We start from the raw sequence: 53,988 nt of genomic DNA, 5'->3' as shown, positions 1-53,988 counted from the left end.
GGGCGCCGGTCTTTTCCTTGTTGCCGTACAAACGGGCAGGAAACACCTTCGTGTCATTAAAGATAAACACATCCTTATCGTCGAAATATTCCAGGATATCCTTGAACATGCGGTGTTCGATTTCGCCCGTCTTTCTGTGTAATACCATCAAGCGCGACTCATCCCTGTACTTTGCAGGATGCAAGGCAATCTTCTCTTCAGGAAGTTTAAATTTAAATTGCGACAGTTTCATAATTATAATGTGTAATGTGCCGGTGTGCCGGTGCAGATACCGCGCACAACGCCACGTATTAATAATCAGTTATCTCCTATTTCTATCTCCTGGGCATCTATCCACTCCTTGAAGCCGAGCGGGTCGAGGCAGTCCTCTATACGGATATCCCCCACACGGGTACGCTCCAGCGCCGTAAGGTGGGCGCCGCTTTGCAGGGATTGGCCGATGTCGCGTGCCAAAGCGCGGATATACGTGCCTTTGCTGCACACCACCCGCACCTTGATTTCCGGAAGGTTGCATTCCAGCAGCTCAATCTCGTCGATTACCAGCAACTTGGGCTTCAACTCCACCTCCTCGCCCTTACGCGCCAGGTCGTATGCACGCTTGCCGTTCACCATACATGCCGAGAAAGCGGGCGGCACTTGTTGTATCTCGCCTACGAACTTCTTCAACGTCTCCTCCACCAGCTCCCGCGTAATATGCTCCGTGGGATACACGGCATCTATCTCGTGCTCCAAGTCATAAGAAGGAGTGGTGGCTCCCAGGCGGATAGTGGCTACATACTCTTTCGTATGATACTGAAACTCCTCAATCCGTTTCGTCGCCTTGCCCGTACATACTATCATCACTCCCGTAGCCAGGGGGTCGAGCGTACCCGCATGGCCTACTTTCAGTTTCTTTACTTTCAGCCGCCGGCAGATGTGGTAGCGTGCATGGCCTACGACCTTGAACGACGTCCACCCCAACGGCTTATTGAAATACAAGACTTCTCCTTCTTTAAAGTTCATCCGCCTCATCCCTGCATTTGTGAAACCACCAGCGTTACGATACCCGCAATCGCACAGTAAACGGCAAAGTAAATCAGCTTGCCCTTCTTCACGATATTAATCATCCACTTGCAGGCAATACAACCCGAAACGAACGCCGCCAGGAAACCCACGAGCAGCGAGATGCCCGGAATATCTCCCGCAATGGCCTCGCCCTTCATCATCTTGACGCCGTCCAGCAATGCCTCGCCCAAGATAGGCGGCATCACCATGAGGAACGAGAACTGCGCCAGCTTCGCCTTATTGTCTCCCAGCAACAGGCCGGTAGCAATGGTAGTGCCCGAACGCGAAAGCCCCGGAAGCACCGCACAAGCCTGTGCCAGTCCTATAATGAAAGCATCCTTCATGGAAATCTTCTCCTTCTGCTTCGGCTTATAATAATAAGAGAAGCCCAACAGCAACGCCGTCAGCAACAGGCAACATCCCACAATGAACAGCCCCGAGCCGAAAATCATCTCCACTTCGTCCTTAAAGAACACCCCCACGATGCCGATAGGTATCATGGACACCAGGATATTGATGACATAACGGGTTTCCTCGTTCATTTCCCACTTGAACAATCCGCGGAAAATCCACCCGATTTCCTTCCACAGCACTACCAATGTGCTGAACACGGTAGCCACATGCACCACTATCGTGAAAGCCAGATTATCTTCTCCCTGAATGCCGAACAATGCCGAGCCGATAGCCAGGTGTCCGCTGCTGCTAACCGGCAGATATTCCGTCAGTCCCTGGATAAGCCCAAGGATAAGCGCTTCAAACCAATCCACTGTTTTCGAATTAAATTAAAAGTTTAAAAATAACCGCTACTCCTTCTCCGTTTTCGGCTTGCGCAGCACGGCATATATCATAAATACAAACCCCAGGAGGCACACCAGCGGGGCTACCTTGATACGTCTTACACTAAAGATATCCGGTTCGAAATGCGTGGGCGTAGACGCCGGACCGGTCATCAGGACAAAACCAAGTATTACTATCGCCATACCTGCGGCAAGCAGGATAAAGTTGGTCTTATCGAAAGCGAACTTCTGTTTACTCATCTATTTATTTACTATTTAACGGTTTACCATTTACAATTCGGTTTCCTGCCCCTTCCTTATATATAATACAGCGTACTTGCCTTCATCTTCAAGTACTTGTTGATAGAAAGCAGGGCGCACAGCCAGGTGATAAGCACCCCGAACACCAGCACGGCGGCAGAAACCAGCAGCATCACGCCGGGAGTAACGACCCTCACCAGCTCCGGTTCATACGAAACCAGCCAATAGGCGGCTCCCCACAAAACGGTATCGGCAACGACCGCCGACAATACGCCTATCCAGAAATTACGTTGCAGGAACGGCCGCCTGATAAAACCCCAGCTCGCCCCCACCAGCTTCATCGTATGGATAAGGAAACGCTTGGAATAGATAGTCAGGCGGATTGTATTGTTTATCAGCGCAAAGGATATGAAAGTCAGGATTACCGCCAACCCCAGCAGCATCAGGCTGATGTTGCGGATATTGTCGTTCACCGCATCTATCAGGTCTTTCTGGTAAAGCACCTCCTGGATATTCGTATTTCGCTTGATTTTCTTCTCTATCTTGGCTATGCTGTCCGAGTTGGCATAGTCCGAGTGCAGCTTGATTTCGATAGACGCCGTAAAAGGGTTGTAGCCCAGGAACTCCTGCGGGTCGGTTCCCATTGCCTCGGTCTGCTCGCGCAACGCCTGCTTCTTGGAGATATATTCCGTCTCCTTGACGAACGGTTCCTTGTCGAGCCTCTTTTGCAGTTTCAGGATATCGCTCTCCTTCATATCGTCGCTGATAAGAATGGAGAAGTTGATATTCTCCCTTACATACACGGAAAGGTTGTGGGCTCCCAATACGAAGAACACCACCAGCCCCAGCAACAGCAGCACCAGCGTAGTGCTTATGCTGGAAGTGACGAACTGCATATCGAAATAAGACACGGAGTTATTTTTGACTTTCTTCTTCATTGCTAATCCCTTATCGCATTTATCACTCTACCGTCTTATCGCTTTTCTTCTTGCGAAACACGTAAATCATGGAACTGCTGCGCTCCTTACTCACCAGCGCATGCAGCCACGCCCATGTACCGGTAATCATCCCCCGTACAAACGGGCACGAACGGCGCATGTTCTTCTCCGTCAGCATGGACACGTAAAAGGCGTCGAACGGCATAGGATGACGTTCTGCCAAGATAAATCCGTGCCTGGCTCCCAACCGCTGGATAGTGCCGGGAGTAAAATGCCACAAATGCCGGGGAACGTCGTAGGCTGCCCAGTAAGCCCCGTATTTCCTGGCGTCATACGAAGAGCAGTTGGGCACGGCTACAATCAGTACGCCTTTCTCCGTAAGCAGCGAGTTCAGTATCTCCCAGGTTTCGTTCAATGCTTCCAGATGCTCCATGACGTGCCACAGGGTGATGACATCGAAGCTGCCTGGTGCAAAATCTTTCAGGGCGGTATCCGCCTTCACCTCCAGCCCGAAATGCGCTGCTGCGAACGCACGGGCGCCGGCATTCTTCTCGACGGCATCCACCTGCCAGCCGCAGCGTTTCATCGTATCGGCAAAATAGCCCGTACCCGTACCGATGTCCAGCAAACGCCCCGTTTTCCGGTGCGCCTCATACGCCACCAGGCGGGCTTTCCGCTTCAGCATATAGCTGCGCACCCAGTGGTACACGGAGTTCACCGCTCCTTTTTTCGTATCTGAATGTGAAATATAATCGGGAGTCTCGTAATAACGTCCGATTTCCGCCTCTACGGGAAAGTCCTGGGTAAAGATGAAACCGCAATCCCGGCAACGGCATAAATGGAACACTTCACCCGAGGCATAATGGTCTACGCAGGTCAGGGTACGCTCCAAATGCGTTCCGCCACATACCGGACAAGCTTTTATAGTGAGTTTATTCATCGAACGTTCTACCAATAAGGAAGTGCAGCCCCGCACTAATCCTAAATTTGGTGCAAAATAACAAATAAAAAGTGATTTACAAGGCTTTCATTAAGGAGATTTAATAATAAGATGAAATAAAAACTTTTCCAGTGACGGCTAAACGGCGGAAACGGGAAAAACAGTGCAGGCGGGTGCAGGAATTAATTCGTTAGACAGAAGTCTACCGTGCGTTAAACAGCCGTTATCCTTTCGTTATACAGTTGTCTAACGAAAGGGAAACAGCCGCCTAACGAATTAAAAGCGGCAAACGGAGGGGATAACAGAGGGAAAGGCGGAGACTGTTATTCCTACGGAGCGGACTAACCACAGCCTTTGTGTCCGTTATCGGGCGGACAAGTGTCCGGTAACGGACAACTGCTCCAACCCAATATATATTGATAATCAACATATTAGTATTATGGCACGGAGTTTGACTTTTATCTGGCGAAGGCGTCCGGAAAAAAAGATGAACGGAAAAGCAACTTTTCACACCGGAGGTTACGTCTAAAGATAAAACGGGAATAATAACAATAAAAAAATAAAGGATATGAAAACTGTAAATCTATTCAAGGCAGCCGCATTCGCAGCAATGGTTATCGTAAGCGTTATGAACTCGGAAGTAAAGGCACAGGAAAACTTCATCACCAATGACGAGGTGGAAAACGGCCTGGTAGTGGCAAAGACTATCTTCAAGCAAGACGGAGCTTACCTCTATAACCACATACGTTACGAATTTACGTACGACAGCGAAAACCGTCTGACCGGGAAAATCGCCTCCAAATGGGACGGCTCCAAAGACGAATGGACTCCTTACTTCAAGATGTCCTACCGATACGGCGACAACGAAATAACCATGTCCTATGCCCGCTGGAACGAAAAGCACCGGGCTTACGACAAGGACGTGAAAAAGAGCGTATACGAGATGAATGCGGAAAACATGCCGGTAACCTATAAAAACTACGAGCAAAGCAACGGCACGCCGTACTGGACTTTAGTGAGTTACAACCGCATAGACCCGGCCGCCGGCCTGCTGGCAATCACCGAATAAACAAAAAATCAAAGTTAACAATAATGAAAGGGGGCATAGGCCGTGAGGCTCATGCCCTCTGTTTTTTTCGTGTACCGGCGGGTTATACTTCTTCGCCTTTCAGCGTTGCCGAACTGCTTTCCGTAATCCTGACCGTTACGAAATCGCCCACCCGGTGCGTGCCGCGGTCGAAAACAACCACCCGGTTCTGCTCGGTACGTCCGAAAAGCTGGTCGCGCGAGCGTTTGGAAACGCCCTCTACCAGCACTTCGTAGGTCTTGCCTACACAGCGGGCGTTGGCCTCGGCAGAAAGGCGGTTCTGCAAGGCTATGATTTCGTTCAGGCGGCGAATCTTCACCTCCTCGGGCACATCGTCCGGCAGATGCTTGGATGCGTACGTGCCCGGACGCTCGGAATACTTGAACATGAAAGCGGCATCGTAACCGCACTCCTCCATGAGGGAGAGGGAGAGCCGGTGGTCTTCCTCCGTCTCGGAATGGAAACCGGAGAATATGTCCGTAGACAGGCCGCAATCGGGAATGATGCGGCGGATAGCCTCTACGCGTTCCAAATACCACTCGCGGGTATATTTACGGTTCATCAGCTTCAGGATGCGGCTGCTTCCGCTCTGTACGGGCAGGTGGATATGCCTGCATACGTTGGGCACTTCGGCAATGACCCGCAAGGTTTCGTCACTCATATCCTTGGGATGCGAGGTGGTGAAACGGACGCGGATGCCCGGAGCCGCCTCGGCCACGGTGCGCAGCAGCATGGGGAAAGTAACCGTTTCGCCGTTCGCCTTTTCGAAGCGGTAGGAGTTGACGTTCTGCCCCAGCAGGGTTACTTCCTTATAGCCTTTCGCCACCAGGTCGGCCACTTCGTTCAGGATGCTTTCCACATCGCGGCTACGCTCCCGTCCGCGGGTATAAGGGACTATGCAATACGTGCAAAAGTTGTTGCAGCCGCGCATAATGGAGACAAAGCCCGAAATATGGTTTCCGCAAATGCGCGAGGGTATCACATCGCGGTACGTCTCCGTCGTGGAAAGTTCCACGTTAATAGCCTTCTCGCCTGCTTCCACGGCGGCAATCAGCTCGGGCAAGGTGAGGTAGGCATCCGGACCCACCACCAAATCCACGTGATGATTCGTAATCAAATCGTCCTTCACGCGCTCTGCCATACATCCCAGCACGCCGACAATCAGATTCCGCTTTTTCTTCTTGAGCGAGTGGAAAAACTCCAGGCGGTTCAGGATTTTCTGTTCGGCGTTATCGCGAATGGAACAGGTGTTCATAAACACCGCATCCGCCTCCTCCAGCGTTCCGGCTACGGAATACCCCGCCATTTGCATTACCGAGGCTATCACTTCACTGTCTGCCACATTCATCTGGCAGCCATAGGTTTCGATGAACAACTTCTTGTTGTCATCGGCAGTTGCAGATTTAAAGTCTGCTCCCGTTACATTTTCCATTATCTCTTCAGTTTTTTAGGTTCACCGCGGCTTGCACGGTGAAAGAATTTGCCTGCAAAGATACGTCATCGCTCCCAATAAAGCAGTGAAAGTACGGAAAAATAACACATAACCCCCTCTATTCGACGCATTTCTACTAATTAATGTTAAGCGACTAAACATTTTCCGGGCACTGGTTTGGCTTTATTGGAATAAATTTCCAATTTTGTGAAATGAAAGAAACATTAGATTTTTTCATAGTTAAGGTTTAGGTTAAAAAATTAAGGGGAGCTGTGAAGCTGCCCTTTTTTCATGTCAATTTGTTGGCTACAATCAGATTAAATAATTACCTTTGGCGGTGGAAAACAAATAAAGGCTTATGGAAGACATTTTCAAATTTCTGTTAGTTATAGGCATTCTCATCATAGGTTTCGTCAGGCAAGCAAAGAAAGAAGCGAAAAAGAAAGCCGGAAACCCTCCCGCCATGCCTATGCCCGACGGAAAGAGCCCTTTTCCCGGAGATTGGGAAGATGCCACCTACGGCGGATACATCCCGGAAGGTCCCGAACCCGAACCTATCGCCGTAACCGGACAAACGAAAAAGAAAACCCGACCCGCCGCCGCTTCTTCCAGCCCTTCCCCCTCACCGGCTCCCGTACCGCAAGCGACCGACGAACCGTCCGAATTCGAAATTCGCTCGGCGGAAGAGGCACGCCGCGCCATTGTGTGGTCGGAAATATTACAGCGGAAGTATTAGCACTGCCGGGGAGGTGAGACATCGAAAGCCGAGATGATTCCTTACACGAAAAAATAACTATAATTATGGCATTTAATTACATTTCGGCAGCAGAAGCTGCAAGCCTGATTAAACATGGCTACAACATCGGCCTGAGCGGATTTACTCCCGCAGGAACGGCCAAGGCCGTAACGGCTGAATTAGCGAAAATCGCAGAAGCGGAACATGCGAAAGGAAACCCTTTCCAAATAGGTATCTTTACGGGAGCCTCCACGGGCGACTCCTGCGACGGTATCCTGTCCCGCGTCAAAGCTATCCGTTACCGCGCTCCCTACACGACGAACCCCGATTTCCGCAAAGCGGTGAACAACGGCGAGATTGCCTATAACGACATCCATTTGTCGCAAATGGCGCAGGAGGTGCGCTACGGCTTCATGGGAAAGGTGAACGTAGCCGTTATCGAGGCTTGCGAGGTGACGCCCGACGGCAAAATCTACCTGACCGCCGCCGGTGGTATCGCCCCCACTATCTGCCGCCTTGCCGACCAGATTATCGTAGAGCTGAATGCCGCCCACAGCAAGAATGCCATGGGGCTGCACGATGTCTATGAACCGCTGGACCCGCCTTACCGCCGCGAAATACCGATTTTCAAGCCGAGCGACCGTATCGGCCAGCCTTACATCCAGGTAGACCCGAAAAAAATCGTCGGCATAGTAGAGACCGACTGGCCGGACGAGGCGCGCTCTTTTGCGGCTGCCGACCCGCTGACCGACAAAATCGGGCAGAACGTAGCCGACTTCCTTGCCGCCGACATGAAGCGGGGCATCATCCCTCCGACCTTCCTGCCGTTGCAGTCGGGTGTGGGCAACATCGCCAACGCCGTACTGGGCGCCCTGGGACGCGACAAGACTATCCCGGCATTCGAAATGTACACGGAGGTTATCCAGAACTCCGTTATCGGGCTGATTCGCGAGGGCCGCGTGAAGTTCGGCAGCGCCTGCTCGCTGACCGTAACCAATGACTGTCTGAACGGTATATACGAAGATATGGATTTCTTCCGCGACAAGCTGGTTCTCCGTCCGTCGGAGATATCCAACAGTCCGGAAGTGGTACGCCGCCTGGGTATCATCTCTATCAATACGGCTATCGAGGCCGACCTTTACGGCAACGTGAACTCCACCCACATCGGCGGTACGAAGATGATGAACGGCATCGGCGGTTCGGGCGACTTTACGCGCAATGCCTACATCTCTATCTTCACGTGTCCGTCCGTAGCCAAAGAGGGCAAAATCAGCGCTATCGTGCCTATGGTTTCGCATGTAGACCACAGCGAACACGACGTCAACATCATCGTTACCGAACAGGGTGTGGCCGACCTGCGCGGCAAGAGTCCTAAAGAGCGTGCACAGGCTATCATCGAGAACTGCGTTCACCCGGACTACAAGAATATCCTGTGGGATTACCTGAAACTGACCGACGGCAAAGCCCAGACACCGCATTCCATGCGTGCTGCCCTGGCTATGCACGCAGAGCTGGCTAAAAGCGGGGATATGAAGAATATAGACTGGGGACAATATAAATAAGTCCCCGTTAAATCCCCGTACACCGGCAATATAACAACCGTAGCTTAAATAATACCATAGCCTACAATAAATAATACCGTAGCCTACAAAACAGGGCTGTCCTGGAATCCCTTCCCGGACAGCCCTTTCTTCATATATCTATGAAGATACAGAGAGAGTATGATAAATACCCGCTTATTCCTGACCGCCGCCCAACGTCTGGTAGAGGTTGATAATGCTTTGTATCTCCGTAAAGCGGTTGGCGGTTTGCGAAAGCTGTGCGCCCAGCAATGTCTGGCGGGCGGTGAGCACTTCCAAGTAGGTGGTAGTGCCGTGCTCCATTAGCAGGGAGGTGCTCTTTAAAGCCGTTTGCAGGGAAGCTACCTGCTTATCCAGGAGGCCGCTTTTCTCCTTGCTGACCTGGTAGGCGGTCAACGCATTGTTCACCTCGCTACCGGCATTGAGCAATGTTTGCCGGAAGGCAAGCTCGGCTTCTTCCTGCTGCGCCTTGGCTATCTTCAACTGTCCGAGAAGCTGCCCGCGGGCAAAGAGCGGCTGAGTGAGTGAACCTACTGCGGAGGCGAGGAATTTTCCGGGATTGATAATCATCGTACCCGCAGAGTTAGTCCAGCCGGCGCTTCCGCTCAAAGTAACGGAAGGATAAAATGCAGAACGCGCCGCATTAGTCCCGTAAAACGCCGCCTCTAACGTCCTTTCGGCAGAGCGGACATCGGGACGGCAAGAGAGCATCCGTACCGGAATACCTACGGAAAATTCGGCCGGGAACTGCTGGCCTTCCAACGTACCGCGCTCATAACGGCGCGGAGTTTCTGCCAGCAAGAGGGCAAGCGAGTTCTCCACCTGGTTGATTTGCTCCTTCAAATCGAGTACGGAAGTCCGTACCTGGTAATAGCTCCCTTCCATTTGCGAAACGGCAGTCTCATCCGCCAGCCCGGCATTCATCAGGGCGCGGGTGGAGGCAACGGTTTCTTTCCATGCCTCCTCCGTCTGCTGCGAAATGGCAAGCTGCTCGTCGAGCATCAGCAAGGTATAATAGGTATTGGCTATGCCGGCAATGAGTTGCACACGCACCGCCTGGCGGTAGTCCTCGCTCTGTGCCAGCAAAGCCCTCGCCTGCTTCTTGGCATTGCGCATACGGCCGAATATATCCAGCTCCCAACTTGCCGTAACGGGAAGCGAGTAAGTCTGCGTAGCCTTATGGGTATCGAAACTGCTGACCGTGCCCTGCGGTGCAAGGGCAAGCGACGGCAGGAAGGCGAGCTTGGCGGAGAGCAGGGTAGCTTCCGCCTCCTTTACGCGAAGCTGCGCCGACCGGTAATCGGTATTGTTCTGCAAGCCCTGCTCGATAAGCGCTTGCAGGTACGAGTCGGTAAAGAGCGTCCGCCAGTCCATGCTGCCCAGCCCCAGGCTATCTTCCGGGACGGCCGGCGAAAGGCTGTCGCCCAAAGCTGCTGCCTCCGTTCCGTAAAGGTTTTCGGGAACATCGGCAACGGGCTTGTATTTGGTGTAAATACCGCAACCACTCAGTAAAAGGGGAGCGGCAAGCAATGTTATAATCTGTTTTTTCATTCGTTTATTCCTATTTTTATTTCGAGATTGCCAATTTATCACTTTTCTCCCTTCTCCTTCTCACTGCGTTCTTTCTCCAGCAAGACCTGTACATCGGCTTCTTCTTCCATAGGCTTGCGGATTTTCTCCTGCAGGAACTCGAAGATAATGTAGAATACGGGGACGACAAAGAGCAACGCCAGCGTTCCGATTGCCATACCGCCTACGACACCCGTACCCAAAGAGCTGTTGCCGTTGGCGCCGGCGCCGGTGGAGAACATCAGCGGAAGCATACCGAATATCATCGTAAGCACCGTCATCAGGATAGGACGCAGGCGGACTTGTGCGGCACTGTAAGCCGACTCCACGATGCCCATTCCCTTACGACGGCGTTCGATAGCGTACTCCGTAATCAGGATAGCCGTCTTTGCCAGCAGACCGATGAGCATAATCACACCCGTTTGCAGGTAGATATTGTTCTCCAACCCGAAAAGCTTGGCGAAAAGGAACGAACCCATTAGCCCGAACGGAACGGAGAGGATTACCGCGAACGGAACCAGGAAGCTCTCGTAGAGGCAGGACAAAATCAGGTAGATGAGCAGTATGCACACGCCATAGATGAAAATCGTCTTGCCGCCGCCACTGTTCGACTCCTCGCGCGACATGCCGCCATACTCATAGCCGTAGCCCGAAGGCAGCGTTTGCGCAGCCACCTCCTCGATAACCTTCTGCACCTCGCCGGAAGAATAGCCCATGGCTGGGTTTACATTGGCGGAAATGGAGCTGTAAAGATTAAAGCGGTTGGCAACCTCGGGTCCCAGCACCTTCTTCAAAGTGACGAACTGGCTCACGGGAGCCATTTCAGTGCCGTTGCGCACGAACATATTATCCAGCGCACGTTCGTCCAGGCGGTATTCGGGCGAAGCCTGCATCATGACGCGGTACACCTTGCCGAACTGGTTGTAGTTGGAGATATACGCACCGCCGCAATAACTGCCCAGCGCATCGAGCACCGTGGCGGGTGAGATACCGGCGCGCTTACACTTGGCGGCATCCACATCTACGGATATCTGCGGGAAGTTCATCGCATACGAGGTGTATGCCATAGCCACCTCCGGACGCTGGTTCAGCGCACCGAGGAACTGCATCACGGAGTTGTAGAACGTCGTCATGTCGCCGCCCGTCCTGTCCTGCAAGTTCAGCTCTATGGAGTTACCCATACCGTATCCCGGAATCATACCCGGCTGGAAACTGAATATCTGCGCATCCTTAATGGCATAGAACTGTGCGTTGAGGCGGGCTACCACCGCATCGGAGGTATGCTCGCTGCCCTTGCGTTCGCTCCAGTCTTTCAGGCGGATTACCACCAGGCCGTAGGACGTGCCCTGCCCGGAAAGGAAGCCGTAGCCCGCAACGCGGGAGTAGTGCTCTATCTCGGGAGTATTCTTGAGGATGTCCTCCAGCTTGTCCACCACCTTGTTAGTTTCTTCCAGCGTACTGCCCGGCGAAGTAGCCACATTAATCATGATAACGCCCTGGTCTTCCTGCGGCACAAGCCCCGTCTTGGTGGTACTCATCAGCCAGACGAGCAGCACGACGGCAGCAGCCAGCGAAGTCCATACCATCCAGCGGCGGCGGATAAAGAACATCACGCCCTTCTTGTATTTGCCCAGCACTGCATTGAAAGAGGCATTATAGGCGGCACGTACGCGTCCGTTGATACTCTTGGCGCTTTTCGTCCCGTCCGACGGACGCATCATAATAGCGCAAAGGGCGGGGCAGAGCGTCAATGCCGAAATCATGGAGATACCCACGGAAGTAGCCATTGTAATACCGAACTGCGTATAGAAGATACCCGACGTACCGCCCATGAACGTTACGGGAATGAACACCGCCATGAACACACAGGTACAGGAGATGATAGCCATGGTTACATCGCCCATGGCATCTTTCGTAGCCTGGTAAGGCGATTTGTAACCGGCATCGAACTTGGACTGCACCGCTTCCACCACCACAATGGCGTCGTCCACCACCGTACCGATAGCAAGCACCAGGGCGAACAGCGTCAGGATATTGATACTGAACCCGGCAGCCACCAGGCAGGCGAACGTACCCACCAGCGACACGATGATAGAGATAGACGGTATCAGCGTACTCTTGAAATCCTGGAGGAAGAAATAAACGACCAGGATTACCAGGATAATGGCGACAATCAGCGTTTCCACCACATTATGGATAGAGGCGAAAAGGAAATCGTTGGAGCTCATCATGTTCACGAACTCCGTGCCCTGCGGCAGGTCTTTCTCCATTTCCTTCATCTGCTCCGAAATCAGCTCGTTCACTGCCGTGGCATTGGAACCCGCTGTCTGGAATACGATGAACATCACCGCGGGCTTGCCGTCCATTTCACTGCTGAAACTATATGTCTGCGTACCCAGCTCCACATCCGCCACATCTTTCAGCCGCAGGACGGAGCCGTCGTCCTGTGCGCGGACAACAGTGTTCTTGAATTCGTCCACGCTCTTCAACCGTCCGCGGTATTTCAAGGTGAACTGGAAAACATTCTTCGAGTTCTCGCCCAGCGACCCGGTGGGAGCCTCTATGTTCTGCTCGCCCAGCACGGACGTAATGTCCGAGGGAACCAGGCCGTACTGCGCCATGCGTTCCGGTTTCAGCCAGATACGCATACTGTACGTATCACCCAGCATCATCACGTCGCCCACACCTTCCACACGCTTAATCTGCGGAATGATGTTGATATCCATATAGTTACCGAGGAAAGTCTTGTCGTAACGCCCGTCCGTGCTTGCCAATGCGTTGATTTGCAGGAAACTGGTCTGCCGCTTTTGCGTGGTGACACCGATTTTCGTTACCTCGGCGGGCAGCAGCCCCTGTGCCTTGGACACGCGGTTCTGCACATTCACCGCCGCCATATCGGGGTCTGTACCCTGCTTGAAGTAGATTTCGATAGTAGCCGTACCCGCATTGGTGGCGGTAGAGGTGATGTACATCATATTCTCCACTCCGTTGATACTTTCTTCCAACGGCATGATTACGCTATTCATCACGGCTTCGGCATCGGCTCCGGTATAAGAGGCGGACACCTGCACCGTAGGCGGGGCAATATCCGGATATTGCTCCACAGGCAATGTAAAAAGCGAGATAAGTCCTATCGCCAAGATAAGAATGGAGATAGAAATAGCCATTACAGGCCTTTTTATAAATACGTTCCCTTTCATTTTTTCGTTCTTTCGTTCTTAGTTCTTCATTTCACCTGCGTCCCTTCACGTACCAGTCCGGCTCCTTCCGCCACGATTTCATCTCCTACTTCCAATCCGTCCAGGACAACGTATTCGCGTCCGTCGTTTACGGATGCCACGGTGATAAGGGTAGAAACCGCCTTGCCGTCCACCACCTTATAGGTCAGGGTCTTATCCTGCATCTGCACGGTAGCTCCCTGCGGAATGACGATGCAATCCTTGTAAACGGTAGGTATCACGACATTGCCCGACGCACCGCTATGCAGCAGCCGCGACTCGTTGGGGAAAACCGCACGGGCAACGACCGTACCCGTCTGGCGGTCGATAACGCCGCTCACGGACTCGATTTTTCCTTTTTTGCCGTACATGGAGTTATCGTTCAACTGCAATTCCACTTCGGGCATGTTCTTCAGCGCCTCGTCCATTGTACCGTACTGGCGCGTAAGGGCAAGCAACTGGTTCTCGGTCATGGAGAAGTAAACGTACATATCGGAATTGTCGCTCACCGTAGTCAGCGGCTGCGGGATGCTGGGGCTTACCAGCGCACCCGCACGATAGGGCAATGCACCTACCACCCCGTCGCTCGGGCTTTTCACCTCGGTATAAGAGAGGTTATTACGGGCATTCACCTCCTGCGCTTCCGCCTGTGCCAGTTGTGCCTTGGCGGTGAGGTAAGCGTTTTCCGCCGTTTTCAGGCTGAAATCGGAAACGACGTTCTGCGCACGGAGCTCCTTGTTGCTATTATAGGTAAGCTCGGCAGTGGCAAGCCCGGCGCGTGCAGCCTCTACATTGGCAAGGGCGGTATTCAGCGCAGCCTTATAAGGAACCTGGTCGATAACGAAAAGCAACTGTCCGCGGCGCACCGCCTGCCCCTCCGTTACGCAAAGCCGTTCGATAGTGCCCGATACCTGCGGGTAGATGTCGATATCCTGCCGCCCGCGTATGGTTGCCGAATAAGAAGTGGAGAGCTCTTTATCGGTAGTCGCCACTTTCATTGTCGCATAAGAAGACTTTACTCCGGCATCGGATGCCTGCTTGCAGGATGCCAACCAAGTTGTACAACCGATGAACATCATCAGCCGTATCCATTTTCCATTTACATTTATCATATTCTTTCTTTTTTAAATCGCAGCAAAGGTAGAAGAATAGAACATCCGTCCGTTTATCCATATTCCCATAACAATGTTCTATTTTCCTCAAAAGGAGATATTTATAGCCTCATTTTCAATACAAAAGAAAGAAAGGACAATCACAAAGAAATATAGAACATACAAACTCCTGTAATATTAAGCATCTTTGTAACCGGAAAAAAGAGACAATATGGAGAATGGAACAATAATGACGCTGGACATCGAGGACTTCAAACATGCCGACCCGATGATAGACTATGCAGACGACGACTGCATGGTGGCGAGCTGCATGGAGAACCTTCCCTACAAGAACGAAATCGTACGGCTGAACTTCTTCCTTATCGTAGTATGCGTAGAGGGGAAAATACAACTGGATATCAACGGCAAGACCCATTTGCTGAAAGCGGAAGAAGTGCTTTTCTGCCTGCCCACCATGATTATGAGCAATGCCATGTTCAGCCCGGGGCATAAGGTAAGAATGGTAGGCTTCTCCACCAAGTTCCTCCAACGCACGGTGAAAAAAGAGAAAGACACGGGAAACACCATTTCCTATATCTACAAGAACCCGATACATACCACCACCGGAAAAGAGGAGAACCCGCACTTCCGCCATTACGGCGAACTCATCATGGACAAAATCAAAGAGCCGCCCCACCGCTACCAGAAAGAAATCCTGCAATTCATCTTCTCCGCCCTGTTCCATGAGATGCTTGCCGAAATCCACCGGTATGCCGACAAGAACGAAAATGCGGAACCGGAAATGAACCGGACAGGCTACCTGTTTAAACGCTTCATGATAGAAGTTGCCAAAGACGGCGGCATGCACCGGTCGGTGAGCCATTATGCGGACATCCTGTGCTATTCGTCCAAATACATATCCGGAGCCGTGAAGCAGGCGAGCGGACGCACCCCCCTGGAATGGATTAACGAATATGCCATAGAGCAGATAAAGCACCAGCTAAAGCATTCGGAGAAATCTATCAAGGAGATAGCCGAGGACTTCAATTTCCCCAACCAGTCCTTTTTCGGCAAATACGTAAAGGCACACTTGGGAATGTCGCCCGCACGCTACCGGGACATGCAGGAAAACTGAACGGGGTTTACCGGACAAGCACATCGCAGACGGCATCCTGGAAACTGCGTGCCTCGCGGCCGGAAAGCACATTCTGGTTCATAATGGCGAAAGCGATGTAATGCCCGTTATCCGCCGTCAGATAACCCGCCAGGCAGTTCACCGCCGTAAAGGAGCCGGTCTTGGCATGTACTTTCCTGTAAGAAGGAGTTCCCTTACCCATGCGGTACTTCAGCGTGCCGTCCACCCCGCCTACGGGCAACGCCTTATACAGTTTCCGAAACACATCCGTACGCGAATAGGCGAATTTCAGGAAAGCTACCAGAAGTTCCGGCGAGATATAGTTATAGTTGGAAAGCCCGCAGCCGTCCGCCAGCTTGTACCGGGCGGGGGCGTATCCCAGTTTCTTTATCAACTGCCGTACAGCGGCAAGCCCGTCCTCGGCAGAGACATGCCTGCCGCCCGTAGCCTGCGCACCCAAACGGCACAGCATGGCTTCGGCATTCAGGTTGTCGCTCTCCTTCATTATCTGGTCTATTACCGCCTGCACAGGCGTTTCGTGCACCGCTACCCGTACGGAAAGGCTGTCTTTCCGGAACTCTCCGAAAGCATAGTCCGGCAGGCAGCGGATACCCCTTGCCTGCAAACGCTCTACGAACGTACGCATGAAGAAATCCTGCGAACCGTATATATTGACCGTACCGGTACGCCTGCCGTCTACATTGCCCGACACCGTTATATCATTGCCGTTCTCCAGCCAGTTGCGGGATACCCGGAAACGGCCGGCAGAAGGAGTGCGGGTTTTGGTTGCATTGACCAGCGTGTAATAGGACGAAGCGGGAGTACACTCCAAGCGCGCCGTATCTCCCCGCACACCGGGAAAAACCGTTACCGTAACCACCCCCTTATCGAGCATCAACGGCGACAGGTACGGCTGGAAAGAGCTGGGCGTATCGTCCCACAGCCAGCCGCTTCCCCAGTACAAGGAATCTTTCATGGAAACATCGCCGTACACCCTGCCCCGGATTACGGAGAAAGGCAAACGCGCCACCTTGCCGGCCAAAGAGTCCAGCGCCTCGTCGTCGAACTCGGGGTCGAACCCTCCCACAACGTATATATCCCCCTTCAACGTATCGCGCTCTATCACTCCCTTATACCAGACCTCGGTACGGAAAGGCTCATCCGCCTCGGGGCGGGAAAGCGCCGTAATCGTAGTCAGCAGCTTCATCGTAGAAGCCGGGCGGGAAAGTTTGTCCGCCTGGTAATCGTACAGGGTCTTGCCGGCAGTTAAATCGTACACCGAAATGGCTACGTTGGAACCCTGGGGCAACCGGTATTTTACCAGCGTATCCAGCCGCGAAGAAAGGGAAGCCGTTTCAGGCAACGCCTCCTGTGCATACAATGCCGGCAAGCAAACCGATAAAAGCCAATACAATACTATCTTCTTCATCGTTCTTATCCAGATTATCTCTTTATTCCGCCCGAAGGAGCAAGAACAAATACCTCCCCGTTATTCAATCGTCCTGCAAGCCCGGAGGGTTTACAGGGCGGCTTCCGCCGCTGTGATTTCCGGCAACCGGCTTTTCGAACCTTCCTTTACACCGGTTACATACGTACTCCCAGTGGTTAGTCCCCGGGGCGGAACACGCAAGCAAGGCAATGAGGGCTGCCACGATAGCCCGCAGCCGGCATCCTTTCCTAAGCTCGAACTTTATGTCCGGAGAACCGCAGAAGGGGCAGTACCTCAACTGTTCCGGAATCATCTGGTTCCGTTCCAGCAGGCAGATTGCCGCCTCGTAATCTTTTTCATCCACCAGTATATCCACGCCTGTCAGTCCATCGACCTGCCAACCCGCCATTAGCGTAGCCATATTCTCATTCCGCAGCATGGAATCGATTCCTTCATTCTGCAACGCTCCCCGTATAATATGGGCTTGGGTGGCATTATCGCAGGTTATCAACTTTACGAGTTTCATAAAGGCATGTATTTTGTCTATTAAAGCGCTTCCCTGAAGATTTCGCCCACCGTAGGATGCGGGAATACGATTTTCTTCCATTCCGATGCCGTCAACCCCAGCTCGATAGCCATACCTGCCAATGTGATAATCTCCGAAGCCGGATTGCCCAGCACGTGCGCTCCCAAAACCGTACCGTCCTCGGCAAACAACAGCTTACATACGCCGTTAACGCCCTCGTTCTCCGCCACAAAACGGCCGGAATACGCCATAGGCAGTTTTACAGTACGGTAAAGGATGCCTTTTCGCTGCAAAGCCTCCTCCGTATCTCCCACGCCCGCAATCTCCGGATTGGTATATACCACACCGGGGATAGCCTTGTAACTCATGGTATCCGTCTCTCCCAGGATAGCATGCACCGCTACTTCCGCCTCGCGCACCGCCGTATGAGCCAGTAAGGAAAACCCGGTCGAATCCCCGCAGGCATATACTCCCGGGGCGGAGGTCTGCATCCGTTCATCGACCCGGATATTGCCACGTTCCGTCATTTCCAGGCTCAGGTTCTCCAATCCGTAACCTTTCGTTACGGGACGGCGGCCTACGCTCATCAGCAGCCTTTCCGCCACAACGGAACCCGCGCCTCCGGCATTTTCGTAATTCACCTGTACCTGCTCCTTTCCTTCCTCCGATACGCTTCCCGCCAGCGACACTACCTTCGTGCCCAGCATAAACCCGATTCCGCGCTTGGCATACTCCGCACGCAGCAGGGCGGACAATTCCCTGTCCATTCCACCCAATATCTCGTCCAGCATCTCGATAACGGTAACCCGTACCCCCAAGCTGTTGAAGAAAGAGGCGAACTCCATGCCGATAACCCCGCCGCCTATAACCGCCAGGGATACGGGAAGCTCCTTACTATCCAGCGCATCGCGGTGCGTCCAGTAAGCCACCGTGTCCGTTCCGGGAATGGGCGGGATAAAAGTTTCCGAACCCGTACAAAGCAGCAGGTTGTCGCATTCATAAACCTCGTCGCCGCACCGGACATGATTCCTGTCTACAACGAAGGCCTCGCCGTTCACCACCGTCACCCCGCAGGCGGCAAGCTTTCCCTTAACACCCAGCACCAGCTTCCGCACGACCTTCTGCTTGCGGGCTATAATCTTGGGCAAATCGAACGACACTTCCGGTACGCCTACCGCATACTTGGACGCATGGCGTGCACTGTCATACGTTTTCGCCGAATACAATAAGGTCTTGGTAGGAATACAACCTTCGTTCAGGCATACTCCGCCGAGGCTCTGTTTCTCAAAAAGCACGACGCTCAGGCCGTGCTTCCCGGCCGTTTCCGCAGCCGTGTATCCCGCAGGACCTCCGCCGATAATGGCAACTCGATATTTCATAGTTCTTACATTTATGGATTTCTGCATGCAAGATACGACAAGAAATCCAAAAAAAAGCATCCGCCCTTCCCTTTTTTCCGGATACGTACGCCGGAGCGCCGGTTATTTCCGCCTCCGCTCCTCCAGCAGCCGTATGAACTCCTCCTCCTTTACGGGAAGAAGCGCCGCGCACTTGTCTTTTCCGTACCTTACCAGCACGTAGCGCATAACCGCAAACTTGCCTATCTGCATGGAAGAGGTGCGTTCCACCGAGGTAATATCTTTCAGCAGGATTTCCCTCCCGCGCGAAAAACGCCCGAAGGACAGCAGCAGCCTGTCGTCCGTAGTAACGGTATAGGTAGTGTGAATCAGCTTCTCGATGCTGACAACCAGCAGGAGCATAAAAAGAACAGCAACAAGGATATGCTTTTCCCAAAGGCCGTAAACGGCCATCGCACCCGCCAGGACAACGAACAGATATTGTCCGGCGGCGATACGTGCATGAAAAATTCGATTCATTTCGTCCGGTTTTTGCCGCTAAGGTAGGTATTTTTATGAATTAATGCCTGCAAGGGGCACAAGGAACGTACTTATTTTGTAGTTTTGCGGTGTTAAATACATAAAATTATGGTAAGAAAGTTCGATTTCCTCGTTATCGGCTCCGGAATCGCCGGTATGAGTTTTGCGCTCAAAGTGGCGCATAAAGGAACAGTAGCCCTCATCTGCAAAGCCGGCCTGGAGGAGGCAAACACTTATTTTGCACAAGGCGGAATCGCTTCCGTAACCGACCTGGCGGTAGACAATTTCGATAAGCACATCCAAGACACCATGATTGCCGGCGACTGGATAAGCGACCGCGAAGCCGTAGAGAAAGTGGTGCGCAACGCTCCCGGGCAAATCGACGAACTCATTAAATGGGGAGTGAGCTTCGACAGGAAAGAGAGCGGGGAATTCGACCTGCACAAAGAAGGCGGGCACTCGGAGTTCCGCATCCTGCACCATAAGGACAATACGGGCGCGGAGATACAGGACAGCCTGATTGAAGCCGTCAAGCAACATCCCAACATCACCGTATTTACCGATTTCTTTGCAGTAGAAATCATCACCCAGCACCACCTGGGCATCATCGTAACCCGTTATACCCCGGGTATCAAATGTTACGGCGCTTATGTGCTGAACGAGCATACCGGCGAAGTGGATACCTTCCTCTCCAAAGTAACCATTATGGCTACCGGCGGCTGCGAAGCCGTGTACCGCAACACCACCAACCCATTGGTTGCCACAGGCGACGGCATAGCCATGGTGTACCGTGCCAAAGGCGCTGTAAAGGATATGGAGTTCATCCAGTTCCACCCCACCGCCCTCTACCACCCCGGCGACCGTCCGTGTTTCCTGATAACGGAAGCCATGCGCGGATACGGCGGCGTACTCCGCACCATGGACGGAAAGGAGTTCATGCAGAAGTACGATTCGCGCCTTTCGCTGGCTCCGCGCGACATCGTGGCACGTGCTATCGACAACGAGATGAAGCAGCGCGGCGACGAGCATGTCTACCTGGACGTTACCCACAAAGACCCCGAGGAAACCAGGAAACACTTTCCGAATATCTATAAGAAATGCCTCAGCATCGGCATCGACATTACCAAAGACTACATTCCCGTGGCTCCTGCCGCACATTACCTTTGCGGCGGTATCAAGGTAGACCTGGACGGGCAGTCCAGTATCCGCCGCCTGTACGCTATCGGCGAATGCTCGTGTACCGGTCTCCACGGCGGCAACCGCCTGGCATCCAACTCGCTGATTGAGGCGGTGGTTTATGCCGATGCCGCCGCCAAGCATGCGCTGAGCGTACTGGAACGTTACGACTTCAACGAGGACATTCCCGAGTGGAACGACGAGGGAACCATTTCCAACGAAGAACGGGTACTGATTACGCAAAGCATGAAAGAGGTGAACCAGATTATGGAGTCGTACGTGGGCATCGTGCGCAGCAACACCCGCCTCACCCGTGCATGGAACCGCCTGGATATTCTTTACGAGGAGACGGAAAAACTGTTCAAGAGCAGCAAGGCTACCCGCGAACTCTGCGAGCTACGTAACATGATTAACGTGGGCTACCTGATTACCCGCCAGGCCATGGAGCGCAAGGAGAGCCGGGGACTGCATTATACGATAGATTACCCGCACGCCAAATAGGAAATCCCCCTGCGGCATATACCGCTCCCCCGACCGGGGCGATACACCACCCTTCAGAATGGGATAAAGTGTTCAAGTTAACAGAAACAGACTGTTCCGGTGCGGCGAAACAGTCTGTTACAGCATGGCGGAACAAAGTGTTACAGCGCGGTAAAACAAACTGTTTTACGTGGCAAAACTATCCGTTACACCTAAGCGAACAGACGGTTTAACCGGGATAAACTGACGGTTTCAACGCAAAAAAGGGTGCACTTCAAATGAGGCAAACTTTTTTTGTTTGATAATTGATTGATAACCAGTAGTTAGTTTCGCTTAAAAAAGCTAATCTCTACTTATAAGCATACATAGAGGGTTTCAATAACCAACTGATACTGAAGACAAAAGTATATAAAAAAGTCGGATTGTAAAACACTGGAAAAGAACCTTCTTTTATCAATCAAGGAAATCAAAAAGTGTATAGAGCAAAGTGGCGCATGTATGGTATAGATAATTCCGTACATGCGCCACTTTCTTAATCATCTGATTTGCATTGATTTACATTAATTGTTATTATATACTATCATTTGGTACTGATAAGCATTGATTTTGCTTGTGGGGTGTATTATTGTCCACCTAAAAAAATCAAGAATATCTCCTTGAAACGGGTTTGACGAGCAGGTCGATGTGCTCGTGTTCAAGGATATGTTCCATAGCCTTGTATATGGGCATCTTTTCGATACCGGCAATCTTCAGGGCTTCCATCTTGATGGTATTCTCGATGAGCAGCAGGTAGTCTTCCTCCTTCAGCTCAACATATTTCTGTGACTGTGATTTTAATTTTGCCATATTGATGTTGTTATTTGTTTCCGAAGTCGGCAGGAATCTCACCCCACAGGCGGTTGTCCCAGTGCAGCACTTCGATGTCCTTGATTCTTGCCTCCATCACTTTGAGGAATATCTCCGCTTTCTGCAATGCCGGGCATCTGCGTGAAGAGGCTGTCTGTTTGTTACAATACCACGTGATGGCTGTAATGCTGTCCGAGTAGATTGTTCGCGGACTTTCCGGATGTTCCATGACATATCTGACCGCCTCGACAATGCCGAGAAACTCCCCGATATTGTTCGTCCAGTTACCGATAGCTTTGGAAAAGAGTTCTTTTCCTGAAGAGAGGTCGACAGCCCGGAAGCGTGTCAACCTCTCTTTTGCAGAATGGGCACCGTCGGTCGCAATACCCACGACCGGTTTTTCTTTCATTGAATTCCTCCCTGATGTCTGTCTCCCGTATAGATGAACCCGTCGGATTCCATACGTCGTACCAGAGCACGCGCCTGATTCAGATAGTCGGTGATGACACCTTCCTTGTACTTGATATCCTTGCGTCCCTTGAGGATTTCCAGCACACCGTCTATTGTGCGGCTCATTACGCTCTTGCCGTCTTTCGGGTCGAAGAAAATCTTTTTGTTGCCGAACGTCACAGTTACTTGATACAATGTCTTCGGGACGATCACTGTTTCCACATGCGCCTGAAATAACACGGGGGTAGCGGCAACGACTACATACCCGTTGGCTTTGTGCATGGGTTTCAACTCTACCGAGTATAGTATGTTTGGCTCGAGAGTTCCTTTCAGGTCTTCCGAAAGGACACAAATCTGCTTGCCGAATCTTGAGTCTTCACGGACTCCCATCAATTTACGTGTCTTGGAATGGCGCGAAACGAACCCTATCAGTTCGCCCGTCTCTTCCGATCTCGCAAACTTCAGTTGCGATTTTTCCGATGTCATATTACTGTTCTTTCATATTCAATCTATTGCTTTCAATTGACAATCTGTTTTCAATGGGTCACTTTTCCATACAAATATATGCCAATTTTTCACGCCAACAAAACGTTTTAGTTATTAATTTTCAGATGGTTATGTGTAATATATATAGAGAAAAGGCTGCATTCAGTACAGCCTTTCCTCCTCTGTAAAATGACTGAAACGCTCGTCAGTATCAGAAGTTTGCAGTAGATAACGGCATTTCCAATAACGGTAAATCCGCCTTCCGTTGGGTATACAGTGATTTATATCGTCAGCATTCAGATATTGGTTCCCTTGTTCCGTACCGTGGTGCATCCATGTAGCGCACCCGGGCAGGTCCGGGTTGTTCCGGACATAGAAGTCCATTTTCTCTTTACCGGCGACAAAGATATTGTGTATCCGTACGTCCTTATCGATAGGAAACCGGTAGGCGTACAACGCGAAGTCACAGATGTCGGTTTCCAGCAGGTTGCCGCCAAAGTGTTCGGGAGCTTTCCGTTTCAGGTTCTCGAACCCCTCCAGAATACCCGGCCTGTCGCATATCTCGGCAAACCTTTCATCCGTTACCGGCTCAGCCGTCGCATAAACCACCCGAAAACCATTATCCGTACTGTCCAGTACCATGACATGCGCGACTATCCCCGGTGATTTGTTGATACTTTCGTCAATGCTGTCCGAGTCCGTGGTCAGACAGCATTTCAGCGTTCCGATGATTAATACCGCTACCACCAACAGTGTCCAAGGACCTATTGCTGCCGCTATCAATACCAATTCATCGGCCCGTTTCCGTATTTGTTTCATTGATTTTGAGAATGTGGCGGCCGGATACCCCCCGGACCTCGGACACGCATACCTTGCATCCTGCATCCAGCAACCGGTTTCTACATTCTTCCAAGGCGGCGTCGGAAATCCTGATGGCAGGTATACCCGCCGCCGTCATCTTGAACCGGGGCACTTCCGTGATCCGGGTAATCGTTTCGGCATCATCAAAATACGCCTCGAATGAATCTCCGACATGGAAAAGGATGATGGTTTCCACGCCATGCCTTTCCTTCATGCCGCCGTAACAGCGGCGAATAATCTCTTCCTTTTTCATATCAAATAGATATATTAGGTTTGATGTCAGCCAAACATGAAAGTGCCTGTAATCCGTTCAACTGCCGGGCTTTCGTCCGAAATACATATACAGACTTTCTTCATCTGACAAATATACAATAAATTACGGAACGACCCATGTCTATTGCATGAAACTATCCTTTCATCTTCACCTCCCTTCTTTCAAATTGTTCGCGGATGATTTCAACGAGTTGTCCGATGCTGTCGATTTTTTGACTCTTACCGCAGGCTTTGCCATGGAACAATGGCGTGAAGTACAGGTTAAAATCCTCATCGATGGAAAAACCTCCCACGAGGACGATACCCGCCTTGATACGGTAATACTCGCCGTACATGGCGTAATCATCCGTAGTTTTGGTGAACCCGTACTCCGGCAACAAGTCCGGCAAAGTGTCCAGGATCGGCCGGATGACATCCTTGAGAAAATTCGGGGTCTCAACTTCCTTTTTCCGTTTCCGACCTTTTCTGCCGGTTCCGTTATCGTCTTGCAGGTAATGGGCATCGAAACGATCCCGATACCTTTCTGTCAGTTCCTTAATATCCATATCCTTTATACATTTAATTGTTTTCCTCAAGCCACTCTTCCAGTGTCATGGAGTCCTCGAAACCGTATTCGTCAATCTGTACATAGCCGTCCTTTTCCGTGATAAACTCTTTCCTGGTCAGGATGGTTCCGCCATGATTTACCATCACCGTCGGTTCGATGGTCGCCAGACGGTCCCCGTCATCCGACTCCCGGATATCGTATGCGTACAGTCCCTCCGGAACGGCATTCCGGTCAATCCGCATATCCGTAAACAATGCAGGCGTGTCATTGATGGTCATAGACTCAAAGGTCTCGTTGCCAATGTTTTCTTTTGTAATCATATTTATTGATTCAAATAGTTTATTATTCCTGCTTGGGAAGTTCAATGGCTCTTACCCAATTGTTCCGGTCATCAAAACATTCATCATTGATGTTGGCCGTAAATTCCAGCGGTATCATCTTCTCAACCCGCGTTGCGGGGTTATTTTCGTAATCAACGATGATTTTCCCGGCCGGAACGTCACGTTCAAATTCGTCCAGCGGGAAAGAGAATATCCATATTTCCCGGTCTTTATCTTCCCCAAGAAACGCCTTGAGGTTGTCTGTATAAGCCTGGCATTTGTCCCACGAGGTTTCCACGAATGAAATGATTTCCTCTTCCGGTTTGCCGGTACGGTCTTTCAGGAATGCAACGGCATTCCCTTTCCAGATATCCTGCTCGACACAGAGTTCCAGATAACGTTCCCAGACTGTCACCAGCCAGTCCATGTTAATCTCATGCAGGTGGCGGCAGGTGAAACGCTCCCGGCTTTCCGCGTTGTAAAGCGTGCAGCTTCCGTCCGTGCGTATCTCCTCCAACCGGTACATGGTGTATACCGGTATCCCGTGCCCATACCCGTCTTCCCCTTCCTCCTCGACATATACCGTATGGGGCAACATATTTTCCGGCATTTTCGGTATCGCACACAGGTTGGCTATAACTTCCTGTTCCAACGCTTTTTGTTTCTCCTGTATTCTCATTGTCTATCCATCTTTTAGTATGATTTTACCTTCTTGAAATAATCTCTGTTTGTAACGACGGTGGTTGCGTATATTTTCGGTATGTTTCTTCCGGTCATATTTATACAAGCCTTTTGCCTTGTTCTCTCTCAGCAGTTCCTTGTTCCGCTCTTCGCTTTCTGGGTTCACAATGAAGGTTATCAGCCTGCGGCTGACACCGTATTCCCGGGCAAGCTGGCGCTGGCTGACAGCTTCTGTCATGTAACGGTGGAAAATTTCAGCCTTCTGAAAAGGAGTGAGCTTCTGCCTGCGGTCATATTGTGTCCCGCTGATGATTATTCCCGAGCTTTTGTATGGCATAGTGAAGTCTGTTTTTCGTTTGTGGTCCATGAATGGTAGATGCGTTGTTTGCCATCTAAGGAGAGTAGAAACCAGCGGCTATAAATCCGTTCCAGCGTTTCGGTGTCGTGCCCGTATATCGGTCCCAGTTCGTTTGCAAACATCGCCGCTACCTTCAGCCTCCTGGTATCGGACAGCTTCTCCCACCAGCGGCAAATGGTCTTGTACTGCTTCACGTCCGTTACAAGGTCCGGAACCGGAGCGGAGGAGATATATTCCGCCTCTTTGCCGCACGGTGCCTGCCAGAACCCCTGTTCGCAAAGAGCGCGTTGCTCGTCACAAACCCGTTCTGCAAAGGATTTGAGTGCCATTTGGAATATCTTTCTTTCCAGTTCCTTACGTTCCATGGACAGTTCATGCACACCCACGTTCAGCCCGTGCTTATTGCGTTCATCCGGGGAAAGCTTGTTGCTCAAGGCTTTCCTGACCAGTTCCAGCCGTTCTTTCAGAGGGCCGTATTCGTTGTTATCTAAATACCGGTTAAACAGTTCCTGTTCGTTTCCGGGCAGTATGAATATATTTTCCATCATGCATCATTTAAGTTATCGGATGTGAATAGGATATATCGCAGTGGATAGCGGGTGTCGGGGTGCGGAAATAGCCACGAGATCCCGTGCCGTCAAGGGGCGCAGAAAAACGGCATCGAACTCCTGAGTATCGTCTTCACGGATATCTCGGACTTCAATGATCCATGTGCCTTCATAGCGGCACCAGGCAATCACCTCCAAAATCATTTCCTTTCTGTAGTCAGCCGGTCCGTCCCCGAAACTTTCACGTATCCGCTTAATTGCATCGTCTGTCAGCCGGACAAATTCCCCTTTGCGGAACGGAGCTTCCGGCGTAACGGCAGGAGCCAGCATCTGCCAGTCTTCATGTCCGTCCAGGTCTTCCACAGCCATTGCGTAGGCTTTGTATTCAGCTTCGGTCTCGAAATGTCTGGTTATCACATATCCCCCGGATTCGGCCGTGCTCTCCACCGACGAGATATCCCCGGTTTTCCTGTATATGCTTACAGTATCCTTACCGAGTAGAACTTTTACTGTTATCATTATTGCAGATGGTGTGGTTTTATTATAAATGGAACTCCACGTCTTCCTCCTCGAACTCCGTGTCGTGGTCCTCGTTGTACCCCTCGACGGTCGAACCAGGGACATAGGTCTCTCCGCCAATCCCATAACGTCCGGCATCGAGCAGTTTCCGAAGGGTTTCGGTGTCCCCGTTTAGAATCCTTTCGATGTCCTCCCGGCTGCCCCGGACGCTAATTCCGAGACGTAGCCAGAGATTTTCCTCTCTCGAGGTGTCCGCCTCTTCCGACCGGTGGCGTATGATATGATAATCACTCCATCCGTCGGCATCGTTTACCCCGGCGATGTAGGCATTGTACTCCGCCTCAGTCTCGAACTCTTTCTCGTCCACGACGCCCCCGTTATCCGCCAGCCATTCTTCAGAAGGCAGTTCATTGTTCTCTTCATATTCCCGTACGGCGTCCTCGCCGAAAATCGTTGTTATCTTTATCATGTGTCTTTGGGTTTTGAATATTTGTTATTTAATGGTTATCAAACTCGTTTGCCCGAACCGGTTTGATTCGGTTCGCAGACAGCCACCCGGTTTCCGGCGCGTATCAGTTTGGGGAGATACACGTCCAGGTCACGAAAAGAAAACCGCAGTTCCTTGACGCCTTTCCCTTGCCCGTCGACGCGTTCGGCGGTGGCAATGCCCAAAATGCCGGAAGCGGCGATGGCATCATCCTCATACAATTCACAAGATTCCCCGTTTCGGAAAATGTACAGGGCATCCGGGTGCGCCGCTTTCATCTCGCGGTATTTTCCCATCATGTCGGAAACTCCCGGGACATTTCCGTTCCCCGTTACATTCCGGGTCTTCAGTAGGTTCCTCGTGGCGTCGATGTCGATGAAATTCGTCCAGCCGGCTTTATGAAGTTCGACAGCAGCTTCCCGCAGGGATACCTTCCCGTTCTCGACCTCCTCTTTCAGGGATTCGAGAATGTTCTTGATTTTATAATCATTCATCATATTTTTTATTCTTTGGTTACATTGTTACTTGTTCCGACGGTATTCCGGTCAAGGGGAAAGCACCCGTGGCCTCCGGTAACCCGTCGATACACTGCCCGTCGTCAGGATTTCCCCGACAGGTAATGCCCGATGGACTTGTAACGGTTAGGAATGTTCGCGTTCTCGTTGAAACCGTTCAGGCAGTGGAGCAAGGCATCTTCGAGCGTGACATAACGACGGTCGAAAGTTTGGATATTATCCAGACAATAAGCATTTACAGCGTATTTGAAAGGCGCGTACATCCTTTCGTTCTCCCGCTTTAAAATGACAAACCAGTCGAAATGGAGTTTCAAGCGGAAACCGTCGCTCTCGCCGACTTTCATCAGCCGCTCTTTGTCGAGAAGCCGCCGCACGAGTGTGGCGTCGAGCTGACGGGTATACTCCCTGTACGCCTTGATACGGGCCGTGTAAGCCGCGGCATATTGTTCGATGTCCGTTTCTTTCAGCCGATGTTCCGCCGGGTAAAAGTCCAGCACCTCTTTCGTCGTGACGGGAATTTTCAGGTCGTCCACCCCGATCTCGTAGGTCTTGTTTTCCAACACGTCGTGGAACTCGAACCCTTGAATTCCCATGAGGGTAAATTCTCGCGTCGGGTCAGGGAGCGCAAGTGATTTGAGCTCTTCGAGGTCGCGGCACACGGCCACGACCGGATACTTCTCGACCACGTCTGACGGGCCTCCGATGCGGATATACGCCTTTTCACACCCGTCGTAATCACCATGCCGGACAATGTCGCAGCAGGTGTAGTTGGGGGCGGCACGATGCCGCGCCGTATATTCCGTCCAAAGCTTGTCCAGCCCGGCTTTTACTTCGTCAGGGTCGGTCAGGGCAACGTTGCCGCACTGGCTGCACCGGCCGTCCGACAAGGCGTTGCGGGTAAATTCGAGGAACTGTCTGGTGTTCGGGTCGATGACGGCGGTACATTTCACTCCAGTGCCGCCGCAGATACTGCATACGATTGACATAAGTTTTTTGATTTGTGTATTTATTCGTACAATCTTTCTTTTTGACGCTTTTTCAAGGTCATCCGGAGATATTGCATCAGTTTCCCGCAGGGACACAGGGCATGTTCCCGTTGGCGGGCATAACTCAGGTCCCCGTTGGAGAGAACCATGCCTTCAGCATTGAGACAGAGGTCGCCGTAAACGTAGTTCTCCTCCGTAAGATAAATCCCATGAACAGGGTTCGGAAACCCCTCCGTGCTGCGGCCTTCCCGGAAAAGGAAGATACGCTCGGCCTGTCCCCGGACTCCGAAAAAGGGATACGGGGAAAGTGCCGCGAGCGTGGCGGCATGCTCTGCCGGATCATGGAAGCGGTCGTCGCTCATTTCGAGCATGTGGCCGGAGTCCTGTTCCTTTTCCTCCTGGTACTCGTACAGTGCGGCGCAGGCTTCTATGAATTCCTCCGAACGGGATGTGGCAGAGCCGTTGGTTACGATATAAAAGTCATTGACAGTAATACCGTAGGCGCGTACCCGTTCGAGGATATGGCGGATGGCCCGGACGTTAAGCGACGGCTCGCCGCCCGTGATGTTGAAATGGCGAATATGCCTGACATGCCGCAGCAGGTTGCTTATATGTTTCAAAGGGATATCCACGGATTCGGCATCTCCCCGCATGCAATGGGTACAGCGCATGTTGCAACGTCGGGTAATCTCGATGCAGAGATTCTTGATATATAGTTCTCTCATATTCGATGTAGTTCGGCTTAAGTTTCATCCGGGATTTCCTTTCCCGTGTAAGGATTATACAGCGGTGTGTTGCCAACTGCCTCGGCGTCAATAGCGAAACTGCCACGGCCTACGTCGTAGAAGAGTTCCAGCTTTAGTGGCGTTGAAGCGATGACTTTCTCAGCCTCGGCTTGTGACAGGCCTGAATACATCAGGCATTTGACACGACACCGGAACATTTCCGGATTGGTTTCCGGCGTGGTAACTACATCAACGACCTCGCACACTTCATCCGTGATGGCGAAGCGGTCGGGATTGGGTGTGCCGTTCCTTCTAGAGCCGTCCGATGCGGCATGTCCGGTGATTGAATGGTTCCGCACCTTTTCGGCGGGATAGGTCTTATCGCCTTTGGCGAAATACGACTTGCCGGAGGCGACACAGGCATGATAGATTACGTCGTGGACCTTTCGTCCGTTGTCAAGTATAATTGTATAGACCGTTCCCTCCTGCAAGACAGGAACGGCATTCGGTTTATGAGACATAAGATTTGTTTTTAGCTGTTTATGAATTTCGGTCTTGCACGCCGCATGATGTGTAGGTCATCGTAACCGATGGCTCTCAGTTCGGAAAGCGGGTTGCGGTACTCCTTTTCATGGGCTGGCCGTGTCATGGCGATCACGCCCGCATAGTCGGCTGCGCCATGCTGGCCGACATGCATGTAGGAGGTTATTTCACCCCGCCGTCCGCTCCACGGTATGTCCGGGAACAGGGCGATGACCTGTCCGTCGGGATAGCGTCTAAAGACCACCTTCGTCATTTTTCCCGCAGATTTCCGTGTCGATTTCATAGTCCCCGTAATTTTTGAATTCATAGTCCACTTCGCTGATAATTTCGTCAACCTCTTCGTCCGTTATCTCATCGGCCTTCGGGTTGTCGATATCGAGCCGTACGGTCAGGTAGATGGTTCTTGTTGCCATAATATCATACATTTTTTAGTGTCACAAAGCCGGCCTATGACAGGCCGACGGTATATTTCTCTATCAGCCGCTTCCGGTACGCCTTGTCCTTTCCGGCGGCAAGGCTTGCCAGTTTGCGGATATTCCGGTTGGCTTTTTCCGCGACCTGCTCCACGGTCGGTCCGGGAGTCATGAAATCACGGCATCCGGCACTGCAATACAGCTGCTTTTCCTTGACCGTCCTGCCACAGGCCGGACACCGGCGCTTGCCGTCACGCTCCAGCACTTCCAGAATATTGGCATGAATGCCTTTCCACCATTCAATACGGTCTATGTCATAATCGTAGACGGTTATCGTGTTCCCGAAACTGCGGGCTTCGACCTCAACGGCAATGCCCTCATCTTCAAGGCAAACCTTCAATACCGGGTCTTCGTGAGGCTCACAGTGCCTGTCATACCAGATGATATAGGTGGGATCGTCCAGTTCGTCAGGCTCTCCCAGACAGAGTTCCGTAAGACCGTTGTTCACGAGAATGTTGCGGATGGCGTCTTGTAAATCTTTGATACAGTCCATTGATATTTCGTTTTATGGTTGTTCCTCATTCGTCAGTTCATCTCCGAAGCGTGGCCGACGAACTGGAAGATATCGGCGTATTGTTCGCTGTAGATATAGAATCCGTCCCGTTTTTCCCCGGTCTCCGCATCTATTCCGTCAGCAAGGAGATATTCCCCGTCATCCGTCAGGTAGACATCGGTAAGCTTGATACGGGGCGTGTCGTGCTTCCCGTACAAGGTTGTCGTGACGGGGAAGTTGTTGTCATCGAGTTCCTCCTCTTCTGTAAGGCCGAGTGATACGCGGCCATATTGTGCCAGGAACTCCAGCATGAATTTCAGCATGGCTTGCTCGGCCTCGTGCAGCCGTCCGTCGATAAAGGCGTACTGGGTGGCGAACAGATGCAGCTTGTCGGCGCTCATTTTGTCCGGGGCTTTGCCCGGCTCCGCATTGTCTTTCTGTATTTTATCCATATCTGTCATATTGTTGGTTTCATGTTTCCAGCGGGGTGAAGGAGACGGTCAGTATCACTTTCTCGTCACCCAGGTTGAACACTTTCAGGCAGTCGTTACTGATAGTCCTTTTCAGGATGTCTCCCCGGTATCGGGAATTGCGTACCTTGAAGGTAAAATCATCAATGAACGAGCTGATGCAATGAAGCACGTGGTCGAATTCTTCCTTACCATACCGTTCCATTTCAGGGAAAATGCCTTTCAGATGCGCCCGCAGGCTCAATATGTAGTTCGGGGTCTTGCCCGTGATTTTTCCCGAGTATGTGATTTTGTATTTCCTGTCCATGATATGCCGTTCCATTTAATCGTTACTGTCATACCAGCCCTCGATCTCATCGAAATAGCCGTTCGAGTCCCATTCTTCCAGCAAGGTGGTCGGGTACGTCCATTCAAGGCTGTAAAACAGATCCTGGCACACCTCTTCATTACCCTTGCACAGGGCGAGCAGTGAGTTATGCGTGAAACAGCCGTCACTGCTCTCCGGCACACGCCAGTCCTCACGGTCTTCTGCCGCGTATTCGGGTATATAGCACACTTCATCGGGGCGGTTGAGAAAGGCATCCTCGTTCTTGTAGATGTTTCCTTCCCCTCCGTATTCCAGTTCATAGAACACACCTTCCGGCGTTTCTATCCTGTTGCCAATCTCTATCATAGCGTTGCCGTTTCGTGGGTATATATAATCACCATCCGGGAGGAGAGCACCTTGTCGCGTACCGTGGGGTTGGCGATTGCCCAATCGGAATGGAAATGCATGTCCGGAATGGATGCGGTGTCCACAATATCGCCCCCGTTTTCCAGATGGAGATAATCCGGCTGATACAGGTCGCAAAGGAATTTGCCGTCCGTATCGCTGATGGCGTATATCTTGCCGTCGAGTGCGGCCGTCATCTCCTCCTCGCTGCGGTAGACCAACAGGTATTTACAGCCGGTCTTCATCTCTTCCGCAATCCGCTTATGCAGTTCTTCAGGAGATAATTCACGCAGTCTTGACACGACCGCCCCGATACTTTCCACGGCATCGTAGCTGTCCAAGGCATCATGGCAGGTCGTTTCAAACTCCTCTTTCGGACGACCCGCAAAATTGATGGTACGGACTTCCTGCCCGTGCCCGCCGAGCAGGTAAAAGGGCGTACCGTTCCATTGTTCCTTTCTGACAGAGAGCGGCCGGGAGCATTCCCGTGTCTGCCGGTTCACAACGGCATACAGTTCCAGACTTTCCCCGCATTCCATACGCAGGATATGCCGGGCGAACTCCGTAAATGTCATGATTTTGATTCCTTCCCCGTTCGCCGTGAAGAAATCCTGTCTTGTCTGTTTCATAAATCCGTTTTTTTAAGAGTAGGTAATCGTTTTGTATAAGGGGTGGAATACTCACCTCGTTTTGAAAAAAAAGACCGCCGCAGCCGTAGCCGCGACGGCCCGTCATCATTATGGCATGTGATGAACAGGTTCTATTTTCGTTATTCGGCCTCGTAGTACGGTACGCCGTGCCTTACCACTGCTTTTTCCATTTCTTCCCACCAGATTTCACTATGGCGGTCATTGTCAAAATCTATGGGCTTTCTTTTACCGAGCCGCAGCCGGTCCCGTGTCTCCATTTCCGTTTCGTACACAATCTGTTCCATTTCTTCGTCCGTAACATGGTAGGTATCGAACGGCTCCGGCAGAGATTCCAACTCCCTGCGTGACAGCTCGGATTGCCCGCAGGTGAAAACCTTGTCATAGAAAGCGTCATCTTTCGGCGGCAGTTCGGGTTCCTGTTCCGGCAGCACATCCAGATAATCCGACTCGTACAGGTAGTTTTCGCCGCGCCCCTTCGTCTGCCGGTTGTTCTTGAACTCTTCCAGATCACTTTCCGTCAGGCGGAATTCCTTCTTCTTACGCCGCAGGTACTCCATCATGTTTTCGAGGGAGGAGAACGGGGCTATGAGCTCCATGGAAGAACGGTTGTGCCAGGCATCGCTCCGGTACAGCAGGTAGACCTGCGGGCGGTTCCGGGCCGCCTCCTTACGGTATTCGCCGAACTCATACAGGGCGTTGTCGAAACTTCCGAATGCCAGCCGGACTTTGTCTTCGACGGATATGGACTCCCGGCATTCCTCAAAACGGCGTTGCACGTATCCGATGAAACCCATGTCTTCCAGAGTCTCCATGACCGTGATGTCATCAGTCGAGAGCGCGATGTCAGCTCCTGCGAAATTGTCGGCTGACAGCACGTGTTTCTCTTCATTGTATTCGTCTTCCGCCCTGCAGACGGCCAGACCGGGCGTTTCCGCCTCGATCTCCACGACCTTACGGAGCGTCTCTTCGATAGCTATCCGGTATTTTTTCATTGTATGATGTTTATTTGTTTCAGTTCACGTTTGTAGTTTCTCAATGACGGCTTGTGCCCTTTCTCCCTTACGATCTGGCGCATCTGTGCAAAGGTGTATGCCTTCTCCATGTCCAGGCCGTAGTCCGTGGCGAATGCCGTCATTCCGATATAGCAGAAGCCGAACTTCCGGTGCAGCATGTCGGCCGTATAAGGAGTCATGTCTTCCGCCAGGGTTACGGGGACAGCCATTCCCCGGATCTTGAACTTCAAGCCCTCGATAAGGGTCCCGCAGTTGTCGCTGTGGTAGGTCAGGTCCCTGCGGCGGGCGCAGTAACCGATGGTCTCGCCCATGAAGGTGTTGCGGAAGATTTCCGTACGGTTCAGGTCCTTCAACTTCTCGACACCGTAATAGCAGACCGCCTGTACGGCTTTCAACGCTTTGTCCACACGGGGTTTGACAAAGCGGGGGTCGTTTTCCGCCACGATCTTTTCCAGCCACGTGCGGTGGAAGGTTCCGACAGGCACGTCGAACACCTTCTCCGGTGTGCAGTATTTTGAATCCGACCGCGTCATCATCAGATGTGCCGAGGACGGCTCGTATTGTTCTTTCAGGTAAAAGGCCAGACAGGTATTGCCGACTTTGCAGTAAGTATAGTCGTCACGGCTGTTTTTCAGCGACAGCATCGTGGTTTCCCCGCCGTAGAACTTCTCGGGCAGTCCGGTCTGTCGGCAGAACTCCGTGAGGAAATGTCCGGGGATGGCACGTGCATAACTGCGCTCCCGGTAGCACTCCTTCGCCATTTGTGGGGTGATGAACCGTTTGGCAAAGTCACAGATATGGTGATGGCCGTAATCATACGCCGCCTGCGTGTTCGCGTAGGTCTGGAACTTTTTGGGCATCTGGCGGAACCAGCGGAAACACGTCCCGTGCTCCATGCAGTAGTCGACAAATTCCCGCGTCCATACATTTTCAGGAAATTCGGGACAGTTGCCGTTTCTTCGGATGAATGCCTTGCACACTTCCACCGTGAGCAGGGATTGTTCAGTTTCCTCGTCGATATAGCAGTTCGTCTCCCGTTTGCTGTTATCGATGGCAATGACCAGTCTTTCCGGTGTCTTGAACCGCTTCGGCAACTCCCCGAACATGTAAGGGTGTTTCTCCATCAGCCGGTCCGCCAGCATGTCGTCCAGATATACCGACAACGGCTTGAAAAACTGGGGGTCTGTGATGAAGTTTTTTCCTTCGGTCGAACAGACAGCCGCATGGAGAATCTCATAGGAATAGAACCGGGCGGGAACAAGCGAGAGGTCATGTTCCGCCATCTTGCGGTAGTATGCCGCAGTCTTGAAACGGGACGGCACGACGGCATCGGTAACCGTGCTCAATATTTTCATCCCGTCGAGCATCCCGTAATAGAACTCTTGAGTCTTTACCTCAACGGGGACATATCCGAGGATAAGCCCCGTTTTCATGACGGCGTCTGTCCTGCTGTCCGTGTAATACGGGTCGTAAATATAGCTGCGCAAGGCCAGGTATGCCAGTTGTGCGTCCCAAAGGCGTTCAGGTATGAAGGCGAGAATGTCGAAATCCCCGCGTCCGTTTCGGATGACCGCTTCTGCCATTTCTCGGGTAACCATTGCTTCGGGAACGGCCGTGATATTCTTCGTTTTTTTGCGCATGGCGTAGTCACAGACTGCTCCCGAACGGTACGCCTCCGGAATATTGCGCAGCTCGAAGCTGTGCCAGCTCTCCGTGCTGCCCGCGATGATTCGTTCTATACGTCCGGGTGTGAGGAAACGTCCCGGAATATGGCTCAGCACCTCTATTTCCTTGCTTTCGACGGCTGCTTCCACGATCTCTTCCGTGAACAGGTGTTCCGGCAGCCATTCTATGGCCGATACGATGTTATTGTGCCGCATACAGTTTCTTTTTAAGGTTGGACGAACGGACGATTCTCACAAGGCGGCACCCCCGGTAGACATAGAGTATCCTGGATTCCCGTTCGGCGAGTTCCTCAAGTCCCTGCCAGTGCTGCGGTGTATTTATCTTTTCGAGTCGGACATGGTTGTTCACATATACCGTGATCGGTTTCATGCTGTCATGGGAGGGCGTATCTTCGACGAAGAGCGGCAGTTCACAGTATTCTCCCTTGTCCATGACATGCCATCTGCCGTTATCGAACAGGAGGCACGTGTCCTCCATGCGGCCGAAAATGTCTGCGTTGTCCGCGATGCGTGATGCGGATTGCCGCGGTGTTTCCCGTCCGTCACGGATCTTTGAAAAACAGTGGACGGTATCGCCGGTTCCTGTCCATTTTCCATAGGGTGACGGTCCCAGTTTTTGTATGTCGCCCAGCGACAGCAGGGCATCTACCCGTCTGTCATTGGGATAGAACACCCGGAGTTTCCTCACAAGGTCTTTTGAAAGCGTCTCATGGAGCGCCTTGATGTGCCGGACACTGCCGTCCGGCAACAGTTTTCCGATTTGTATGCTCATAATAGTGCTATCTCTTGTTGTTGAAGTATAGCCGGGTCGTCCTTCTTTCGATTGACAGTCCGGCTTGAAAATTATGATTTACAGAAGTCTTCGGACTGGTATCCGGCCATGTCCGGTACGGAACCGCGTGTCATTCCGTCCTGTCGTCTTCCCGTCTTTTCATTTTCAGTTCCCTGCCGGTTGCCGTGCGGCAGAGCGGCAGTTTCCCGGAAGCGGTTTGCTTGCATCCCTCGACGAGCCGTCCTTCGGACACCATTTTCCCGTACATTTCCCTGATATAACGGTATGCCGGGGAGGTGTTCGAATAAACGGACTTCCCACGGAGTGTCTTGACACGCAGCTTTTCGACGAGTATTTCCAGCACCTGCTCCCGGCTCTTGTACAGGTTCCGGCGCTTGGTGCGGAAGGCGTCGAGAAAGACACCCCCGATAGTCATGTCATGAGTCTTGTGGTAATACGCGAGTTCTTCCTCCTCCGTCAGGTCGAGAATCTCGCCGTAAGTGTCAGTACGTAGGTACCGGAAGGTCGTTCCTTGTGCCAGAATCTTCTCGATAAGCTCCATGTGCTCTTTAAGAACAGGGCCCGATAACGATTGGGGATGACAGTACAGGCATGTCTTTCCGAGATACACCTCGGGACAACCGTCTTTGTATTTGTTTTCCTTGATGCTGAACCCTGTTTCCGTGAAAAGGCGCTTTACCTCGTCGAAGAAGCGTCCGGCTTTCTCTTCCGGCATGCGACCGCCGTCATAGCCGGACTCGACGCGGAAGTATGTGTCGATATATATCGGTGTGTCCATTTACAGTTCTGATTTTGATATGTTATATAAAGCATAGCCCGGAACCTCCCGCTCGGGTTCCGGGCATCGTTGAAAATATTCTCATAGACGTATGGAATCGAACACTTTGTCGATGTCCTCCTGCGCCAGCCCGATGTAGCGCCGGGTGGTTTCCAGGTTGGAATGGCGGAATATCTGGTTGAGCAGGATCAGGCCCTCGGCCGAGCGTCCCATCAGCTCGTAGACATAGCGCCCGAAAGTCTTGCGGAAGGTATGTGTGGAGAATGCCCTGATCGGCAGCCTGTACCTTACCTTGAATACCTTGAGCAGCCTGTTGATGTATTCCAGCGAGTAAGGTTTCCCGGTACGCGGGCTGAGAAAGATGTACTGTTCGGGGGCGGGTTGTCCGAGCATCTCGTACAGGAAACGGTTCTTCTCCTGCACGTCCCTGTTGAACTTGATCAGGCGGTTTTTCTTTGTTTTCTGCTCGATGCGGGTCATGGTGCTTTTTCCTAAGATGTCTTTCCAGCGCAGGGTCCTCACGTCGGAGGCCCTGCATGCCGTGCAGAACGACAGCCAGCAGTAGGTCTCCCACAGGTACTCGCCGTCCTTCTCAAGCCCGCGGACCAGCCTGTTATATTCCGCTATGGGCAGGTAGTCGGCTGTCGTCAGTTGTCCCTTGATTCTTGTCACGTGGCAGCCTTTTAAGATTCCGGCAACCCTTCCGAGAGCATCAGCTCGGCCAGCGCCCCGTTCTGGGGAATCATGGCCGGAATGTCCGTACGTCCGGGCTTGTAGATTTCGGTTGCCACGTTATAGATATCCCACGCCGTGAGCGTCTTCTTCTCTTCGGTGAGTTTGAGCAGGTCCTCGGTGAAGATGGAAATCTGGGACTGGTTCAGGGGATAGGTCTCCACCTTGGACGAAAGACGCTTGTCGGAACTGTCATGCGATACGCGCAATGCTGTCAGCAATCCGATGTAGGCGTACATCTCCACCGGGGTAATTACTTTCGCTTTCAGGCGGCGGATGCGTTCCCTGTCCTCGTTCATCTGTACCTCGAAGTTCGAGAGCCACTCGTCTACACGACCGAAAAGCTCTTCGGTGGTGACTTTGTCTTTCCCGTAGTTCGACACACTGCGTTCGGGGGAGAGGATGCACTGGTTGTGGCACACCCTGACGCACGGGCCGATGGCCGCCTGGATGCCGTCCTGATGGAAGGCGATGACAAGCGTCGTGGTCAGCTCGTCCGTTTCCCATTCCTTAATGCGGATGGTCGTATAAACGCGGCGCAGGATATGCGCCTCGACGGCCATCGCCCCGTACTTTTGTTCCACCTGGGGCAGGACGACCACGCCGGGCTGTGCCTTGTTCTTGTTCTGGGCGGCGAAGATTTCCTCCACCTCGTAATTCAGGTTGTGTTTCTGGCAGATGTCCGCCATGCGCTCTATCACCTCGTAATGGTAGATTCCCTTGAGCGGGTTGCCATAGATGTCATTTTCCTTGTGTGTGCGCCGGAGCGTGTCGAGCGTCATCACCTCGACGTTGTTGTTCTGGAAATCGAACTGCACGGGGGCGGCCGTTGTTGCTAATGCTGTTGCCATAATGATTGATATTAAAAAAGTTATACAATAAGAAAGGCGGTGAACCGTTGTCCATCGCCTTTCCGGAATTCATTTTGCGGTTTCAGGCAGGTAACGCCTGCATATCAGGTCCGTGATACTCGGGTAATACACGTTGCCATAAGTTCCGTATGGTCCGAAACGGGCAAGGAAGCGGAAGTAAAAATCTACCGGACGCCGGTAGCTCGTCTGTATTTTGGTTTTCAGCAGGCGGTAGGCGTACTCGTCAGAATTTTCCACCTTGACCTTGCGTCCGTTGAAATAATAGTTTCCCTCCTTATCTGAAGAAAACGATACCTCTTCCTTTGCCGGACGCTCGCCGGCAACGACCCTGAAGAAGTCCTCCAGGGAGCGGCAATCCTGGTATTCTACCGGAATCGTGTCGCCCTCTCGCAGTTTCACGTCCAGTTTGTCAAGCAGTGTCTTGATGGCGGGCGTGTAGATATTTTCGGATTGGAAGCATCTTGTATCCCGCCAGTATTTCTCGAAAAGAGAGCCGGTTTCAAGGAGTAGGAACAGGGTTTCACGCGCTGTCTGCGGTTTATCGGCCAGATATGGAATATACTCGGTCACCAGTATGGAAAGTGAAAGATACTCCTCCGGTTGCAGTTCGCTCTTCTGGTGCAGGTTACAGTGCCTCTCGAGCAGGGAGTCGATGTCGGCTTCCCGCAAGCTTTCGTCCGTCCATACCAGGCAACCTTCTTTCTTGCAGGCGGGACATTTATCCGCTCCATACGGCAGGAGCATCACCTTGCCGCAATCGGAACAGGTGACCAGGTCGCCTCGTTCCGTATAAACATCTACCGTTTCCATTCTCAATCCTCCGCGTAAGGCCATTCAAGGCAGCAGTCATTGCATACGGCCACGCCCTCGTCACTCAGAATGTCAATATCTGTGCCCCCACATTCGGGGCATACCGGTACCTTTTTCTTGTCCATTCGTCGCTCTGCCGCTTCTTCCGTCAGAAGCAGCGGCACCCAGTATGCCGATGTGCCGAAATCCCGTATCCCGTTTTCATCCTGTATGGGTTCACAACCTTTCGTTCCCATGTATTTCTGGGAGTCCGGCCAACACACGGCACGGTAACACTTGTCCCGTTCGGGAGATTTGCCGGTATGGCGTATATAGTCTTCCTCGGGCACGTAAAGCGCCCCGTTCTCCCCGCTTCCCCATGCCGGATAACCGGTTCCTTCTTCCTCGAAAGGAGCACTTTCCTCGGGAAATTCCACGAGTGCATATAACTTGTCATCCCATGCCAGGGAACACTCGCCGCAGTGGAACCGACTTTCGTGAATATCATAACGGATATTTTCCGAATTGCATTTCGGACAGATAATGTCTTTTGTTTTTACTTTCGGGAAACTCAGGATTTCTCCGGCAATGATTTCCATGCTGGGCCAGAACAACTGTTCGCAGTAATCGTCGGCCATCTTTTCCGCCAGATTCTGCATGTCGTCATCGCTGATCTTTTCCACATCGAAACCTTGTCCTTCCAGGTCATCGCGGTGGACGGACGTGATAGGGAAATACCCGGCGTTCAGCTCCCGGATAAATTGTCTTTCCTCTTCTGTCGGTTCGGGTAAGTTGTTGAAATATTCCCTGAGCCGTTGATAAAGTTCTCTTACCATAATTATATTCCTGTTTTTAATCTAATATCCACCAGTCGAGGACCAGTAGTTCCGGTCCATGATTTTTTCAAGTTCGAGGTCGGAACGTTCTTTCCAGAGGTCGAAGTCATCAAGCAGCTCCGTTCCGTCCTCCAGAGAAAGCACAGTATCCTCATTGTCAAACAGATAGTCTTGTATGTCATATCCGGACGGATAACGGTTTTCCCGGATGATTTCTTCTGCAATTTCCTTGTCCATTCGGTTGCCATTTTTTCAGTTCGCCGGTATTGTAACCGGATTCATTTGTTTTGTCTTTTCCTTGTAAAACCTGTCGATGGCAAGGAAGTAGTCCTCCGCATCCCAATCAGTGCCCGCATGCTCAGTCTCGAATTCTTCCGCCCACTGGACGATCTCGGCATTGACGGCACGGGAGTCCCTGTCCTCCCACAGGTTGTCCGCCCCGGCATTGTAGGCAAGGTCCACGACAGCCTCCTGCAACTTGTTGTAGCCGTTACACTCTCTACCGTTGGAACGCAGCCATAAGTCCACGTCGACGGCATCCTCTTCCGTCGTCCCATTGTGCAGGCACAGGCACTGCCCGTTGCCGTTATGGCATACGAGGACCGGCCGTTTGGTGTCGGGGCATATCCGTACCAGCAGCTCATTGGCGGCAAGTGTTTCCGTATCATGCCCATTGAGCATTGCAGGAAGCGCCTGGCTGACCAGACTCAGGATTTCCTGTTCCTCCTTTGTCCCGGACGGCTTGGAAGCCAACAGGTTCTGTATGCGTTTAAGAAGATTGTAAATCATAATCAGCAGTCATTATGTTCTTTCCAGATTTTACGTTTCTCGTCATAGCCCTTGTTTTCCCACCATTCATTGCAGGTTTCGGCAAACCCCTGATGGTTGTCTCCGGCCGGACACTTGTCCTGACGGCAACCCGTGATCTGTTCCATTTGATTTGCGTCCAACGAGTTCCACCATTCCTCCATGCGTTCTTTGAACTCTTTTAAAGTACAGAATGGCTGATGGTCCTCGCATTCGTCGCACCAGTTATCATAGCGGTCTATACCCGTGGTACCGATGAATGTACGGGCATTCGGATCCACCCATGCCTGGGTCTGTATATTGTCTGAACCGCACCCCTCGCATACGACAATCTCGTCGTCATTGACATCAGCGGAGATGAACCCGTGTTCTTCCAGCCAGTGGGCAATCTCAAGCAATCCCTCGGTCTGTACCTGTCCGATGGGCTCATCGAAATCCTCGCCGGCTTCGCCGTTGAGCGTGCAGAGCAGTTTGCCGTTCCCGTCGATGAAAAGTTCATAAACGGTCGCACTTTCATAACCGCCGTATCCGTAAAAAGCGGAATTGTGGACCACCACTATCGGGGAGGTTTCATACTCCGCTGATTCCGCCTCCCGGTAATGTACGCCGCAGTTGCGGTAGAACGTGCCGATGATGTTGTTCTCCTTCTTCACGGCGTCGCGGATTTTCTCCATAAGTGATCTTCTGATGGAGATGATACTGAGGTGCGCATAATCCTTACGGAGACGTCTGTACACTTCCTGCTCGAAGTTGCCTCGAACAGAGTCGAAAGGGGATACGCCGGCGTTCTCCCGGATATATTTGTCCTCGTTAAAGTTGTAGCGCCGGCAGACAATATTCTTGACGCGGCGGAATTCCTCTCCGGCAAATTTGAGGATACTGTTCTCGCCTAGCGAAGTCGGAAAATAGCAGCGGGGCATGTGCACTGTCATTTCACGGTAAAGTGTGTCATCGTCTTCCGGAAAGGTTCTGTCTGTTTCCGGCTTTGTAGGTTTTTCCTGTTCCATGTTGCTTGTTTTTTATCTGTAGTTGAACAATTTCCGGTTTGCCGCCCGTTGCATGGCGGTCACCATATTCTTATGTCATAATCTTTAAAATAGTATTCCAACTCTTTTAATCCTTCCAAAGAGTGCAGCTCGTTCTTTCCGGTCACTTCGATGTCGACGGATACTGCATTTTCATCTTTGATGTTTACTTTGGCATTGTCAAATACGCATCTTACATATTCTGCAATGCATGAGGCAGGCAGGTCGTTTTTTACAATATTAAGTACCATATTATTTATTGTTCATTAAATGTTTGCTACGTCCATAAACCGGGCACCGCTTGCGGTATCTGCATTCGCCCCGGGCCGCGTCGGTATGCGCCCGGTGCCATTCATCCCAGCTCTTCACTCCATTGTCTGTAAGGAATATGATCAGTTGCATGCAGCAGAAACCGCGTTCCTCACGTTTCCGGTCATGAAGGTTGGCCAGCCCGTTATCTTTAGGTTTCATACAGGTTTGATGTTACGGCAGGTTTGCTCGAAACGCCTTCATGGCATATCATTAAAACCATGAGACATGCACATAGGCATCGCTTTGGTCACTGCCGTTGATTAGACAATCGAGTACTTCGATAAACTTTTCCCGGTCCATCCCGACCTTTGCCAGGCAGGAATAAAATTCTTCGGCATTCTGCCGGAAGGTTTCATCCTGTTCTGAGATATGTTTTCTTAGCTGCTGCAGACCCGAACGGGCTATTTCGAAGTCATCGGTATAGGCGTCTTCTGCGGAGTTATCAACTTCGAACATTGTCAGGATATCATAAAAGATATCCTGACCGTCCCCGCCATACATACCCGGATATTTGTATTCGATTTGCCAAACTCTGGCTACATGTAGTTTTCTGGCCATTATCTTTTCATTTTTCGGATTTGTTGTCTTATGCAGTGCAGCATCAATTCGATACCACGGATGCTTTCCTCATTCTCTTTCAGTTTGTAATAGTAGGCGTTCGCTTCGTCGTAGTCTTCCCGTGCCTTGCGCAATCTGCATTCCTTGGCGTCACGGACCTGTTCATGGGACAGGTCGTAACCGATGAACTCGTCCATGAAACAGGAAACCGTACGCCCGTAATAGTGGTCCGTGCGGGTTTCCACCGCAGTACGGATGATGTCGTCGCACCGCCTTCCGAGTGTCCGGAGTACGTCGCTGATATGCCGGTCATGGTACTCGTAACCGAAGAAACGGGTATACCACTCGTGTTCCTGCCGGTTTGTCTTCCCCGCGTAATACTCGTACCATTGGGCGTCGCACTTGGTGTGCCTCTGGGTAACCTTGAATATGGCATACTCTTCACCGATCCATGTAAAACGTGAGAGTATCTCACTCGCTTCTTCCTCATAGTAGCTATCCCGCCAATTCAATTCTTCGGTCTGGCTGAGCGGGAGGAATGACTGTTTGGTGATCCACTGCCCGAAACCTTTGTGCGTGACATGCGGAAGCACTTTCACGACCTTGCTCCATGCCTCGTTGCAGGCTTCATCCAGTGAAGGGAAACTTTCAGGAAAGCGTTCCCTGTCCGTTCCGTCTCGCAACACCTCGTTCCAATCTTTGTCGCAGACAATGAGGGTGAGGTCCTCCCTCACATGGCAGTCGCGTTCGCAATAGCCGTAGGGAGCATCGCAGAGCGTGTACCACTCCTTCGGTCCATAACCGTCGTCACGTCCCAGATAGCGTCTGGGCTTCCCCTTCTCTGTCTGCACCTCCCATACTTCCGTGCAGTTTCCACGGTCGATATGGTGCAGGCGTACCCTGATTTCCTTGTTATCTCGTTTTTCTTCCATGTCGTTCATTTTTAGTATGGCCTGTCTTTTTCTTTTCGAGAATCCGGTAGATTTCTTCAAGGTCATGCTCATTGTCTATCGGTTGCCCGTATTCCGTATCCACGATGACCACCCTGGCATTGGCCAGGTGACATCCTGCTATCGTCTTGTCATAGTCGCTCCATTCAGGATTGATTTCTGTTACCGTGTCAAATTCAAGTCCGTATGATGTCTTCATTGTATTTCCAGTTATTATGCGTATTTTTCTATTTTATGCTGCCGCTTTGTTCTGCCCGTCGATAATATGCCTGCATTCGGCTTCCAGTTCTTTCATACATTCCGTACCATAGAATCCCCAACAACTGTCCAGTTCATTGTCATCGTCACTTTCCGGCATGATGCGATACCCGAAAACTTCCCCGGTATAGTAGTTGTCAAGGGTACTGATTTCGTCTTGTAGGTATCCCTCGATCCGCTTCCTGCGTTTCGCGGTGATGTTCTTCCACCCGTATTCCCGGCGCACCTTGTCCAACGGTACCGCGATGATTCCGAAAAATCCGGAATCCCACGGGCAGCTGAACGGCGAGGTGGATATTGTAATGCCGCCATGGTCGTAGAGGTAGACCGGCAGGGCGATATATTCCTTCAGGAACGATTCCCGGAAATTTCCGATATGCCCTTCAAAAACCTTGTCGATATCGAAGTGGTCATCAAACTCCTTCTCCGGGCGGTAGCGACGATGTGCCGTATAAAGCGTACCGAGATTGTCATACGCTTCACGCGGGCTTCGGGCGTCATCATCATAATAGATGTTGATGCGATACCCGTTATATTTGATTTGATTATATAGATTCATTTGCCTGGGTATTATGTTTTGTTACAAAGTCTTACAAATTGTTCCGTAATCTCGTCCCGCTCGAACTCGTCGCAGTTCAGGTCGAAGAATATACCCGAAGCCGCGAGCATGTCACGGGCTTCTCCGTAGGTAAGGTCGTTCCTGTGCCTGTATCTGTCCACCATATCCCGATGTTCGGCTTCCGCCCGGTCGTGCAGCCTCATTTTATACTGCCTGTACCATGCGGGGAACTGTTCCTTGGAAACCATATGTTCCAGCTGCAAGTCCCGGTATCTTCCCGGTGCCAGCAGGATGTGGCTGTCAATGTAGGACTTCGCCTCGGCTATGATTCCCTCCCTGGTGAAGGGACGGTGGGAGCGTGCCGTGAAATGCACCCATCCACCATGCAACGGGTGTTCGATTTCAATCTGCACACCCTGCCTCCTGACATGTACCACGATATAGGCGGTCTGGCCGGGGAACATATCGTCCTTGAGGCTCACTTCCCGGCAGGCCGGCGGGTCAACATGGATGTAGTGGTCCTGCCTTGCGCCCTCGAGGAACCTTTCAAGCTGCCGCATCGACTGGCAGTAGATGAATGTCCCCACGCGGCACTGGCCTCGGCGGATGTCGCCGTAATAGTACTTTCTTGCCCTTGCTCCGGTAATGCGGGACTCGTCCGATGCCTCGAAATAGCTCCGGTAGGTATCGTCCGTACGGCAGAAATCATATATTTCCTGAAAAGTCCTTGTTTTCATTTGTTACTCCTTTTTATGTATTGTCTTCTTCCGGCGGGGGAAATTCCCCCGTCCTGTAAAATATCTCTCCGAGACGGTCAGCCTGTTCCGCCAGACCTCTCTTCCGGACAGCCGACACGGCATCGCATGCGGCCTTTTCGTACATGCCCAGCAGTACCGCCTCGGGCAGGCGTTTCGTCCGCCACACCTCCTGTGCGGTGGCGAGCATCTCCACCTCGCAGCCCAGATGGGCGGCTGTGAGGATAATGACGGCATTGCCGATAAAGTTCGGTATGCGTTCTTCCTGTTGTTCTCCTTTCATTGTTCCGTGCCTTTAATCCGTTTCGAACTCGTCTTCATAGACCTCGATCTCCTTCCCGCTCTCGCAGATGCGTACCAGCCAGGTGTATTGGAGCCGTTCCAACAGCTCTATACGGCGATAGCCCTTGTAGGGCACTTTCAGCGTTGCAATGTCTCCCGGTTTCATGTCAGGCGGGTATTTCAAACTGGACATGGAAATGGAATTCGCTTATCAGGCTGCAGATCTGCGGTACTGATTTAGGATCCTCCCCGTAAGGGTAGAAGATGGTCCGGCAACGTGTCAGGCATCGGATACCCTGTTTTCGTAACCGGTACAGCAGGTAGGCCCTGCGTCGTAGTTGTTTCTTGCTCATCGTATAAAGGATTATGTCGTTTTGATTAGAATAGCGGTGTGGTCGTCAAACAGGGGCATCTCTTTACGTTTTCGATGTAATGCCTCCATTGAAAGATGCTCATCTTGTGTTAACAGGGATGAGCATCATTTCAATGGAGGGAGTACTAATTTATTCTGACCCGCCACACCGTGCCGCCTACCGGGCGGATGGAGATGACGGCCTATTTCTTACGCCATGCCGCCATCTTCTTTTTGATGTTGATATTGTTGTCCGCCAGCATTTTTTTCAGGACTGCCAGCAACCGCCAGCCTTCTCCGTTTTTATACTCTTCCGCCTTGGCTGACAGGAACGCCAGTGACTGGTACTTGTCCAGACGCCGACCCCGGTCATTGACAGCCGTGCAACCGTGGAAACGAATCAGGTTCTGCATGGTAAAGAACGCCCCGGCTCCCTTATAGGCATCCATCCATGCCTTGCTTTGAGGAGTGCCCCATGGCAGCCGGATACGACGGTCATTGAACTGTCTGACCGCGTTGTAAAGCTGTGTGGCGTCCAACGCGTGCCTGATGTGGGTTATCGCGATGGAAAGCGGGTAGTACAGTTTGGATTGCAGGTCCTCCACGAAAATATTACGGCCGTGTATACGCTTGTAGGGAACTCCCTTGCATTTTCTTGTTTCCAGGTTGCCCACGTGTTTTTTCAGCGCGTTGACATAGTCGCTCGCGATGGCCAAAACCACATCACGGTTGAACCAGCGGTTTCTCTCGGCAAAACCCGTGATGTCCTTGTGTTCCATCTTCATCTGGGCGTGCAGCTCGTTCAAGAGCATTTTCCACTGGTAATCATAGCCTTTCCGGTGAATCATCTCGGTCACCCCTGCCGGCTCTTTTTCACGGTAATGCGTGTATGACATCATATGGAACATTTGTGCCATGACCCACCGGCGGAAGAGTCGGTTGTTGGGAACGGTACCCTGTGCCATGATGCTGCCGAATATCGGGTCGTTGTCATCCAGGATGGTAAGTTTCCCGTCTTTGTTGGAGGCGATATACTCGCCGCCCTCGGCTCCCTGCATGGCGAACAGGCAGCTCACGTCCACACCGGCACCGCGGAGTGCCTCGATACGCTCCCGCGCCCCTTTGGGAAGTCCGGCGGGAGAATTATGGCCGGCCACCACCGGATAGACGGTGCCCAAATCCGAATTCTTGCCGATAACGGTGCCCGTGGCGGCAAATTCCTTGTCCGCGATGGCGAATTCCGTGCCGCATCCGGGGCACAGGACTTTTGTTTTTTGTTTCTTTCTGCTCATTGTGAATTTGTTAATAGTTGATTACTTCCGGGTTCCACCCATTTTCTGAGTATCACCAGGTCCTTGTCTTTTTCGCTTTGCCAGAACCATTTGCCCATCGTTTCGGGATTCCATGTGAACCCGCCTATAATCCGGCAGAGGATATAGAATTCCAGCTCGAATTGCGCGGTATCCCGGTGTTGCCCGTACAGCATGTCCCCGTCCTCGAGGTCACTTTCGGGCAATGCCATGAAATACCGGCGGGACTTGCTCTGGCTGCGCTCCGATGGTATCGAATGTTTATAGCGGCGGTACAGCTCCTCCACATCCGTGAAAAAATCCCCGCAGCCGTACTCCGGCAACCACGGAGCGCCATCATACCTGCCGTTCCGTATCATGTGTCTCCCGTTTACTTTTAAACTTCTGGACTGGAAATCAATCCGGAAATTTGCGCCGTTCTCTATGGCGGTGACGGTTTCTCGGTAAATATCTTCCATTTTCTCACCTGTTTACAATTAATGGCACTCAAACCCCTAGCGCGTATCTTTATAGTCCTGATAAATACAGTAGGACTTCGGTCCTGAACCAGGTAGTTGCCTGGCTCAGGACCAAGCTTGAATACTGTATCTTGAATTTGGGTCCCTCGTGCATATGCGGTCGCGCTACCTTCTGTTCAGGGGACTCATCCGGACGGCACATCCCTTTAAAAACCTGATACGGGCCGCGAGTACAGCTGGAACCTGTGTCATCTGTCGTGTTAGCAGGAGATGACACAGGCTCCAGCCGTGTGAATTGCGGCTCTGTTGAAATCCCGGCCTTGCCCCCTTTGCCCTGTGCTGTTCTTTTTGCGGTTCCCGGAATGCCGGCACGTTCCTTTACAGGTCCGATGTCTGCTGTGGCGGAAGCCGGAATGGCGCCGTCGTATAACGTTAGGGATACGACGGCGCGAGACGGGCTTATCGGGGACAGCAGGCTGAATCCATTCCCCCGAACCGCACGTTCCCGTGCTGGAAAAGACTGAAAGTTCTCATAATACCGGCACATGGCTTTATGCTTCCGATGTATCCCGCGTATGGGTCTTCTGCGGAGTCCGAAGGCGACGGTCAGCCGCCTTCAGACTCGGAAAGAAGACGTTGGTACGCGATGCCCAAACCTATTCCTTGAACTTTCCCGGTGTGCTCCGGTAACGGGTGCGGGACAGACGGCACATGACTTTAATTTCCCGATACATTACAGGCGCAGCCAGAATCGAGATGGGATTAACCGGGTGTTAGACCGGTTAATCTCGATATGGATTCTGGTTATAAGCCTGTAACGTTGAATAGCCTGCCCGTCCACCCGTTCTGCCGTGTGCCCGGCGTAACTTATAGCGATGCCACCAGCGTGTTGTACACCGCCCGGCTGGTCAGAAGGGCGTTACGCATGCAGCCGACAGTCAGGTAACCCGGTATGTCCCGGTCTGTTTTATCGCGGTTGGCCTTCACGTTGCGTCCCCGTCCCCGGACGATGCAGCCATCCGGTTTGGTTCGGACATATCCCAGACCGCCGATCTTGCACCTGCCCGTCTGAATGGCTCTAAAGCAGTCCATCACGAACTTGTTCAGCTCGTTGAGGTCACTCTTCACATTACAGACCGGCAATACCTGTATCGCCCAGCTGAACTCGCCCTTGTACAGGTAACGGTTCACGGCGTCCACGGCTTTTGCCAGTGTCGTGTCCCGGCAGCGGATTGTCCGCCGCTCGATCTCGTGCTGGAAGGTCTTGATGCGTGATGACGAGAGCGAGACCATGCCGCCCTTGATACTGAATCCTAAGAACTTGAACCAGACATCGGCTGCCAGGTATTCCACTTTCTTGGGATTTAGCTTCATGGATTTATCTTCCAGGCGTTTTTGGAGTGTGTCCATCGCTTTTTCATAATCCTTGCCGATAAAAAGCATATCGTCGGAATACCGGACGTAGTAGCCGTTCATTTGTGACAGTTCCCTGTCTAGGTCGTAGAGCAGTACATCCGCCAGCCAGCTAGCCACAGCACAACCCTGTTTCAAGGATTGATACTTGCTTTGCAACCGGTTATCTTCATCGAAATAGAGGTCCGAGTGGTAATATTTCCTAAGTACGTCTATCAGGGCAGACTGGCCGTGTTTGGCCTCCACCTTGTCGAACGCCTCGTCGATGAACCGTATCGGAACACTGTCGAAGTATTTGGAAAGGTCGGACTTCCAGCCCAGACAGCCGCTATTGCCGGTTTCTGTCATCCGGTGGCTGACTTCCGTAACTACCTTGCCGCACCCTATACCGGTCTGGTAGGACTTGCACGAAGAGTGCAGCATCTCCGGCATCAACTCGAAGAGCAGGTCGTTGGCGATACCCAGTACTACGCGGTCCATCGGCTCGTTTACGTACACTGTGCGGAACTCACCGTTGTCCTTGGGTATCTGCGCCGTGTGGGGAGGGGAAATCTCGTACTTTCCCCGGCGCATGGCATAGGCCATCGCCATACGGGTATGCTCGTCGGTCAGCCGAATAAGTTGGTCTTTCCTAATGTCTTTCAGCACGCCTTTCTCAATGGCCTTCGTCCACTGGCCTATGTCGAAGAACATTTGCAATATCTTGTCTTCATTCATAGCACTCAAAACTTTTTTGGGAAAGGATAAAATTCAGTATGTCCATGCCGGATTCTACGTCACATTCCTGCTCGTACTCCTCGCCCGTGTAGTAACTGTAACCCATGATGAAGATTTTCCCGTCTTTCCGGAGCGACGCGTTCGTGATGACCAGTTCCACGGGGTCACGGTCCACAACATGGAGATAGGTCGAGGATTGTTCACCGTTGTCATCAAGGCTGCCGCCACACTCGGAAAGCAGCTCCACGGACAGGGCGTAACATTTTTCATTCAGGGCTTTCTCCGCCACGTGATGGTTGTTCATCTCTTCCGTAAGTGTTCGGATGCGGTCACCGCGTCTCTGCTCGGGAACCGGTTCGAAAGCGGTTTCGAACATCCAGACAGGCATCCATTTATGGAAGACGGCGGGTCCCAAGCGGCATATGTAAACTTCATCGTTCTCTTTCTCCGTCTCCGGGATATCCATTCCCGAGGCTCGTGCTGCCGCTACGCTCATGCGCTCGAAACCGCCGAGGCAGGAAGGTGCCGACTTCAAACGGTAGGGACGGATGTTTCCTACAGGGACACCCATTGACATAAGTAGCATCCCCTTAAAAGTGTCGGTAACGGGAGTGGTTTGCTGTTTGTTCATTCTTTTATTCATTTTCTGGTCTTTGTACATACATTATGATTTCTCACGCATCCTCCGCAAGGGCTACAAGCCGCTCTTCCGGCAGCAGGAACTCCTCGTCCGTGAAGTAACAGCAGATTTTCCGGTCCACGGCCTCCGCCTCGTCCGATATGGGTGCGCCGTCTTTGCCGACCAGCACGTCTTGCAGACCCGTTACAGAGACTAGGGTTTTGTATTCCCCGCCCGTTCCACGGAACAGCGTCAGTTCCCTGACAAAATATTCCCTGTCATTCCATGTGATAATCTCAAACATTTCCTCCACTTCCGGGAACAGCCGGCACAGGACCGGAAACAGTTTGCAGGCATCGCTCCGGAGCATCAGGAAGACACATTCCATCAGGCATAGTCCGGCATCTTTGAGCATGGGCAGCAATACGTCCGTGCCTGCTCCGTTTGCCTCTGCCACTATCAGGGCTTTCCAGTATCCTTCCTGGAATGAGTCCGTCCAAGGGATGAGTTCGGCTGCCCTGACGGAATAGGAAACCGCGATTTCTTCCGGATTGTCCTCGTCCGTGGAAATCAGTCCTATTTTCGTGTCATCTTCGACAGGCTCCTTTACCGGCAGGCAGACTTTCATTTTCCGGAACGTGTCCGTGTCCTCGTCCGCCCAGTTGACAAAGCCGCCGAATCTTATAAAATCATATCTGCTCATTTGTCATTATTGTTTATTGTTATTTACCTTACAATTCTTCTGGTTCTCCATCGTTGATACTCCGGTAGAAACGGTCTCCGTCCGCCCACTTCTTGGCGGTGATAGCCAGCTCGAAAGCTTCCTCTATGGAAAGGCCGTCGGCGGGAAGGGCATCAAGGAGTTCTCCCATGCATACGTCATTCTCGCGATACTCTTTCTGCACCTTTCCGAGTGTCATTCTGCCCTTGTCCGTCTTTTTACGCCACAAAAGCATCTGTTGTATCCAATTTTTCATGCGATTCTTTTATTAAAGGAAATCCTTGGCATAACTGCGGGCTTCATTGAAAGTGTTGAAGCCGATTCCACTCATGCAAGAGATTGCCCAGTATCTTAATTTCCTGCTTTCGGCACGGGCAAGATAGATTTGCCCGATACAAATCCCGTCTTTGAGAATGTCATGCCGCTTGTCTTTTGTAATCCGTACCATGTTCCGACATTCACTTGTCCATTTTCCAAAATCCGTAATCGGACCCGTCACCGAGATGAGCACCGAAATAGTACCCCTCCGGTGAGTAACTATCGAGCGTGTCGAACAGCGATTCCAGCAATCCCGCCGCGTCATCGCTGTTCCACCAGTCTGCTTCTTTGTCCTCCATGGCATGGGCGGGGATGGCATTCATCACCTGCACGTACTCCGGTGTGTCACGGATAACGTCCAAGAACGCCGGAATCAGGTCCTGCGTGCGCATCGTGCCGTGGGAGATACTCTCTCCCGGCACGGCATGGAGGCGGTTTTGTGTCCTCTCGTCTATGAACATGGCATTTAGATAAAGGGCAGACGGGTATCTTCCAGCATGGAGGCCAGCATTTGACACATCTCGTATGAAGCACGGTTGCGGTCGTCAATGCAGCGTGAATCACGCCCTGCCATAGCGGTAATGGAAGCCTTTACCGTTCTGAAGAATGTCTGTTCCAGTGTCTTGTGGAAATAAGGAAGAGCCTGGGCGAAACGTTCGGACTTGAATCCCAAATCGTTCATGGCGTATTCCAGCTGTTTGGCCGCCTTGTACTCGCGGCTGTTCTCCAGGCTTTCCGGAATATCACCGAACTGTGCGGTCCGGAGCTGGCGTTCCAGTTCGATGACGGCCACCGAAAGCAACAGCTTGATGGCTTCCGGGTTGCCGATACCGTGTTTCTGCCCGTCAGCGGTATGGAACTCGATCAGGTTTACACTGTTATTCTCTTGTAATTCTTTGTAGCATGCGAGGGTCTTGCTGAGCGCTTTTGCTTTCTCTTTATCCATAATTTTATCTGATTTGATTGTTATTGCACACAAGTACGTCCCCAACGATGAAGTCTTTCGACGCCGGGTGATGAGCACGGAATATCCTGCTCGCTTCAAGATTGAGGGACAGAGGGATAAGTTTGCCTTCCTCGTTGACGACCATTGTCGTGCTCCCGTCCAGTTCCACCAGTTCGATGTAGCCGCCGACAATCGCCTGCATCTCCTCCAGCGTGAAGTCTGAGCCATTGGCTGGCTGCACGGGTTGGCGTGTTCCGTCCGTTTTGATGATTTCTGTCATAGTTGCTTTGAAATTTTAAGATTCATGACTCGCCAGTATATCCAAAATCTGTTGCAAAGGGAATTTTTCAGTATAGAATCGCTCGTCGGTATGTTTGCCGTACGCCCGGTATCTGGCTTCCCCGTTTGCAAATACCGCCAAGATATGGCTGACCAGCACATTGTCCGGCGGAACCAACCTTTCCAGTTCCGTTTCGGTCAGTTCCACGAAGCACCAGTTATTGTCTTCCGGCAAGTCCTCGCTGCCCAGTATCCCGTCCTCGTCCGGCTGGTAAAAACCAACCGATATGTCATAAAAGTTCAAAGACTGGAAACTGATGTCATCCTTGAATGGCTTGACGGCTTCCAGCCTGCCGGACTGTGTCTGTCTCCACTCTTTTGACAGGTACACGATTGCAAAGTCGCAGCAATCCCATGCACTGTCAGTTCCTGCCTTGAGCAGGAGGTATGGGGTAGGTTCATTTGAGATTTTCATCGTATTTCCCTCCTTTTATGCCACGCGTGATACCGTTTCACGGTGCGTAGCTGGTTAATGATATGGCCAAAAAGCTCGCGTGAATAGATGCGGTAATGGAACACAGCCGAATACTCGCATACATTGCCGTGAAAGTCC

Annotated in this window: 74 protein-coding genes (2 of these 74 running past the window's edge); 5 read left to right on the top strand and 69 right to left on the bottom strand. The window is 51.8% G+C overall.

The window, feature by feature from the left end; genetic code table 11:
- From queA to C233_RS0101415, 6 genes are all read right to left on the bottom strand, one after another.
- Positions 1-232 carry the 5' portion of a tRNA preQ1(34) S-adenosylmethionine ribosyltransferase-isomerase QueA gene (gene queA / locus C233_RS0101440; RefSeq protein WP_018665697.1) on the bottom strand. The gene continues 827 nt to the left of window position 1, outside the view, so 232 of the gene's 1,059 nt are visible here — the first part of the coding sequence; the start codon lies at positions 230-232; the stop codon falls past the left edge of the window.
- 65 nt (positions 233-297) lie between these two features.
- Positions 298-1,002, bottom strand: coding sequence for a tRNA pseudouridine(55) synthase TruB (truB, locus tag C233_RS0101435; RefSeq protein WP_025068533.1), 705 nt, complete (start codon positions 1,000-1,002; stop codon positions 298-300).
- Between the two features lie 5 nt (positions 1,003-1,007).
- Positions 1,008-1,811 (bottom strand): undecaprenyl-diphosphate phosphatase, encoded by an 804-nt coding sequence (locus C233_RS0101430; protein WP_018665694.1) that lies wholly within the window; start codon positions 1,809-1,811, stop codon positions 1,008-1,010.
- Between the two features lie 36 nt (positions 1,812-1,847).
- Complete coding sequence (locus C233_RS0101425; protein ID WP_018665693.1) at positions 1,848-2,081, bottom strand: DUF3098 domain-containing protein; 234 nt, start codon at positions 2,079-2,081, stop codon at positions 1,848-1,850.
- 56 nt (positions 2,082-2,137) lie between these two features.
- Entirely contained in the window at positions 2,138-3,019 is an 882-nt protein-coding gene (locus C233_RS0101420; protein ID WP_018665692.1) for a cell division protein FtsX, read from the bottom strand.
- A gap of 22 nt (positions 3,020-3,041) precedes the next feature.
- Positions 3,042-3,959, bottom strand: a complete 918-nt coding sequence (locus C233_RS0101415) for a class I SAM-dependent methyltransferase (protein WP_025068532.1) — start codon at positions 3,957-3,959, stop codon at positions 3,042-3,044.
- Between the two features lie 568 nt (positions 3,960-4,527).
- Between C233_RS0101415 and C233_RS0101410 the strand changes: the two genes are divergently transcribed.
- On the top strand, positions 4,528-5,028 hold the full coding sequence (locus tag C233_RS0101410; protein ID WP_018665690.1) for a DUF3836 domain-containing protein: 501 nt from the start codon (positions 4,528-4,530) through the stop codon (positions 5,026-5,028).
- An 82-nt stretch (positions 5,029-5,110) separates the two neighbouring features.
- On the opposite strand, the gene miaB is transcribed toward C233_RS0101410, so the two are convergent.
- Positions 5,111-6,478 carry a tRNA (N6-isopentenyl adenosine(37)-C2)-methylthiotransferase MiaB gene (miaB, locus tag C233_RS0101405; RefSeq protein WP_018665689.1) on the bottom strand — a complete coding sequence of 456 codons (1,368 nt, stop codon included), beginning with the start codon at positions 6,476-6,478 and terminating at the stop codon, positions 5,111-5,113.
- 358 nt (positions 6,479-6,836) lie between these two features.
- On the opposite strand from miaB, the gene C233_RS0101400 reads away from it, so the two are divergent.
- The gene (locus tag C233_RS0101400) at positions 6,837-7,214 is read left to right on the top strand and encodes a hypothetical protein (RefSeq protein WP_018665688.1); all 378 of its coding nucleotides are present in this window, start codon (positions 6,837-6,839) and stop codon (positions 7,212-7,214) included.
- A 65-nt stretch (positions 7,215-7,279) separates the two neighbouring features.
- Positions 7,280-8,776, top strand: a complete 1,497-nt coding sequence (locus C233_RS0101395; RefSeq protein ID WP_018665687.1) for a butyryl-CoA:acetate CoA transferase — start codon at positions 7,280-7,282, stop codon at positions 8,774-8,776.
- 174 nt (positions 8,777-8,950) lie between these two features.
- Here the strand turns inward: C233_RS0101395 and C233_RS0101390 are convergent, their stop codons facing one another.
- The 3 genes from C233_RS0101390 to C233_RS0101380 are packed head-to-tail and all read right to left on the bottom strand — an operon-like array spanning position 8,951 to position 14,693.
- The gene (locus tag C233_RS0101390) at positions 8,951-10,345 is read right to left on the bottom strand and encodes a TolC family protein (protein WP_018665686.1); all 1,395 of its coding nucleotides are present in this window, start codon (positions 10,343-10,345) and stop codon (positions 8,951-8,953) included.
- 38 nt (positions 10,346-10,383) lie between these two features.
- Positions 10,384-13,563 carry an efflux RND transporter permease subunit gene (locus C233_RS0101385; protein ID WP_018665685.1) on the bottom strand — a complete coding sequence of 1,060 codons (3,180 nt, stop codon included), beginning with the start codon at positions 13,561-13,563 and terminating at the stop codon, positions 10,384-10,386.
- Between the two features lie 26 nt (positions 13,564-13,589).
- Positions 13,590-14,693 carry an efflux RND transporter periplasmic adaptor subunit gene (locus C233_RS0101380; RefSeq protein WP_018665684.1) on the bottom strand — a complete coding sequence of 368 codons (1,104 nt, stop codon included), beginning with the start codon at positions 14,691-14,693 and terminating at the stop codon, positions 13,590-13,592.
- 211 nt (positions 14,694-14,904) lie between these two features.
- On the opposite strand from C233_RS0101380, the gene C233_RS0101375 reads away from it, so the two are divergent.
- A complete protein-coding gene (locus C233_RS0101375; RefSeq protein ID WP_025068531.1) occupies positions 14,905-15,807 on the top strand; it encodes a helix-turn-helix domain-containing protein in 903 nt (300 codons plus the stop codon).
- A 7-nt stretch (positions 15,808-15,814) separates the two neighbouring features.
- On the opposite strand, the gene dacB is transcribed toward C233_RS0101375, so the two are convergent.
- The 4 genes from dacB to C233_RS0101355 all read right to left on the bottom strand — a co-directional run bounded on the left by dacB (position 15,815) and on the right by C233_RS0101355 (position 19,639).
- Complete coding sequence (gene dacB / locus C233_RS0101370) at positions 15,815-17,236, bottom strand: D-alanyl-D-alanine carboxypeptidase/D-alanyl-D-alanine endopeptidase (RefSeq protein WP_018665682.1); 1,422 nt, start codon at positions 17,234-17,236, stop codon at positions 15,815-15,817.
- Positions 17,237-17,300: 64 nt separating this feature from the next.
- Positions 17,301-17,762, bottom strand: a complete 462-nt coding sequence (locus tag C233_RS0101365) for a putative signal transducing protein (protein ID WP_018665681.1) — start codon at positions 17,760-17,762, stop codon at positions 17,301-17,303.
- 20 nt (positions 17,763-17,782) lie between these two features.
- Positions 17,783-19,141: a dihydrolipoyl dehydrogenase gene (gene lpdA / locus C233_RS0101360; protein WP_018665680.1), complete on the bottom strand. Its 1,359-nt coding sequence runs from the start codon at positions 19,139-19,141 to the stop codon at positions 17,783-17,785.
- Between the two features lie 102 nt (positions 19,142-19,243).
- A complete protein-coding gene (locus C233_RS0101355; protein WP_018665679.1) occupies positions 19,244-19,639 on the bottom strand; it encodes a PH domain-containing protein in 396 nt (131 codons plus the stop codon).
- Positions 19,640-19,747: 108 nt separating this feature from the next.
- Here C233_RS0101355 and nadB point away from each other — a divergent pair, with 108 nt between their 5' ends.
- On the top strand, positions 19,748-21,316 hold the full coding sequence (gene nadB / locus C233_RS0101350) for an L-aspartate oxidase (RefSeq protein ID WP_018665678.1): 1,569 nt from the start codon (positions 19,748-19,750) through the stop codon (positions 21,314-21,316).
- Positions 21,317-21,937: 621 nt separating this feature from the next.
- On the opposite strand, the gene C233_RS0101345 is transcribed toward nadB, so the two are convergent.
- From C233_RS0101345 to C233_RS0101070, 55 genes are all read right to left on the bottom strand, one after another.
- A complete protein-coding gene (locus C233_RS0101345) occupies positions 21,938-22,141 on the bottom strand; it encodes a hypothetical protein (RefSeq protein ID WP_004303920.1) in 204 nt (67 codons plus the stop codon).
- Positions 22,142-22,151: 10 nt separating this feature from the next.
- A complete protein-coding gene (locus tag C233_RS0101340) occupies positions 22,152-22,550 on the bottom strand; it encodes a ribonuclease H family protein (RefSeq protein WP_008143073.1) in 399 nt (132 codons plus the stop codon).
- Positions 22,547-23,077, bottom strand: coding sequence for a hypothetical protein (locus C233_RS0101335; RefSeq protein WP_004293684.1), 531 nt, complete (start codon positions 23,075-23,077; stop codon positions 22,547-22,549). The genes C233_RS0101340 and C233_RS0101335 overlap by 4 nt, the downstream gene beginning before the upstream one ends.
- A 162-nt stretch (positions 23,078-23,239) precedes the next feature.
- On the bottom strand, positions 23,240-23,896 hold the full coding sequence (locus C233_RS0101330; protein WP_008143069.1) for a hypothetical protein: 657 nt from the start codon (positions 23,894-23,896) through the stop codon (positions 23,240-23,242).
- Complete coding sequence (locus tag C233_RS0101325) at positions 23,868-24,191, bottom strand: MutS N-terminal domain-containing protein (RefSeq protein WP_004293682.1); 324 nt, start codon at positions 24,189-24,191, stop codon at positions 23,868-23,870. The genes C233_RS0101330 and C233_RS0101325 overlap by 29 nt, the downstream gene beginning before the upstream one ends.
- A 154-nt stretch (positions 24,192-24,345) precedes the next feature.
- Positions 24,346-24,756, bottom strand: a complete 411-nt coding sequence (locus C233_RS0101320; protein ID WP_008143066.1) for a hypothetical protein — start codon at positions 24,754-24,756, stop codon at positions 24,346-24,348.
- Positions 24,757-24,769: 13 nt separating this feature from the next.
- Positions 24,770-25,078 (bottom strand): LPD28 domain-containing protein, encoded by a 309-nt coding sequence (locus C233_RS0101315; protein WP_008143065.1) that lies wholly within the window; start codon positions 25,076-25,078, stop codon positions 24,770-24,772.
- Positions 25,079-25,100: 22 nt separating this feature from the next.
- Complete coding sequence (locus tag C233_RS0101310) at positions 25,101-25,757, bottom strand: hypothetical protein (protein WP_008143063.1); 657 nt, start codon at positions 25,755-25,757, stop codon at positions 25,101-25,103.
- A gap of 3 nt (positions 25,758-25,760) precedes the next feature.
- Positions 25,761-26,096: a helix-turn-helix domain-containing protein gene (locus tag C233_RS0101305; protein WP_004293678.1), complete on the bottom strand. Its 336-nt coding sequence runs from the start codon at positions 26,094-26,096 to the stop codon at positions 25,761-25,763.
- The gene (locus tag C233_RS0101300; protein ID WP_229031379.1) at positions 26,072-26,662 is read right to left on the bottom strand and encodes a hypothetical protein; all 591 of its coding nucleotides are present in this window, start codon (positions 26,660-26,662) and stop codon (positions 26,072-26,074) included. Before C233_RS0101300 ends, C233_RS0101305 begins: the two co-directional genes overlap by 25 nt.
- A gap of 15 nt (positions 26,663-26,677) precedes the next feature.
- Complete coding sequence (locus tag C233_RS0101295; RefSeq protein ID WP_008143058.1) at positions 26,678-27,184, bottom strand: hypothetical protein; 507 nt, start codon at positions 27,182-27,184, stop codon at positions 26,678-26,680.
- Positions 27,185-27,206: 22 nt separating this feature from the next.
- Complete coding sequence (locus C233_RS0101290) at positions 27,207-27,653, bottom strand: hypothetical protein (protein WP_004293675.1); 447 nt, start codon at positions 27,651-27,653, stop codon at positions 27,207-27,209.
- A 38-nt stretch (positions 27,654-27,691) separates the two neighbouring features.
- The gene (locus tag C233_RS0101285) at positions 27,692-28,168 is read right to left on the bottom strand and encodes a MutS N-terminal domain-containing protein (protein ID WP_008143055.1); all 477 of its coding nucleotides are present in this window, start codon (positions 28,166-28,168) and stop codon (positions 27,692-27,694) included.
- A 101-nt stretch (positions 28,169-28,269) separates the two neighbouring features.
- Entirely contained in the window at positions 28,270-29,172 is a 903-nt protein-coding gene (locus tag C233_RS0101280; protein WP_004293673.1) for a hypothetical protein, read from the bottom strand.
- 20 nt (positions 29,173-29,192) lie between these two features.
- Positions 29,193-29,897, bottom strand: coding sequence for a radical SAM protein (locus C233_RS0101275; RefSeq protein ID WP_025068530.1), 705 nt, complete (start codon positions 29,895-29,897; stop codon positions 29,193-29,195).
- 17 nt (positions 29,898-29,914) lie between these two features.
- Positions 29,915-30,418 (bottom strand): hypothetical protein, encoded by a 504-nt coding sequence (locus C233_RS0101270; protein WP_004293671.1) that lies wholly within the window; start codon positions 30,416-30,418, stop codon positions 29,915-29,917.
- A gap of 11 nt (positions 30,419-30,429) precedes the next feature.
- Positions 30,430-30,693 carry a hypothetical protein gene (locus C233_RS0101265; protein ID WP_004293670.1) on the bottom strand — a complete coding sequence of 88 codons (264 nt, stop codon included), beginning with the start codon at positions 30,691-30,693 and terminating at the stop codon, positions 30,430-30,432.
- Entirely contained in the window at positions 30,674-30,853 is a 180-nt protein-coding gene (locus C233_RS0101260) for a hypothetical protein (RefSeq protein ID WP_004293669.1), read from the bottom strand. The genes C233_RS0101265 and C233_RS0101260 overlap by 20 nt, the downstream gene beginning before the upstream one ends.
- A 34-nt stretch (positions 30,854-30,887) precedes the next feature.
- Complete coding sequence (locus C233_RS0101255; RefSeq protein ID WP_018665676.1) at positions 30,888-31,406, bottom strand: hypothetical protein; 519 nt, start codon at positions 31,404-31,406, stop codon at positions 30,888-30,890.
- 32 nt (positions 31,407-31,438) lie between these two features.
- The gene (locus C233_RS0101250; protein ID WP_004303935.1) at positions 31,439-31,858 is read right to left on the bottom strand and encodes a hypothetical protein; all 420 of its coding nucleotides are present in this window, start codon (positions 31,856-31,858) and stop codon (positions 31,439-31,441) included.
- A gap of 19 nt (positions 31,859-31,877) precedes the next feature.
- Entirely contained in the window at positions 31,878-32,198 is a 321-nt protein-coding gene (locus C233_RS0101245) for a hypothetical protein (RefSeq protein ID WP_004293666.1), read from the bottom strand.
- A complete protein-coding gene (locus C233_RS0101240; RefSeq protein WP_018665675.1) occupies positions 32,199-32,549 on the bottom strand; it encodes a hypothetical protein in 351 nt (116 codons plus the stop codon). It lies immediately after the preceding gene.
- A complete protein-coding gene (locus C233_RS0101235; protein WP_018665674.1) occupies positions 32,546-33,217 on the bottom strand; it encodes a hypothetical protein in 672 nt (223 codons plus the stop codon). The genes C233_RS0101240 and C233_RS0101235 overlap by 4 nt, the downstream gene beginning before the upstream one ends.
- Before the next feature lie 140 nt (positions 33,218-33,357).
- A complete protein-coding gene (locus C233_RS0101230; protein ID WP_018665673.1) occupies positions 33,358-34,230 on the bottom strand; it encodes a DpnD/PcfM family protein in 873 nt (290 codons plus the stop codon).
- Positions 34,227-36,131, bottom strand: coding sequence for a hypothetical protein (locus C233_RS0101225; RefSeq protein ID WP_018665672.1), 1,905 nt, complete (start codon positions 36,129-36,131; stop codon positions 34,227-34,229). The genes C233_RS0101230 and C233_RS0101225 overlap by 4 nt, the downstream gene beginning before the upstream one ends.
- Positions 36,118-36,708 (bottom strand): hypothetical protein, encoded by a 591-nt coding sequence (locus C233_RS0101220; protein WP_018665671.1) that lies wholly within the window; start codon positions 36,706-36,708, stop codon positions 36,118-36,120. The genes C233_RS0101225 and C233_RS0101220 overlap by 14 nt, the downstream gene beginning before the upstream one ends.
- A 130-nt stretch (positions 36,709-36,838) precedes the next feature.
- Positions 36,839-37,507: a hypothetical protein gene (locus C233_RS0101215; RefSeq protein ID WP_004293660.1), complete on the bottom strand. Its 669-nt coding sequence runs from the start codon at positions 37,505-37,507 to the stop codon at positions 36,839-36,841.
- A gap of 81 nt (positions 37,508-37,588) precedes the next feature.
- Complete coding sequence (locus C233_RS0101210) at positions 37,589-38,179, bottom strand: tyrosine-type recombinase/integrase (protein ID WP_004293659.1); 591 nt, start codon at positions 38,177-38,179, stop codon at positions 37,589-37,591.
- 11 nt (positions 38,180-38,190) lie between these two features.
- Positions 38,191-39,090, bottom strand: a complete 900-nt coding sequence (locus tag C233_RS0101205; RefSeq protein ID WP_004293658.1) for a DUF932 domain-containing protein — start codon at positions 39,088-39,090, stop codon at positions 38,191-38,193.
- A 69-nt stretch (positions 39,091-39,159) separates the two neighbouring features.
- A complete protein-coding gene (locus C233_RS0101200; RefSeq protein ID WP_004293657.1) occupies positions 39,160-39,945 on the bottom strand; it encodes a hypothetical protein in 786 nt (261 codons plus the stop codon).
- On the bottom strand, positions 39,924-40,736 hold the full coding sequence (locus C233_RS0101195) for a hypothetical protein (RefSeq protein ID WP_004293656.1): 813 nt from the start codon (positions 40,734-40,736) through the stop codon (positions 39,924-39,926). The genes C233_RS0101200 and C233_RS0101195 overlap by 22 nt, the downstream gene beginning before the upstream one ends.
- A gap of 21 nt (positions 40,737-40,757) precedes the next feature.
- Positions 40,758-40,973, bottom strand: a complete 216-nt coding sequence (locus tag C233_RS0101190) for a hypothetical protein (protein ID WP_004303944.1) — start codon at positions 40,971-40,973, stop codon at positions 40,758-40,760.
- Positions 40,974-40,988: 15 nt separating this feature from the next.
- Entirely contained in the window at positions 40,989-41,525 is a 537-nt protein-coding gene (locus C233_RS0101185) for a hypothetical protein (protein WP_004293654.1), read from the bottom strand.
- A 2-nt stretch (positions 41,526-41,527) separates the two neighbouring features.
- Positions 41,528-42,550, bottom strand: a complete 1,023-nt coding sequence (locus tag C233_RS0101180) for a hypothetical protein (RefSeq protein WP_004293653.1) — start codon at positions 42,548-42,550, stop codon at positions 41,528-41,530.
- Positions 42,551-42,609: 59 nt separating this feature from the next.
- Positions 42,610-42,819, bottom strand: coding sequence for a hypothetical protein (locus C233_RS0101175; RefSeq protein ID WP_004293652.1), 210 nt, complete (start codon positions 42,817-42,819; stop codon positions 42,610-42,612).
- A 1-nt stretch (position 42,820) separates the two neighbouring features.
- Complete coding sequence (locus tag C233_RS0101170; protein WP_004293651.1) at positions 42,821-43,039, bottom strand: hypothetical protein; 219 nt, start codon at positions 43,037-43,039, stop codon at positions 42,821-42,823.
- Between the two features lie 51 nt (positions 43,040-43,090).
- Positions 43,091-43,438, bottom strand: coding sequence for a hypothetical protein (locus C233_RS0101165; RefSeq protein WP_008143041.1), 348 nt, complete (start codon positions 43,436-43,438; stop codon positions 43,091-43,093).
- Positions 43,438-44,370 carry a hypothetical protein gene (locus C233_RS0101160; protein WP_008143040.1) on the bottom strand — a complete coding sequence of 311 codons (933 nt, stop codon included), beginning with the start codon at positions 44,368-44,370 and terminating at the stop codon, positions 43,438-43,440. The genes C233_RS0101165 and C233_RS0101160 overlap by 1 nt, the downstream gene beginning before the upstream one ends.
- A complete protein-coding gene (locus tag C233_RS0101155; RefSeq protein WP_004322721.1) occupies positions 44,351-44,587 on the bottom strand; it encodes a hypothetical protein in 237 nt (78 codons plus the stop codon). The genes C233_RS0101160 and C233_RS0101155 overlap by 20 nt, the downstream gene beginning before the upstream one ends.
- A 33-nt stretch (positions 44,588-44,620) precedes the next feature.
- Positions 44,621-45,205 carry a hypothetical protein gene (locus tag C233_RS0101150; protein WP_008143037.1) on the bottom strand — a complete coding sequence of 195 codons (585 nt, stop codon included), beginning with the start codon at positions 45,203-45,205 and terminating at the stop codon, positions 44,621-44,623.
- An 11-nt stretch (positions 45,206-45,216) separates the two neighbouring features.
- Entirely contained in the window at positions 45,217-45,942 is a 726-nt protein-coding gene (locus C233_RS0101145) for a hypothetical protein (protein ID WP_008860791.1), read from the bottom strand.
- 13 nt (positions 45,943-45,955) lie between these two features.
- Complete coding sequence (locus C233_RS0101140; protein WP_004322729.1) at positions 45,956-46,243, bottom strand: hypothetical protein; 288 nt, start codon at positions 46,241-46,243, stop codon at positions 45,956-45,958.
- A 12-nt stretch (positions 46,244-46,255) separates the two neighbouring features.
- The gene (locus C233_RS22110; RefSeq protein WP_004322731.1) at positions 46,256-46,435 is read right to left on the bottom strand and encodes a hypothetical protein; all 180 of its coding nucleotides are present in this window, start codon (positions 46,433-46,435) and stop codon (positions 46,256-46,258) included.
- Positions 46,436-46,797: 362 nt separating this feature from the next.
- A complete protein-coding gene (locus C233_RS0101130) occupies positions 46,798-47,886 on the bottom strand; it encodes a hypothetical protein (protein ID WP_018665669.1) in 1,089 nt (362 codons plus the stop codon).
- Positions 47,883-48,362: a hypothetical protein gene (locus C233_RS0101125; RefSeq protein WP_004293642.1), complete on the bottom strand. Its 480-nt coding sequence runs from the start codon at positions 48,360-48,362 to the stop codon at positions 47,883-47,885. The genes C233_RS0101130 and C233_RS0101125 overlap by 4 nt, the downstream gene beginning before the upstream one ends.
- An 867-nt stretch (positions 48,363-49,229) precedes the next feature.
- A complete protein-coding gene (locus C233_RS0101115; RefSeq protein WP_008143026.1) occupies positions 49,230-50,492 on the bottom strand; it encodes an RNA-directed DNA polymerase in 1,263 nt (420 codons plus the stop codon).
- Positions 50,485-51,153 (bottom strand): hypothetical protein, encoded by a 669-nt coding sequence (locus C233_RS0101110; RefSeq protein WP_008143024.1) that lies wholly within the window; start codon positions 51,151-51,153, stop codon positions 50,485-50,487. Before C233_RS0101110 ends, C233_RS0101115 begins: the two co-directional genes overlap by 8 nt.
- A 13-nt stretch (positions 51,154-51,166) precedes the next feature.
- On the bottom strand, positions 51,167-51,814 hold the full coding sequence (locus C233_RS0101105) for a hypothetical protein (RefSeq protein ID WP_018665668.1): 648 nt from the start codon (positions 51,812-51,814) through the stop codon (positions 51,167-51,169).
- A 28-nt stretch (positions 51,815-51,842) separates the two neighbouring features.
- Positions 51,843-52,088 carry a hypothetical protein gene (locus C233_RS0101100; protein WP_004293638.1) on the bottom strand — a complete coding sequence of 82 codons (246 nt, stop codon included), beginning with the start codon at positions 52,086-52,088 and terminating at the stop codon, positions 51,843-51,845.
- 12 nt (positions 52,089-52,100) lie between these two features.
- A complete protein-coding gene (locus C233_RS0101095) occupies positions 52,101-52,280 on the bottom strand; it encodes a hypothetical protein (RefSeq protein ID WP_008143020.1) in 180 nt (59 codons plus the stop codon).
- A 10-nt stretch (positions 52,281-52,290) separates the two neighbouring features.
- Positions 52,291-52,611: a hypothetical protein gene (locus tag C233_RS0101090; protein ID WP_004303957.1), complete on the bottom strand. Its 321-nt coding sequence runs from the start codon at positions 52,609-52,611 to the stop codon at positions 52,291-52,293.
- A gap of 5 nt (positions 52,612-52,616) precedes the next feature.
- Positions 52,617-53,096, bottom strand: a complete 480-nt coding sequence (locus C233_RS0101085) for a hypothetical protein (RefSeq protein ID WP_004293635.1) — start codon at positions 53,094-53,096, stop codon at positions 52,617-52,619.
- 4 nt (positions 53,097-53,100) lie between these two features.
- A complete protein-coding gene (locus tag C233_RS0101080) occupies positions 53,101-53,376 on the bottom strand; it encodes a DUF3846 domain-containing protein (RefSeq protein WP_008143017.1) in 276 nt (91 codons plus the stop codon).
- A 15-nt stretch (positions 53,377-53,391) separates the two neighbouring features.
- Positions 53,392-53,850, bottom strand: coding sequence for a hypothetical protein (locus tag C233_RS0101075; RefSeq protein WP_008143016.1), 459 nt, complete (start codon positions 53,848-53,850; stop codon positions 53,392-53,394).
- Positions 53,847-53,988 carry the 3' portion of a hypothetical protein gene (locus tag C233_RS0101070; protein WP_008860787.1) on the bottom strand. The gene runs 749 nt beyond the window's last position, so 142 of the gene's 891 nt are visible here — the last part of the coding sequence; its start codon lies beyond the right edge, outside the window; the stop codon is at positions 53,847-53,849. The genes C233_RS0101075 and C233_RS0101070 overlap by 4 nt, the downstream gene beginning before the upstream one ends.

The sequence above is a fragment of the Bacteroides gallinarum DSM 18171 = JCM 13658 genome (assembly GCF_000374365.1).
Taxonomy (GTDB): Bacteria; Bacteroidota; Bacteroidia; order Bacteroidales; family Bacteroidaceae; genus Bacteroides; species Bacteroides gallinarum.
Note: the sequence above shows the minus strand (reverse complement) of the source record. Positions and strands in the feature narration are given on the sequence as shown.

Coding starts and splice junctions, on each gene's coding strand:
- C233_RS0101125 (WP_004293642.1), bottom strand. CDS start 48,362: ATGGAAGATATTTACCGAGAAACCGTCACCGCCATAGAGAACGGCGCA.
- C233_RS0101225 (WP_018665672.1), bottom strand. CDS start 36,131: ATGCGGCACAATAACATCGTATCGGCCATAGAATGGCTGCCGGAACAC.
- C233_RS0101090 (WP_004303957.1), bottom strand. CDS start 52,611: ATGTTCATAGACGAGAGGACACAAAACCGCCTCCATGCCGTGCCGGGA.
- C233_RS0101265 (WP_004293670.1), bottom strand. CDS start 30,693: ATGACGAAGGTGGTCTTTAGACGCTATCCCGACGGACAGGTCATCGCC.
- C233_RS0101290 (WP_004293675.1), bottom strand. CDS start 27,653: ATGATAAAGATAACAACGATTTTCGGCGAGGACGCCGTACGGGAATAT.
- C233_RS0101385 (WP_018665685.1), bottom strand. CDS start 13,563: ATGAAAGGGAACGTATTTATAAAAAGGCCTGTAATGGCTATTTCTATC.
- C233_RS0101195 (WP_004293656.1), bottom strand. CDS start 40,736: ATGGTAAGAGAACTTTATCAACGGCTCAGGGAATATTTCAACAACTTA.
- C233_RS0101175 (WP_004293652.1), bottom strand. CDS start 42,819: ATGGTACTTAATATTGTAAAAAACGACCTGCCTGCCTCATGCATTGCA.
- C233_RS0101110 (WP_008143024.1), bottom strand. CDS start 51,153: ATGTACAAAGACCAGAAAATGAATAAAAGAATGAACAAACAGCAAACC.
- dacB (WP_018665682.1), bottom strand. CDS start 17,236: ATGAAGAAGATAGTATTGTATTGGCTTTTATCGGTTTGCTTGCCGGCA.
- C233_RS0101260 (WP_004293669.1), bottom strand. CDS start 30,853: ATGGCAACAAGAACCATCTACCTGACCGTACGGCTCGATATCGACAAC.
- C233_RS0101100 (WP_004293638.1), bottom strand. CDS start 52,088: ATGAAAAATTGGATACAACAGATGCTTTTGTGGCGTAAAAAGACGGAC.
- C233_RS0101140 (WP_004322729.1), bottom strand. CDS start 46,243: ATGAAAGGAGAACAACAGGAAGAACGCATACCGAACTTTATCGGCAAT.
- C233_RS0101395 (WP_018665687.1), top strand. CDS start 7,280: ATGGCATTTAATTACATTTCGGCAGCAGAAGCTGCAAGCCTGATTAAA.
- C233_RS0101410 (WP_018665690.1), top strand. CDS start 4,528: ATGAAAACTGTAAATCTATTCAAGGCAGCCGCATTCGCAGCAATGGTT.
- C233_RS0101215 (WP_004293660.1), bottom strand. CDS start 37,507: ATGGACACACCGATATATATCGACACATACTTCCGCGTCGAGTCCGGC.
- C233_RS0101235 (WP_018665674.1), bottom strand. CDS start 33,217: ATGAAACAGACAAGACAGGATTTCTTCACGGCGAACGGGGAAGGAATC.
- C233_RS0101330 (WP_008143069.1), bottom strand. CDS start 23,896: ATGAAACAAATACGGAAACGGGCCGATGAATTGGTATTGATAGCGGCA.
- C233_RS0101240 (WP_018665675.1), bottom strand. CDS start 32,549: ATGATAGAGATTGGCAACAGGATAGAAACGCCGGAAGGTGTGTTCTAT.
- C233_RS0101150 (WP_008143037.1), bottom strand. CDS start 45,205: ATGAATCTATATAATCAAATCAAATATAACGGGTATCGCATCAACATC.
- C233_RS0101320 (WP_008143066.1), bottom strand. CDS start 24,756: ATGGATATTAAGGAACTGACAGAAAGGTATCGGGATCGTTTCGATGCC.
- C233_RS0101185 (WP_004293654.1), bottom strand. CDS start 41,525: ATGATTTACAATCTTCTTAAACGCATACAGAACCTGTTGGCTTCCAAG.
- C233_RS0101310 (WP_008143063.1), bottom strand. CDS start 25,757: ATGAGAATACAGGAGAAACAAAAAGCGTTGGAACAGGAAGTTATAGCC.
- C233_RS0101180 (WP_004293653.1), bottom strand. CDS start 42,550: ATGGAACAGGAAAAACCTACAAAGCCGGAAACAGACAGAACCTTTCCG.
- C233_RS0101390 (WP_018665686.1), bottom strand. CDS start 10,345: ATGAAAAAACAGATTATAACATTGCTTGCCGCTCCCCTTTTACTGAGT.
- C233_RS0101400 (WP_018665688.1), top strand. CDS start 6,837: ATGGAAGACATTTTCAAATTTCTGTTAGTTATAGGCATTCTCATCATA.
- lpdA (WP_018665680.1), bottom strand. CDS start 19,141: ATGAAATATCGAGTTGCCATTATCGGCGGAGGTCCTGCGGGATACACG.
- C233_RS0101365 (WP_018665681.1), bottom strand. CDS start 17,762: ATGAAACTCGTAAAGTTGATAACCTGCGATAATGCCACCCAAGCCCAT.
- C233_RS0101105 (WP_018665668.1), bottom strand. CDS start 51,814: ATGAGCAGATATGATTTTATAAGATTCGGCGGCTTTGTCAACTGGGCG.
- C233_RS0101425 (WP_018665693.1), bottom strand. CDS start 2,081: ATGAGTAAACAGAAGTTCGCTTTCGATAAGACCAACTTTATCCTGCTT.
- C233_RS0101300 (WP_229031379.1), bottom strand. CDS start 26,662: ATGGAAAATATATTCATACTGCCCGGAAACGAACAGGAACTGTTTAAC.
- C233_RS0101245 (WP_004293666.1), bottom strand. CDS start 32,198: ATGGAACGGCATATCATGGACAGGAAATACAAAATCACATACTCGGGA.
- nadB (WP_018665678.1), top strand. CDS start 19,748: ATGGTAAGAAAGTTCGATTTCCTCGTTATCGGCTCCGGAATCGCCGGT.
- truB (WP_025068533.1), bottom strand. CDS start 1,002: ATGAACTTTAAAGAAGGAGAAGTCTTGTATTTCAATAAGCCGTTGGGG.
- C233_RS0101315 (WP_008143065.1), bottom strand. CDS start 25,078: ATGATTACAAAAGAAAACATTGGCAACGAGACCTTTGAGTCTATGACC.
- C233_RS0101080 (WP_008143017.1), bottom strand. CDS start 53,376: ATGACAGAAATCATCAAAACGGACGGAACACGCCAACCCGTGCAGCCA.
- C233_RS0101325 (WP_004293682.1), bottom strand. CDS start 24,191: ATGAAAAAGGAAGAGATTATTCGCCGCTGTTACGGCGGCATGAAGGAA.
- C233_RS0101145 (WP_008860791.1), bottom strand. CDS start 45,942: ATGAAAACAAGGACTTTTCAGGAAATATATGATTTCTGCCGTACGGAC.
- C233_RS0101355 (WP_018665679.1), bottom strand. CDS start 19,639: ATGAATCGAATTTTTCATGCACGTATCGCCGCCGGACAATATCTGTTC.
- C233_RS0101170 (WP_004293651.1), bottom strand. CDS start 43,039: ATGAAACCTAAAGATAACGGGCTGGCCAACCTTCATGACCGGAAACGT.
- C233_RS0101380 (WP_018665684.1), bottom strand. CDS start 14,693: ATGATAAATGTAAATGGAAAATGGATACGGCTGATGATGTTCATCGGT.
- C233_RS0101160 (WP_008143040.1), bottom strand. CDS start 44,370: ATGGAAGAAAAACGAGATAACAAGGAAATCAGGGTACGCCTGCACCAT.
- C233_RS0101255 (WP_018665676.1), bottom strand. CDS start 31,406: ATGGACTGTATCAAAGATTTACAAGACGCCATCCGCAACATTCTCGTG.
- C233_RS0101190 (WP_004303944.1), bottom strand. CDS start 40,973: ATGGACAAGGAAATTGCAGAAGAAATCATCCGGGAAAACCGTTATCCG.
- C233_RS0101165 (WP_008143041.1), bottom strand. CDS start 43,438: ATGGCCAGAAAACTACATGTAGCCAGAGTTTGGCAAATCGAATACAAA.
- C233_RS0101335 (WP_004293684.1), bottom strand. CDS start 23,077: ATGACATCGGAAAAATCGCAACTGAAGTTTGCGAGATCGGAAGAGACG.
- C233_RS0101375 (WP_025068531.1), top strand. CDS start 14,905: ATGGAGAATGGAACAATAATGACGCTGGACATCGAGGACTTCAAACAT.
- C233_RS0101220 (WP_018665671.1), bottom strand. CDS start 36,708: ATGAGCATACAAATCGGAAAACTGTTGCCGGACGGCAGTGTCCGGCAC.
- C233_RS0101270 (WP_004293671.1), bottom strand. CDS start 30,418: ATGTCTCATAAACCGAATGCCGTTCCTGTCTTGCAGGAGGGAACGGTC.
- C233_RS0101085 (WP_004293635.1), bottom strand. CDS start 53,096: ATGGATAAAGAGAAAGCAAAAGCGCTCAGCAAGACCCTCGCATGCTAC.
- C233_RS0101420 (WP_018665692.1), bottom strand. CDS start 3,019: ATGAAGAAGAAAGTCAAAAATAACTCCGTGTCTTATTTCGATATGCAG.
- C233_RS0101250 (WP_004303935.1), bottom strand. CDS start 31,858: ATGGATAAAATACAGAAAGACAATGCGGAGCCGGGCAAAGCCCCGGAC.
- C233_RS0101280 (WP_004293673.1), bottom strand. CDS start 29,172: ATGTCAATCGTATGCAGTATCTGCGGCGGCACTGGAGTGAAATGTACC.
- C233_RS0101305 (WP_004293678.1), bottom strand. CDS start 26,096: ATGCCATACAAAAGCTCGGGAATAATCATCAGCGGGACACAATATGAC.
- C233_RS0101095 (WP_008143020.1), bottom strand. CDS start 52,280: ATGGTACGGATTACAAAAGACAAGCGGCATGACATTCTCAAAGACGGG.
- C233_RS0101230 (WP_018665673.1), bottom strand. CDS start 34,230: ATGAAAAAATACCGGATAGCTATCGAAGAGACGCTCCGTAAGGTCGTG.
- C233_RS0101205 (WP_004293658.1), bottom strand. CDS start 39,090: ATGGCAACAGCATTAGCAACAACGGCCGCCCCCGTGCAGTTCGATTTC.
- C233_RS0101115 (WP_008143026.1), bottom strand. CDS start 50,492: ATGAATGAAGACAAGATATTGCAAATGTTCTTCGACATAGGCCAGTGG.
- C233_RS0101340 (WP_008143073.1), bottom strand. CDS start 22,550: ATGAAAGAAAAACCGGTCGTGGGTATTGCGACCGACGGTGCCCATTCT.
- C233_RS0101345 (WP_004303920.1), bottom strand. CDS start 22,141: ATGGCAAAATTAAAATCACAGTCACAGAAATATGTTGAGCTGAAGGAG.
- C233_RS0101295 (WP_008143058.1), bottom strand. CDS start 27,184: ATGATAACAGTAAAAGTTCTACTCGGTAAGGATACTGTAAGCATATAC.
- C233_RS0101200 (WP_004293657.1), bottom strand. CDS start 39,945: ATGGCCTTACGCGGAGGATTGAGAATGGAAACGGTAGATGTTTATACG.
- C233_RS0101075 (WP_008143016.1), bottom strand. CDS start 53,850: ATGAAAATCTCAAATGAACCTACCCCATACCTCCTGCTCAAGGCAGGA.
- C233_RS22110 (WP_004322731.1), bottom strand. CDS start 46,435: ATGTCCAGTTTGAAATACCCGCCTGACATGAAACCGGGAGACATTGCA.
- C233_RS0101275 (WP_025068530.1), bottom strand. CDS start 29,897: ATGAGAGAACTATATATCAAGAATCTCTGCATCGAGATTACCCGACGT.
- C233_RS0101415 (WP_025068532.1), bottom strand. CDS start 3,959: ATGAATAAACTCACTATAAAAGCTTGTCCGGTATGTGGCGGAACGCAT.
- miaB (WP_018665689.1), bottom strand. CDS start 6,478: ATGGAAAATGTAACGGGAGCAGACTTTAAATCTGCAACTGCCGATGAC.
- C233_RS0101155 (WP_004322721.1), bottom strand. CDS start 44,587: ATGAAGACATCATACGGACTTGAATTTGACACGGTAACAGAAATCAAT.
- C233_RS0101285 (WP_008143055.1), bottom strand. CDS start 28,168: ATGATGAATGATTATAAAATCAAGAACATTCTCGAATCCCTGAAAGAG.
- C233_RS0101130 (WP_018665669.1), bottom strand. CDS start 47,886: ATGAGCAGAAAGAAACAAAAAACAAAAGTCCTGTGCCCCGGATGCGGC.